Origin of the sequence: Pseudomonas putida NBRC 14164 (assembly GCF_000412675.1) — a bacterium.
In the GTDB taxonomy this organism is placed as follows: domain Bacteria; phylum Pseudomonadota; class Gammaproteobacteria; order Pseudomonadales; family Pseudomonadaceae; genus Aquipseudomonas; species Aquipseudomonas putida.
This window is the reverse complement of record NC_021505.1, coordinates 724,390-782,060: the sequence shown is the minus strand read 5'-3', so window position 1 is coordinate 782,060 and position 57,671 is coordinate 724,390. Positions and strand designations below refer to the sequence as shown.

The window sequence follows — 57,671 nt, the reverse complement described above, 5'->3', positions numbered from 1 at the left end:
AGCCATCACCCCCACATTCCGCCTGCCCGCCGACATCCAGGCCCATTACCAGGCGCTGAACTGCACGGCCAGTGCTTCGGACCGCGAAGGCATGGCGTTTCTCATCCTCACCGGGCGCTACATTGGCTACCTGCCCGACCACTACGCCACGTTGTGGGTGCAGCAAGGCCGCTTGCGCGCCCTCAAGCCCCAACAGCGCTTCTATGACCTGAGCCTGAGCTGGGTAACGCGTAAGGGCAGGCGGCCCAATCTGGTACTGGAAAGCTTCCTCGACAGCCTGGCTGCGACACGTTGATGCCAGTCTGTGCCGCAAACGCTTGTCACTTCGGCGCAGGCAGGTAATCTTGTCCGACAGCCGCAGCCACTGACCCGTACGGAATCGTCCATGACCCTAGAAGTCCCTGCGCACCGCCTCTCCGCCTCGGGCAAGCCCGCGGGCCGCATCCGCCAGAAAAACGAACAGGCCATTATCCAGGCCGCCGAGGACGAGTTCGCTCGCCATGGGTTCAAGGGCACCAGCATGAACACCATCGCCCTGAAGGCGGAATTGCCCAAGGCCAACCTGCACTACTACTTCACCAACAAGCTGGGCCTGTACATTGCCGTGCTCAGCAACATCATCGAGTTGTGGGACAGTACCTTCAACGCCTTGAGCGTCGAGGACGACCCCGGTGAAGCGCTGAGCCAGTACATCCGCACCAAGATGGAGTTCTCGCGCCGCAACCCGCAGGCCTCGCGGATTTTCGCCATGGAAGTAATCAGCGGTGGCACCTGCCTGACCGAATATTTCAGTGCTGACTACCGCGAGTGGTTCCGCGGCCGGGCTGCCGTGTTCCAGGCCTGGATCGAAGCCGGCAAGATGGACCCGGTCGACCCGGTGCACCTGATCTTCCTGCTTTGGGGCAGCACCCAGCACTACGCCGACTTCGCTACCCAGATCTGCCAGGTTACCGGCCGCAGCCGCCTGACCAAGCAGGACATGGAAGACGCAAGCAACAACCTTATCCACATCATTCTGAAAGGCTGCGGCATCAAGCCCGCTGTGTAACCGTCATTTATGCCTTCTACCCTGCTCGACCTCTGCGAATACCGCGAGGACATCCGCAAGAGCCGCTTCATCACCCTCGCCGGGCCGATCAGCAGTGCCGCCGATGCGATGAGCTTTATCGAACGCCACAGCGACCTGGCCGCCACCCACAACTGCTGGGCCTGGAAGCTCGGCGGGCAGTACCGCAGCAACGATGACGGCGAACCCGGCGGCACCGCAGGCCGGCCGATCCTGGCAGCCATCGAAGCGCAGGACTGCGACCAGGTCGTGGTGCTGGTGATCCGCTGGTACGGCGGTATCCAGCTGGGTACCGGCGGCCTGGCGAGGGCCTATGGCGGCGGCGCCAACAAGTGCCTGCAACAGGCACCCAAGCGGCTGCTGGTGCAGCGCAGCGAATTCACCTGCAGCTGCAGTTTCAGCGAACTTGCGTTGGTTAAACTGCGGCTGGCGGAGGTGGACGGCCTGGTACTGGATGAACAGTTCACCGCCAATGGCGTAGACCTGCTGATCGCGCTTGGTGATGCCCACAGGGCGCCACTGCAGCAGCAACTGGCCGACCTGAGCCGCGGGCGCATCCTGCTCGAAGCATGCTGAACATTGCCCACAACAACTGTGGGCCCGCCTGTGGATAAGCTTGGGGCAGTCGCTTGCAAGCTACTGTTTTCATGGCCTCCAGAGCTTTGATCATATTTTGATCACTGTTTGATGACAGCCGCAAACTGCTGAAAGCTCACGAGTTATCCCCAACACGCGGCCAGGCGGGGCGCCTTGCAAGGTCGTAGGCTTGCACACAATAACTGTGGATCAGCCTGTGGATAACCCGTGCGCCAACAGGCGAAGCGCCCGGCCGGGCAAGGCCCCGGCGCAGTTGATCGTTTTTTATACAGCCAACGGCAAGGCAGTGAGTGCCGCTGTGGATTATTCTCAACTACCTTTCTCTTTCACCGACCACGGAGCGCGTTCACATGGCTAATGCAAAAACCGCACTTATCATCGGCGCCTCGCGCGGGCTTGGCCTGGGCCTGGTGCAACGCCTGAACGAAGACGGCTGGAATATCGTTGCCACCGTGCGCAACCCCCAGCAACCCGGTGCCCTGGCGGACGTGCCCGGCGTGCGCATCGAACAGCTGGAAATGAACGACACCGCCCAACTCGATGGGCTGAAACAACGCCTGCAAGGCCAGGTGTTCGACCTGGTATTCGTCAATGCGGGCGTCATGGGCCCCCTGCCGCAAGACCTGGAGACGGTTCAGAACAAGGACATCGGCGACCTGTTCATGACCAATGCCGTGTCGCCCATCCGCGTGGCCCGCCGCCTGGTCGGCCAGGTGCGCGAGGGCAGCGGCGTGCTGGCCTTCATGAGTTCGATCCTGGGCAGCGTAACCATCCCCGACGGGGGCGAAATTTGCCTGTACAAGGCCAGCAAGGCAGCGCTCAACTCGATGATCAACAGCTTCGTGGTTGAACAACAGCGCCCCGACCTGTGCGTGCTGGCCATGCACCCGGGCTGGGTGAAAACCGACATGGGCGGCGAAAACGCCGAAATCGACGTGTTCACCAGCACCCGCGGCATGCTCGACCAGATCAACGCACAAAGCGGCAACGGCGGCCTGCGCTTCATCAACTACAAGGGCGAACCCTTGGTCTGGTGATCCACCGGGTCGCAGCCTGGCCGGGCGCAATGCCCGGCCAGGCCCTGTAGAATGGCGGCAACCGTACCTGATTGAGATGCCCCACTATGTATGACTGGTTGAACGCCCTGCCCAAGGCCGAACTGCACCTGCACCTGGAAGGCTCGCTGGAGCCCGAGCTGCTGTTCGCCCTGGCCGAGCGCAACAAGATCGCCCTGCCCTGGGCCGATGTGGAGACCCTGCGCGGTGCCTATGCCTTCAACAACCTGCAGGAGTTCCTCGACCTGTATTACCAGGGCGCGGATGTGCTGCGTACCGAGCAGGACTTCTACGACCTGACCTGGGCCTACCTGCAACGCTGCAAAGCCCAGAACGTGATCCACACCGAACCGTTCTTTGACCCGCAAACCCACACCGACCGCGGCATCCCTTTCGAAGTGGTGCTCAATGGCATCAACCAGGCGCTGAACGACGGCCGCAAGCAACTGGGCATCAGCAGTGGCCTGATCCTCAGCTTCCTGCGCCACCTCAGTGAAGAGGAAGCGCAAAAAACCCTCGACCAGGCCCTGCCGTTCCGCGACGCGTTCATCGCCGTCGGCCTGGACAGCTCGGAAATGGGTCACCCGCCAAGCAAGTTCAAGCGCGTGTTCGACCGGGCCCGCAGCGAAGGCTTTGTTGCCGTTGCCCATGCCGGCGAAGAAGGCCCGCCCGAGTACATCTGGGAAGCGCTCGACCTGTTGCAGATCAAGCGTATCGACCACGGCGTACGCGCCATCGAGGACGAGCGCCTGATGCAACGCATCATCGATGAGCAGATCCCGCTCACCGTGTGCCCGCTGTCCAACACCAAGCTCTGCGTGTTCGACCACATGAGCCGGCACAACATCCTGGACATGCTCGAACGCGGCGTGAAGGTTACGGTCAACTCGGACGACCCGGCCTACTTCGGCGGCTACGTGACGGAAAACTTCCACGCCCTGCACACCCACCTGGGCATGACCGAAGACCAGGCCCGTCGGCTGGCGCAGAACAGCCTGGATGCCCGGCTGGTCTGATTGACCGACGCCGTTGCGCTCAGCCGACCTGCAACGTCGCCACGCGGGCTATGCGATTGATCTGCTGGATACCCAGCGCCGAGATATGCAATGCCCGCGTGTCCTCGGCCTCGCGCATCCAGCCAGATTGCAGAAACAGCCTGAACAAGGCCTGGCCCAGTACGCCACCCAGGTGCGGGGCCTGATCGTTCCACTCGGTGCAACGGCAGATCACGCAACCACGTTGCTGGTGTGGCGCCAGGGCATCGATGTAGACCCCGAAAAGCGCCAACTGCGCCCGCCCCTCGTCACTTACCATCAACTGTCGGCCGCTGCCTTCCAGCCAGCCGGCCACCACCACGCGATGGTACAGCTCACTGGCCAGCTCCCCACCCAGGTGATCGCCACAACGACGTGCGCGGCGCATCGACATGGGCAACGGTGATACCGGCGCCTTGGCCTGCTCCCCCCTGGCGCCCTCCAGCTGGACGCTGGCCAAGGCCTCCACGGCGGCCCCGACCTGCGGTGTCGCCAGGCGGAAATAGCGCTTGCGGCCACGTGCTTCATGCCTGAGCAACCCGGCCGACGACAGCAACGAAAGGTGCGCGCAGGCCGATGACGAAGTCAGGCCGGTCATTATCGCGAGCTCATTGGCCAGGCGTGGCGTGCCGTCGATCAATGCCCACAACATGGCACTGCGCTTCGGGTCGGCCATCAGGCTGGCAATCTGGCTGATACTGCTGGCTGCGTTCATATCCCTGTAACTCCCTGCAAGTTCACGGTGTGGATGCGATGGGCCAACCCTGGCAGGGAAGCACCTCTCGCTGTCACTGGCCTGGGTCGCCAGTATAGGCCGCAGCAAACGCCGTTCAGACGCTCACCTGCCGACATACCTGCGGCGAAAAAACACTGGGTATGCCTACCCTTCAAACAGTGAAACAGCCTCGGAAAACTGCCCGGAACCCGGTCAACCAAAGGTCCGATATACGCGTACAGCGGCGTAGAAACATCTTGATGAAAAAAGACCGGCTGCAATTTCAGATACGGCCCACAGCCATGTTCCGCAAATAGCGCGCAACGAAGCGAAGGTTCTGCGGGTTTGCGGGCATTACGCCCAAAGCGGGAAACAGGGAGAGGAAATGCGCCTGTCGACCGTCAGTCAGGACACTGATGCAGCCCGTGGCAGCCACGAGGGGCGGCGCTACACTTGAGCGGCTCCCCCTTCTGGAGGTTTGCCGCGATGAAAATTGTCGTCAGTGCATCGAGCCGAAACCCTGCCTGCCCCTGGCAGGTCCAGCTCGATCAACACGTGGTCAGTTTCCGCAGCGAGGCCGAGGCGCGGGCCTTCGTCGCCACGCTCGAAACCCGCCTGCAGGCACCTCACCCGCTTATGCGGGACGCCTGGCCTGCAAGCGTCGGGTCAGCAGCGCGACACTGACCGCCAGTGCACCGCACAAGCTGATCACCGTCGCCATCGGCACCGCACTGCCATCATGCAGCAGGCCGACCAGCGCCGCCGCACCTGCGGCGACGCTGAACTGCAGGCAGCCCATCAGTGCCGAGGCGCTGCCAGCGCGTGCGCCCTGCCCGCTCATGGCGCAGGCAGAGGCGTTGGGGATGATGCAGCCCAGGCTGGCGATGCAGATGAACAGCGGTACCAGCAGCGGCCACAACTGTGTCGGCTGCAAGGCTGCCACGCCCAACAGCGCCAGGCCTGCCGCCAGGTACACCCACACCCCGCGCGCCAGCAGGAACGCCGGGCCACGCTTGGCCAGTAGACGTGCATTCACCTGTGCCACCAGGATGAAGCCGGCGGCGTTGGTACCGAACAGCCACCCGTAGTGCTCGGCCGGCACGTCATAGAGCTTGATGAACACGAAAGGCGAACCGGCGATGTAGGCAAACATGCCGGCAATGGCGATACCACCGGTCAAGGCATGGCCAAGGAACACCCGGTCTGCAAGCAAACGCAGGTATTGGCGCAAAGCGCCAGACAGCGGCTGACGCGGCATGTGCTCAGGCAGGCTTTCCGGCAGGCCAAGGCTGACCGCCAGCAGGCAGCCGGCACTGAACAGGCTCAAGGCCAGGAAGATCGACTGCCAGCCTGCCAGGTTCACCAGCACCCCGCCCAGCATCGGTGCCAGGATCGGCGCCAGGCCCATGACCAGCATCAGTTGCGAAAACACCTTGGCCGAGGCCACCGGGTCGCACTTGTCGCTGACGATGGCCCGCGACAGCACCATGCCGGCACAACCGCCCAGTGCCTGGACGAAGCGCGCCAGTACCAGGGTGTCGAGGTTGGGGGCGTAGGCACAGGCCAGCGACGCCAAGGTGAACAGGGTCACCCCGAACATCAGCGGTATGCGCCGGCCAAAGCGGTCGGCTACCGGGCCATAGGCCAACTGGCCGATGGACAGGCCGAGGAAGTAGGCGGCCAAAGTGGCCTGGATGTGTTTTTCATCGGTGGCGAACGCCTGCGCCATGGCCGGGAAGGCGGGCAGGTAGAAGTCGATCGCCAAGGGCCCGAACGCACTGAGTGCGCCCAGGATGAGCACCATTCGCAGGTTCATCAGGAATCCATAGCAGGCTAAGCAAGTGATTGATTCTACCTGCTGTGGCCACTATCGGTATGAAAACATTTGCAACAAACCTGGGCCTTGCGGGGACAACTGCCTGGCTCGAAACCTGAAAATTGCCGTGGTCCCTCTGGGGGCGGGCGTGCCCGCGAATCAGGCAACGCGGTGGATGGCACCGGCTACGCGTATTCGCGGGCACGCCCGCTCCCACAGGTGAGTCTCCCACTGCCAAGTCTTCAGGCGAGTTCGGCCTGATAACCTTCATCACGAATGGCCGTAAGGATCTGCTCCTGCCCCAGTTCACTCTGCACCCGTACCTGCCTGGCTGCCAGGTCGATCTCGACCTTGGCCGCTGCATCCTGCTCCTGCACCGCGCGGGTCACGGCTTTCACGCAATGGCCGCAGGTCATGCCTTGTACATTGAACACTTGCATGGGGGTTGCCTCCTTCAGGTTTTCAACGAGTCTCAAGCTTGCCATCGGGGCAAGGTCAAGACCTGCCAGCAACACCTGGGGTGGAAATCCGCGCCCGCGTCGGCCAAGCTTCGCGTTTGACGATCAGGCAAGCAGGAGACTTTTCATGTTCAGGGCAGCATTGGGCGTCGTCGGGCTATTGAGCGCGCTGGCTGCGGTGCCACCGGCCAGTGCCGAGGGCAATTCGGACTACAGCGTACTGATCATTTCCCGGGAACGCCTGGAAGTGGCCACCAACTGCGAAATTGGCGTCTACCTCAACGATCAGCTTTCCGGGCGTGTGTTCCAGGAGCAATCCACCTCGTTCAACCTGCCGCCCGGCCCGGTGGATGTGCGCCTGCGCCTTTTGCCAGGGCAGATGCCAGGCTGCGCAGCGGGCGTCGAAGACCAACGCAGCACACGCTTGAACCTGCAGGCGGGCCAGATCAACAAATACCGCATCGCCATGGGGCATTATGGGCTGGAGTTGAAGCGAGCCGGCCTGGGCTATTGACCTTACCTGCATGGCAAGGTTGATGCTGGAGGCCTGTCCAAGGAGGAGAGCCATGCCCGCATCCACCACGTATGACCTGCCGATCTCCGGCATGACCTGCGCCAGCTGTGCCGGCCGGGTCGAACGCGCCTTGCGCAAGGTCACCGGCGCTGAACAGGTCAGCGTCAACCTCGCCACCGAACAGGCCCGGGTCCAGGCCCCGGCCAACAGCCTGCCCGCCCTGGTCGATGCCGTGCGCGAAGCCGGCTACGGCGTGCCCACCCGTACCGTCGAACTGCAGATTGGCGGCATGACCTGCGCCAGCTGCGTCGGCCGCGTAGAGCGCGCCTTGGGGAAGCTGCCGGGTGTTGAGCAGGTCAGCGTCAACCTTGCCAGCGAACGCGCGCACCTTGAAGTGCTGGCAGCCGTTGATGACAACCTGCTGATCGACACCGTGCACAAGGCCGGCTACAGCGCCAGCCTGCCGCAAACGGCAAACGGCGACCAAAGCGCTGCCCAGCGCCGCCTGCGCAACGAGCGCCTGGCGGTCGGCGCAGCCTTGCTGTTGGCCCTGCCACTGGTATTGCCGATGCTGGTGCAGCCATTCGGCCTGCACTGGATGTTGCCTGCATGGGCGCAGTTCCTGCTGGCCACACCGGTGCAGTTCATTCTTGGCGCCCGCTTCTACGTAGCCGCCTGGAAGGCCGTGCGCGCCGGTGCCGGCAACATGGACCTGCTGGTGGCGCTAGGCACCAGCGCTGGCTACGGCTTGAGCCTGTACCAGTGGGCGCAGGCCCCTGCCGGCATGGCCCCACACCTGTACTTTGAAGCCTCGGCCGTGGTGATTGCCCTGGTGTTGCTGGGCAAGTACCTGGAAAGCCGTGCCAAGCGCCAGACCGCCAGCGCCATTCGCGCCCTTGAGGCACTGCGCCCGGAACGCGCCCTGCGTGTAGTCGACGGCCAGGAGCAAGACGTGGCCATCGCGCAGTTGCGCCTGGGCGACCTGGTGCTGGTCAAGCCCGGCGAGCGTTTCCCGGTAGACGGTGTGGTCGAAGACGGCAGCAGCCATGCCGATGAAGCCCTGATCAGCGGCGAGAGCCTGCCGGTGCCCAAGCAACCCGGCGACAGTGTTACCGGTGGTGCCATCAATGGCGAAGGCCGATTGCTGGTGCGCACCCAGGCGCTGGGCACCGAAACCGTGCTGGCCCGTATCATCCGCCTGGTGGAAGACGCCCAGGCCGCCAAGGCGCCGATCCAGAAGCTGGTCGACCGGGTCAGCCAAGTGTTTGTCCCGGCCGTGCTGGTACTGGCCCTGATCACCCTGATCGGCTGGTGGCTGGCCGGCGCACCGTTGGAAACCGCACTGATCAACGCCGTTGCCGTGTTGGTCATCGCCTGCCCCTGTGCCCTCGGCCTGGCCACGCCTGCAGCAATCATGGCCGGCACCGGGGTTGCCGCCCGCCACGGTATCCTGATCAAGGACGCCGAAGCCCTGGAGCGTGCCCATGCGGTCAACCGCGTGGTCTTCGACAAGACCGGCACGCTGACCTCTGGCAGCCCGCGGGTTGTCCACAGCCAGGCGCAATTGGGCAACAGCGCCGACCTGCACCGCCTGGCCGGCGCCCTGCAGCGCGGCAGTGAGCACCCACTGGCCAAGGCGGTGCTGGATGCCTGCGCCGAACAGAAGCTGGACGTGCCAAGCGTTACCGACAGCCAGTCGCTGACCGGGCGCGGCATCGCCGGATGTGTAGAGGGCCGCGAGTTGGCCCTGGGCAACCGCCGCCTGCTCGACGAAAGCGCCCTGCAACCTGGTGACCTGGCCGCCAAGGCCCAGGCCTGGGAAGCCGAGGGGCGCACCCTGTCGTGGCTGATCGAACGCGGCACGCAACCCCGTGTGCTGGGCCTGTTCGCCTTTGGTGACAGCCTCAAGCCCGGCGCCGCGCAAGCCATAAATACCCTGCACGCACAGCACATCAGCAGCCACCTGCTGACCGGCGACAACCGCGGCAGCGCCAAAGTGGTGGCCGACGCCCTGGGCATCGACGATGTGCATGCCGAAGTGCTGCCGGCCGACAAGGCCGCCACCGTGGCCGCGCTCAAGCTGGATGGCGTGGTCGCCATGGTTGGCGATGGCATCAACGACGCCCCGGCCCTGGCGGCAGCCGATATCGGCATTGCCATGGGTGGCGGCACCGACGTGGCCATGCAGGCCGCCGGCATCACCCTGATGCGTGGCGACCCGCGCCTGGTGCCGGCGGCCCTGGAAATCAGCCGCAAGACCTACGCCAAAATCCGCCAGAACCTGTTCTGGGCGTTCATCTATAACCTGATCGGCATCCCGCTGGCCGCGCTGGGTTACCTCAACCCGGTACTGGCCGGCGCCGCCATGGCCCTGTCCAGCGTCAGCGTGGTCAGCAACGCGCTGTGGCTCAAGGCGTGGAAACCCACCAGCACCAACGAGGAAGCGCCATGAACATCGGCCAGGCCGCCCGCCGCAGCGGGCTTAGCACCAAGATGATCCGTTATTACGAATCCATCGGCCTGCTCAAACCTGCCACGCGCAGCGACAGCGGCTACCGCCTGTACCAGGCAGAAGACTTGCACAGCCTGGCCTTCATCAAGCGCTCCCGCGACCTGGGCTTTTCCCTGGAAGAGGTCGGCAAGCTGCTGACCCTGTGGCAAGACCGCCAGCGTGCCAGCGCCGATGTGAAGGCGCTGGCCATGCAGCACATCGATGAACTGAACCGGCGTATCGAGGAACTGGTGAGCCTGCGCGACACCCTTGGCGAGCTGGTTTCGCATTGCCAGGGGGACGACCGCCCGGACTGCCCGATCCTCAAGGACCTGGCCAACGGTGCCGCTGGAAGTTGCTGTCACTGATCGGTCACCCGCGTTTGGTATGCCAAAAGCGTCCAAACGCGACCGAATAGTCACCAACCGCGACTTTATCCAATAAATACGGGCGTTTTCCTACATAAAACCCGGATGCTGCCGATGCACTGGCTACCTGCCTCGTGGGTCGACAATAAAAATTCCGGGAGCGTCGATGAGCATCAAACAGAAACTGACCTGGGCATTCGCGGTCATCGCCGGCTTGCCCATCGTCCTCGTGGCCACCCTGGTGGTCCTCAACCTGCGCGGCGAAGCCCGCGACGGATTCCTCGACGGTAGCAGCCGGGAAATCCGCCAGGTCAGCAACGCGATGAACATCTTCTTCCAGGGCATCAACCAGAACGTCGAGTACATGGCTTCGCAGCCAATGGTCGCCGCCACCGGCAGCGAGCTGAACAAGTACATGAGCGCCGCGCCGTCCTACGAACTGGGCGAGCAGGCCGGCAAGCTCCTCGACTTCATGACCCGCCTGGCCAACGCGCATCCGTCCTATGCCTACCTGTCCTACGGGGTGAACGACGGCGGCTACACCGGCTGGCCGGCCGGGCAGAAGTTCGTCAATTACGACCCACGCACCCGCCCCTGGTACCAACTGGCCATGGCCAACCCGGGCAAGACCGTGCGTACCGGCGCCTACTACTGGGCGGCCGACGACGCGGTACTGGTCAGCACCGTGCGCGCCGTGGCCAACCAGTTGGGCAACCCCGGCGGCGTGGTCAACATCGACGTGTCGCTCAAAGGCCTGACCGAGATCGTCAAACAGATCAAGCTGGGTGAAAGCGGCTACCTGATGCTGGTGGAAAGCAACGGCAACGTCATGGTCGACCCACGCGACGCCGCTCACAATTTCAAGCAGCTGGCCAGCTTTGGCGACGGCTATGCCGCGCTGGCCAAGGCCGGCAAAGGCCTGGTCGAGGTCGAGCTCAATGGCGTGCGCTACATGGCCAACGTCTACCCCGATGAGCAACTGGGCTGGACCTTCATCGGCCTGATCGAACAAAGCGAAGTGATGCAGACCACCACCCGGCTGACCTGGCTGATCGGCGGCATTGCCGTGGTGCTGGCCGCGCTGTTCGCAGTGGTCGGTGCAGGCTTCGCCAAGCTGATCGTGCGCCCGATCAATAGCGTCACCAGCGGCCTGGAGGACATTGCCCAAGGCGAGGGTGACCTGACCCGCAACCTGGAAATCCGTGGCCGCGACGAAACCGCGCAACTGGCCAGCTGGTTCAACCAGTTCCTCGGCGCCATTCGCAGCCTGATCCAGCACATCGGCGCTGCTGCCGGCAAAATCCTCAGCACTTCCAGCAGCTCGACCCGCGTTTCCAGCGACATGGCCGAAGCCGCTGGCCGCCAGCGCGAAGCGGTGGACATGGTGTCCACCGCCTTCCACGAAATGGTCGCCACCGCCAACGAAGTGGCCCGTTCCTGTAGCCAGGCGGCGCAGTCGGCCGACAGCGGTCAGCAGCAAGCACGCGAGGGCCAGCAGCAGATCGACGCCGCCGTACAAAGCGTCGACCGCCTGAGCCACGAGATCGAACAGTCCGCGCAGTCGATCCAGCAGCTGGAGCGTGACAGCAACGCTATCCAGTCGATCCTCGGCACCATCCGCTCAATTGCCGAACAGACCAACCTGCTGGCCCTCAACGCGGCCATCGAAGCAGCCCGTGCCGGTGAGCAGGGCCGTGGTTTTGCCGTGGTGGCCGACGAAGTGCGGGCCCTGGCCAAGCGCACAGCCGACTCCACTGCAGAAATCGACGGCCTGCTGGGCAACCTGGCCAGCCGCACGGCTGAAGTGGCCGATCAGATGCATGCCAGCCTGGAAGTGTCGCAGCAGTCGGTAAGCCGTATCGGCCTGGCCCGCGACAGCTTCGGGCAAATCCGTGAGTCGGTGGATGTGATCCGCGACATGAACACGCAGATCGCCACGGCGGCCGAGGAGCAGCACCAGGTGGCCGAGGACATCAACCGGCATATCAGCCAGATTCACGGGGATGCGCAGCTGGTGGCCGAACTGGCCCAGGCGGCGCGCCAGGACTCCGAGAGCCTGGCTGGGCTGTCCAATGAGCTGGATTCGCTGGTGCGCAGGTTCCGCACCTGATTGATGCACTGCCTGTCCCGACCCTATCGCCGGCAAGCCAGCTCCCACAGGGACTGCAAACCCTGAGGGCAGCGGGGTCCTGTGGGAGCTGGCTTGCCGGCGATAGGGCCGGTACAGGCAGACAATGCCTAGAGTTTCAACTCGCCAGGGGTAGCCCCGAACAGCTGCTTGAATGCGGCAATGTAAGCCGAGGTGGAGTCATACCCACACCCCAACGCCGCCTCGGTCACATTCTCCCCCGCCTCCAGCAACGCCAGTGACGACAACAGCCGCATGCGCTGCCGCCAGTTGCGAAAGCTCAACCCGGTCTCGCGCTGGAACATCCGCATCAGCGTCTTCTCCGAACACCCCAGCTCCCGTGCCCATTGCTGCAAGGTCTGGGACTGGTCCGGTGCGGCGATCAAGCCGTTGCACAGGGCCAGCAACCCAGGGTGACGTGGCAACGGCAGCGAAAACCCGACTTCCGGCAAGGTGCGCAACTGGTCGAGCAGCACCGCCACCAGACGCGCCTCGGCACTGTCATATTCCGGGTAGTCCGCCGGGAACAGGCAGAACTGCTTGATCAGCTCGCGTGCCAGTGGCGTCACCTCCAGCACCCGGCATTGCTCTGGTGCCCATGGGCAGGCATCGCGGCGCACATACAGGCTGCGCATCTCGGCCTGCATCGAGGTCAGCACTTCGTGTTCGGCATCGGCAGGGATCCACACACCCCACTGGGGTGGGGCAAAGTAACTGCCGTCCCGGGTGTACACGGCCAGTACGCCGCTGATGGCGTAGGAAAACTGCACCCAGTCGTGCTGGTGGCGGGTGGTCCAGGAGCCAGCACCGAGGCTTTCGGCACGGGCATAGAGGGGCCTGGGCAAATGGTCCAGCGCAGGAATAGCGCGAGGATGTCCGATGATCGGCATGGCGGCTTCTTGTAGTTCTGAGCAGACAAGCCTAACAGCTGGTGGCCATCACGGGGACATCTGCGCTGTCCTGTGGGAGCGGGTTTACCCGCGAAGCAGGCAACGCGGTATTGCAGAAAATCAACGCTCGACGATAACGGTCACCCCCTGCCCACCCGCCGCACAAATCGAAATCAGCCCACGCCCCTTCCCCGCCGTGGCCAGCAACTTGGCCAGGTTGGCCAATATCCGCCCCCCGGTCGCGGCGAACGGGTGCCCAGCTGCCAGCGAGCTGCCCTTGACGTTGAGCTTGCTGCGGTCAATCGCCCCAAACGGCGCATCCAGCCCCAACCGCTCGCGGCAATAGTCGGCATCTTCCCAGGCCTTGAGGGTGCACAGCACCTGGGCAGCAAAGGCTTCATGGATCTCGTAGTAATCGAAGTCCTGCAGGGTCAGGCCATTGCGCGCCAGCAAGCGTGGCACGGCATACACCGGGGCCATCAACAGCCCTTCGCGGCCGGTGACGAAATCCACCGCAGCGGTTTCGCCATCGACCAGGTAAGCCAGCACCTGAAGCCCCTGCTGCGCAGCCCATTCTTCAGTGCCCAGCAACACCACCGAGGCCCCGTCGGTGAGTGGTGTGGAATTACCCGCCGTCAGCGTGCCCTGGCCACTGCGGTCGAAGGCGGGCTTGAGCCTGGCCAACTGCTCAAGGCTCAGGTCCGGGCGCAGGTTGTTGTCCCGTGTCAGCGACAAAAACGGCGTCAGCAAGTCTTCCTGCCAACCCTCGGCATACGCGGCGACCAGCTTCTGGTGGCTGAGCAACGCCAGCTCGTCCTGCTCTGCACGGCTAATGCGCCAGGTCTGGGCCATGCGCTCGCAATGCTCGCCCATCGACAAGCCCGTGCGCGGTTCGCCGTTGCGTGGTAACTCGGGTTTCAGATGGTGAGGCCGCAGCTTGAGGAAAGGCTTGAGTCGCTCGCCCAGGCTTTTGCCACGGTTGGCCTGCAACAGGATGTGGCGCAGGCCTTCGTTGACGGCAATCGGTGCATCGGAAGTGGTATCCACGCCGCCGGCAACACCGCAGTCGATCTGCCCCAGGGCAATCTTGTTGGCCACCAGCAGCGCAGCTTCCAGCCCAGTACCGCAGGCTTGCTGGATGTCATACGCCGGGGTCTGCGGCGACAGGCGCGAACCCAGCACACATTCGCGGGTAAGGTTCATGTCACGTGAGTGCTTGAGCACCGCGCCAGCCACCACCTCCCCCAGCCGTAACCCATGCAGGCGATAACGTTCGATCAGGCCCTCAAGGGCGACCGTGAGCATCGCCTGGTTGCTGGCCGTGGCGTAGGCGCCATTGGAGCGGGCAAAGGGGATTCGGTTGCCGCCCAAGATCGCGACCCGGCGAGGTGAACGCATGTGCTTGTTCCTCCTGAAACAATTTGATCCGTACAGCCTAGGTGTTTTTACCGCATTCGAACGACCTTGCCACAAAGTTGGTCCACACTTTCAAGCTTGCCTTTTGCGGAGACCCACTCATGAGCGATCGCTACCTCGGTTTTGCCAACTCCAACCTCGGCCGCCGCCTCGTGGATGCCCTCGGCCTGCCACGCCCGGCGCCGCTGGAGCGCTGGCAAGCCGGCCGCCTGCGCCCGGTCGAAGGGGCCCTGGTACTGGGGGGCGGGCCGCTGGCAGGCCAGGTCGAAGCCATCGCCCCGCGCCTGACCGACGCGCTTTACAGCTTCAATGCCAACCACCTGCAGGCCGAAGCCTGGGTGGCCGGCCTGGGGCCGAAAATCAAAGCCGTGGTGTTCGATGCCAGTCATCTGTCCGACAGCGATGCGCTGAAGCAGTTGCGCGAATTTTTCCAGCCACTGCTGCGCAGCCTGGCCCCGAGCGCCCATGTCGTGGTGCTGGGGCGCGCGCCGGAAAGCCTCGAGGCCCCATTGGCCAGCGTTGCCCAACGGGCCCTTGAAGGCTTCAGCCGCTCGCTGGCAAAAGAGCTGCTCAATGGCGCGACTGCCCAGCTGCTGTATGTCGCGCCCGGTGCCGAAGACCAGCTGGAAGGCGCCTTGCGGTTCTTCCTCTCGCCCAAGAGTGCCTTCATTTCTGGCCAGGTACTGCGCCTGGAAGCCTGCACCAGCCAGGTAGGCGACTGGACCCGCCCGCTGGCTGGCCGCCGCGCCCTGGTCACGGGTGCGGCACGCGGCATCGGCGCCGCGATCGCCGAAACCCTGGCGCGGGACGGCGCCGATGTGCTGCTGCTCGATGTGCCACAGGCCAGCCAGGACCTCGACGCCCTCGCCGCACGTTTGGGTGGCAAAGCGCTGCCTCTGGATATCTGCGCCAGCGATGCGGCAACGCAACTGCTCGCCGCCCTGCCCGACGGCATCGACATCGTGGTGCACAACGCCGGCATCACCCGCGACAAGACCTTGGCCAACATGACCCCGGAATACTGGGACGCGGTCATGGCGGTCAACCTCAAGGCACCGCAAGTACTGACCCAGGCGCTGTACGACAACGGCGCACTGGGCGAAAACGCGCGCATTACCCTGCTGGCCTCGGTCAGCGGCATCGCCGGCAACCGCGGGCAGGCCAACTACGCCGCGAGCAAGGCCGGGTTGATCGGCCTGGCCCAAGCATGGGCGCCCCGGCTCGCCGAACACGGCGGCAGCATCAACGCTGTCGCCCCCGGTTTCATCGAAACCCACATGACCGCGGCCATGCCCATGGGCCTGCGCGAGGCCGGGCGGCGCTTGAGCTCGCTGGGCCAGGGCGGCCGCCCGCAGGACGTCGCCGAGGCCATCGCCTGGCTCAGCCAGCCAGGCTCCGGGGCAGTCAACGGCCAGGTGCTGCGTGTGTGCGGCCAGGCCTTGATGGGAGCGTGAACATGAGCAGAAACTGGCACGACCTGCAAAGCCCGGCTGCCCGCGCCAGCCTGTACCTGCGTGCAGCCAGCAAGCGCAGCATCAGCGGTGACCGCTTGCCGGACGATGGCCTGCGCTGTTTCATCCCGGTTAAGCCGGGCAACCTGGCAGCTTATAGACGGCTTTGCCACTTTACCGACGATGGCCGCCTGCCAGGCACTTATCCCCACGTCATGGCATTCACGCTGCAGTTGCAGCTGATGACCGCGCCCAACTTCCCTTTCCCGCTGCTCGGCCTGGTGCACCTGCACAACCGCATCGAGGTGCTGCGGCCGCTTGGCGGGCTCGAAGGGCTGCGCTTTGCGGTGTATGCGCACAACCTTCAGGCACATGCCAAGGGCGGCACCTTCGACCTGGTTACCGAGGCAGACGACGGCATTGGCCTGCTCTGGCGGGAGACCAGCCGCATGCTGGTGCGCGGGCTGAAGCTGGAGGGCCAGGCAGGCGAGCCAGCCGACGATGAACCGGAGCCATTGCCCGAGGCCACCCGCTGGTACGCCGACAGTGATATTGGCCGACGTTATGCCAAGGTGTGCGGGGACTACAACCCTATCCACCTCAGCGCCACCAGCGCGCGGCTGTTCGGCTTCCCCACGGCCATTGCCCATGGCATGTGGAGCAAGGCCATGGCCCTGGCGGCACTGCGTGGGCACCTGCCGCACAGCGGCTACGCCTTTGAAGTGGATTTCCGCAAACCGGTGCGGTTGCCGTCGGAGGTGGTACTCAGTGCCAGTGAGGCGGGGCCTGAGGGTGCGTTGCGGCTGGATGGGCATGGCGGGGTGCTGCATATGGTCGGGCGCTGGGCTCCCCTTTGAATCGTGAGGCTGCTGCGCAGCCTTTTCGCGACACAAGGCCGCTCCCACAGCGACTGCGTCAGCCTTGATGTCAGCGCGGTTGTGGGAGCGGCCTTGCGTCGCGATGGGCCGCAAAGCGGCCCCTTGCTTTGCGTCGGGCCTGGGCCGAAGCTATGCAGCATTAGGAGACCCCCGATGAACCTGCAAGAAATCACCCAACGCCTGCACCAGATTCGCGACAACAATGACTGGCGCGGCTTCCACAGCCCGAAGAACCTGGCCATGGCCGCCAGCGTCGAAATGGCCGAGCTGGTGGAAATCTTCCAGTGGCTGAGCGAAGACCAATCTCGCCAGCTACCTGCCGACAAACTCGCCCACGCCGGCCAGGAAGTCGGTGATGTGGTGCTCTACCTGCTGCTGCTGTGCAGCGAGCTGGGCCTGGACATGGACCAGGTGGTGCGGGCCAAGCTGGCCGACAGCGAGAGGCGCTTCGCCCGATGAACGACCGTCACTTCGATGAGCTGGCCACCCGCTTTGCCGAGAAGATCTACGGCGGCGCCAAGGGCGCGATCCGCCTGGCCGTACTGCAGGCCGACCTGGCCGAGGCGCTGCCCGATCGCCCGCTGCGCATCCTCGACATCGGCGCCGGGCTGGGGCACATGGCCTTGTGGCTGGCCCAGCGTGGCCACCATCTGACCCTGGCCGAGCCTGCCGCCCCCATGCTCGACGGCGCCCGGGCGCGCTTTGCCGAGGCCGGCCAGACCGCCACGTTCATCCAGGCACCCTGGCAAGACCTGCTTGGCCAACTGACCGAGCCCTACGACCTGGTGCTGTGCCATGCCGTGCTCGAATGGCTGTCAGAGCCCGAAAGCATCCTGCCCGTGCTGCACCAGCTCACGGCCCCTTCCGGGTGGCTGTCACTGGCCTTCTACAACCGCGACGCGCTGGTCTATCGCAATCTGCTCAAGGGCCATTTCCGCAAATTGCGCAGCAACCGGCTGGAAGGTGAAAAGCAGAGCCTGACCCCACAGAAACCGCTTGATCCACGCGAGCTCAAGGCGCAACTTGATCCTATGTGGCAGGTTGAAACCGAGAGTGGTGTGCGGGTGTTCCACGATTACATGCCCAAAGAGTTCCAAGCCAAGGCCGAGCTGCTCGACCTGCTGGAAATGGAACTGGCCTACCGCCGCCACCCCGGCTTCGCCGGGCTTGGCCGCTATCTGCACTGGGTCTGCCGCCCCCGTTGACCCGCCCGCCGGGAGGAATACATGCCGTACCGTCTGTTGTGCCTGGCCCTGCTGCCGTTTGCCTTGGCTGCCTGCCAGGGCAGCAACCCGTATGTGGCCAGCAGCCGCCCGCTGCCCCCGGCCCCCGCCCAGGCGGCCACCACCTTCGACGCCAGTGCCTACCCCGCGCCCGCCCGGGATTACGGGCACTACCGCAGCTGGAGCTGGCGCAACGGCCAGTTGCCCAGCGGCTCGGCCAATGCCGACCCGGCGCAACTGGCCGATGCCGTCAGCGGCGCACTCGACCAGCATGGCCTACGCCCTGCCCGGGGGGCTTCCGGCGATTTGCTGGTCAGCGCCGACATGCGCCTGGAAAAACGCTTGCGCCAAGTGCGTGACTACGACACCTACGACCCGTACTACGGCCCCTATCCCTACGGTGGTGTCGGTTATGGCGGCTATCGCCATGGCTACGGGGGCTATGCCAGCGTGCCCATCGTGCGCACCTACGAGGTGGAGGTGATGGTGGTGCGCATCGACCTGTACGACGCCCGCAGCGGCCAGCCGGTGTGGAGCGCCAGCGCCGAAAGCGGCAGCGACAAGGACTCGCCGCGTGAACGCGAAAGCGCCCTGCGCGATTCTGTGCACAAGGCGCTCAGCGGCTATCCTCCCAGTTAACGTTTAACGGAGAACCACCATGTTGCGCCGCCTCGTTCTACTGTCGTTCGCGTTATTGCTCGCCGCCTGCTCCAGCAACAATGTCCAGCAGGACTTCGATGCCAGCCGCGATTTTGCCGCCTACCGGAGCTGGGCGTGGCAGGAGCCGGGCCTGCAATATCGCCCGGACGACCCCCGCATCAAAAGCGACCTCACCGAACAGCGCATCCGCCAAGCGGTCGCCGACCAGCTCGACCAGCGCGGCCTGCGCCCGGTCCAGGCTGGCGCGCGGCCTGACCTGGGCGTGCGCGCGTACCTGATTGTCGAGCAGCGCCAGCAGCAGATCACCACCAACTACGGCGGTGGTTGGGGTGGTTACTGGGGCGGCTACTGGGGCGGCCCGATGTACAACGAAACCCGCAGTGTCGACTACAAGGTCGCCACCATCCAGATCGACATGTTCGACGGGCGTGACGGCAAGCTGGTCTGGCGAGGCAGTGCCGAGCAGATCATGAACAACTACCCGCCAAGCCCGGAAGAACGCAACAGCGCCATCCACAATACCGTGACCAAGGTGCTGGCCAACTATCCCCCGGGTAGCAAGAAGTAACATTCAAACGCGGCTTTTATAGACGCCGCGGACTCTGTGGGAGCGGGTTCATCCGCGAAGCAAGCGACACGGTGCATGGCACCGGCTCCGCCGGTGTTCGCGGGTGAACCCGCTCCCACAGAGATCGCGATTCTGAACACGGCTGCACCACCTGCCAGGTCTGTGACAGCTACGACAAAATCCATTCCAGCCACGCCTTTTTCCCTTTCCTGCCCACTCGTGCGCAGGTTCTTGTCTATCTTCACTTAAGGAAACCTGACTGACCGGGTAGATGTGTTCAACATTTGGGAAAGGCGACCTGCCAATGCAAAGCATTGTTCTCCTGCTGTGGCTTGCCTTGTGCTCCGAACAGGATGTGCGTCAACGCCAGATATCCGATCTGCTGACCCTGGGCGTGGCTGCCGGCGCCCTGTTCTGGCTGTTCGCCACCGGCCACAGCTGGATCGGCGCCGATGCCAGTGATGCCGGCTGGGCACTGGCCATCGTCATGCTGCTTACACTGCCCGGCTACATGCTCGGCCGCTTCGGTGCCGACGACGTCAAGCTGATGGGCGCACTGGCCTTGGCGACCAGCCCGCATTACGTGCTCGGCACCTTTATTGGCGCCGGTGTCAGTGTGCTGGTGTGGCTGCTCACCCGTCGGCGCCTGTGGACACTGCTCAACCCCAAGGTGAAAAAGCGTTTGCAGGCCCTGACCGAAGAAATGGGCGACAAACAGGCATTCGTACCCTACGTGTTAGCAGGTTTTCTTCTAACGGCGGTATGGATCCAATAATCACTCCTGTGGTCCTATGGGTTGTACATAACTTGCAACTTGTACATATCCAAAAAGTGCGACTATTTTTAAGCTGCCAGCGTGTCTGGCACGGGAGCAGGGCGGTATACGAACAGGGAGTTGATCGTGTCCAGACCATTCAGTGAAATGAAGCTATTGGTGGTCGATGACCAACCAGTCATCGTCGAACAGTTGTGTGAGTTTCTCGAAACCCAGGGCTACCACTGCCTGCCAGCCCATTCGACCGACGAAGCCATCCAGCGCTACCTGGCCGACGAGGCCATCGGCTTGATCATCTGCGACCTGCACATGCCTGAGCGTGATGGCATCGAGCTGGTTCGCGCCCTCAAGGAAGTCACCGGGCCACGTATGTTTGAAGCCATCATGCTGACCGGGCGTGCGGACAAACAGGACGTGATCCGCGCCCTGCGCGAAGGGTTTGCCGATTATTACCAGAAGCCCATGAACCTCGACGAACTGCTGGAGGGCGTGCGCCGCCAGGAAGAGGCCCTGCAAGAACGCCAGCGCAACTTCCGCGCCCTTGGCGGGTTGAACCAGCGCTTGCAGGACCTGGCCGACTCGGTGGACGAACTGTACCAGGACCTGGAAAAAGCCCGTGGCCAAGGTACCCACCGCCGTGCCACCGATGTGGAAGAGAGCGAAAGCGAGCTGCCAGCTGCCTTCGAGAAGCTGTCGCCACGCCAACTGGAAGTGGCGCGGCTGGTGAGCAAGGGCAAGACCAATTACCAGATCGCCTGTGAGCTGGGCATTACCGAAAACACCGTCAAGCTGTATGTGTCGCAAGTGTTGCGATTGACCCACATGCACAACCGTACCCAGCTGGCATTGGCGCTGACGCCCAGCTCGTCGCCGGTGCATCTGAGGTTTACTACCCATTGAGGGGTTTGGCTGGAGATTGCCGGGGCTGCTTTGCAGCCCCCTACATTTGAAAACCCAAACTCAGGATTAGCCGGGGGCCACGGTCCAGGCTATCCAACGCCACATCCGCCAAAGGCTTCGCCACCTCCAGCGCAACGTTGAGGTAGCGCCCATCCCCCAACCGTACGCCAAGTGCCGCGGAAGCCAGGTGGGCATCGTCCACAGGCCCCCGGTTATGCCAGGCCTGCGCCACATCCACTGCCGCATAGGGCTGAACCAGCGCCAGCCCGTTACCTCGCAGGCTGTAGTTCAGTTCGTAAGCCACACCCCACCCCTTGTCCCCGTCCGCCTGATCACGCGGGTAGCCACGGCCAAAATGCAGCCCACCAAAGCCCGCCCGTTCGCTGTCGGGCAGCCGGTCATCACTCCAGTACAACGCGCCCGACGCCACCCCCTGCCAGTTGCCAGCCAGCGTGTCACTCTGCAGTCCGGAAAGCCGCAACCGCAGGAAATCCAGATCGTAGTCAGCATCGCTACGCGCGCCCAGGTAATCCAGCCCCTGGTAAACCCCGGCACTGACAATACGCAGGCGGCCACCTTCCACTTTGCGCCAGTCGCCCTCGAAGGACAGCGCGCGCACGGAAGTGTCGTAGTCCCGTAGTGAAGGCTCCCCGTCCAGTTGGTCTTCGACGTGCTCGCTGACCGCATACAGGTGCCCCTGCACCGCCATCCATTCGTTCGGCCTGACAACCACTGGCTGGCGCAGGCCCACTGCATAGCGTTCACTGTCCCGCTCGCGGGTCATGTCACGGCCATCATCCAGGCGTATGCGCGTGCCCGGATCACTGCGGTAGCGCGAAGCCGACAGCAGCAACTGGCTGCCGGCAGCGTCCAGGTACTGGCTGTAGTCCAGCCGCTGGTAATGCACCTGGTCATCCCCCGGAGGCAGCAGCAGGCTCGCCTTGAACTGTTCGGCAAAGCGGGTCTGGGCATTGCTGGTGGCCGTCAGCAGTGCCTGCGCATCGTCGCGACTGGAATCGGCCAGGGTAACAGCGGCACTGAACGGCTTGCGCTGCGCACGCACGGTCAAGCGGGCGGCACCGTCAGCGGTTTGCGCCATCGCCAGCTCAGCCTCAATCGACACACCCGGCAGGCGTTCGGCGAGCCCCAGGTAGCGCTCCAGGGTTTCACGTGTCAGCGGGCGTTCGGCTTCCAGTTGCGTCAGCAGCTGCTGCAAATAGCCACCCGCCGGGCCGATGTCGCCCTCCACGCGGTAATCCCGGATGTAACCTTCGACCAGCACCACATTCACCCGGCCTTCGGCCACATCCTGAGGTGGCAGGTAGGCGTAGGAAAGCAGGTAACCGTCCTGCCGGTAGCGCTCGGTCAGGCGCTCGGTGTACTGCTGCAGCTCGCCTAATGTGATGCTGTGCCCGATCAACGGCTGGTAGTGCTCGCGCAAGTCGCTCAAGGGGAACACCGTACCGCCTTCGAAACGCACCTTGTGCAGCACCATGCGCGTATCCGCAGGTGCCCAGGCCTGGCTTTCGGCGTTTGGCCGGGGCATTCGCAGATTGGGGCTGGCGGGCCGATAGGCGTCTACCGGCAGGTTGGTGTCGGGCAAGCGCCGTTCATACTCATGGCTGTCGAGAAAACCCGGCAACGACTCGGCATGGGCCAAAAACGCCCAAGGCAGCAACAACAGGGGCACGGCCAGAGGACGCATAGGGCGCTCCATGTTCCCTTGGGTTGCGGGGCACCAGCCGGTCACACCCGTCACTTGCAAGCGTAGGTGCTGGCCCGGCTGCCGTCGAACGCCTACTCGCTGACCTGGAACGCCACTCGCGCGGTCTCGCCGCTTTCGTCCAGCGCACTGACCTCGGCCTGCCCGGCCTGCGGTAAGCGCACCAGCAGGCTGTCCTGCCCCAGGGTTTCGCCCAACGGCTGGCCATTGAGGAACCACCAGCGCCGCCCGCCACCGCCCAGGGCCGATACATGCAGCTGCAACGGCTCGCTGCTGGTCGCCGGGCGGCGCAGGTTGTCACCCGGTCGCACGCCCACTATCGACAACGGCGGAGCGCTGGCCGGCACCTGCGGTGGGCAGGCCGGGTCGATGGCCGGCAGCCGCGCCGCGCGCCGCTCCACGCGGGGCAGCCAAGGCTCCAGCGGGGCCGGCCACAAGGCAATGTCGCGGGCCTTGGCGCTTGGGCAACTGCCATCCACTCGCAGCCCCAGGTCGTTGACCCACACGCTTTCGCGCAACCCCAGACCCAGGGGCTGATCGGCGGCTTGCAGCGTCGGCGGCGTGGTGCCGTCCAGGGTCCAGGCAAAACGCTGGCGCCGGCAGTTGGGGTCCTGTTTGCTCATCGGCTGGCCGAGCGGCCAACAGATCGCCGCCACGCCGACATTCGCCGGCACCCGCTCCACCGGCACGCTGATGCCACGCTGGCTGTCGCGGTTGCTCAGCAGGTCGTGCACCTGCAGCATCAACGGCGCCGCCGAAGCCAGGCCGAACTGGCCGGGCACCGGCGTGCCGTCGGGGCGACCGATCCACACGCCGATCAGGTAGCGCGGCCCCACGCCAATCGACCACGCATCGCGAAAGCCATAGCTGGTGCCCGTCTTCCAGGCCAGTTGCGGGCGCTGTACCAGTTCGGCATGCGGGTCGCGGTCGGGGCGCGCCTGGCCACTGAGGATGCGCCGGATGATCCACGCCGCCCCTGGTGACAGCAGCCGGCGCTCCACCAGCGGGTCCTGCGGCTGCAAGCGCACCCGCGCACTGTTGCCACCCCGCGCCAGCGCCGCGTAGCCACCCACCAGGTCTTCCAGCCGGCTGCCGGCACCGCCCAGGATCAGCGACAGGTTGGGTTCGGCCAAGGGCGGCAATGCCAGTGGCATGCCCGCCATGCGCAGTTGCGCGGCAAAGCGTTTCGGGCCGTAGGCCTCCAGCAACTGCACTGCCGGCAGGTTGAGTGACAGGGCCAGCGCCGAGCTGGCCGACACCGGCCCACTGAAGCCCATGGAGAAGTTGCCGGGGCGGTAGTCGCCATAGCGGCGCGGCACATCCTGCAACAACGATTCGGAATGGATCAGGCCATCGTCCAGCGCCATGCCGTAAAGGAACGGTTTGAGGGTGGAGCCGGGCGAGCGCAGCGAGCGCACCATGTCGACATGCCCGAAGCGGCGCGCGTCGGCCAGCTCGATCGAGCCAAGGTAGGCACGCACCGCCATGCTCTGCGCCTCGACCACCAGGATGGCGGCAGAGGTGCGCTCCGGCAGCCGCGCGCGCCAGCCCAGCAGCAAGTCTTCAAGGCGCCGCTGCAACGCTGCATCCAGTGTGGTGCGGATCAGCGGCGGGCTGTCGGCGCTGTTCAGGCGCCGGGCGAGCAAAGGTGCCAAAGCTGGCTCCTGCCGTGGCGCCAGCACCAGCGGCTCTTCGGCTGCCTCGCGGATTTGTTGCGCAGGCCACACCTGGTATTCAGCCAGGCGCTGCAACACCTTGTCGCGGGCACGCTGGGCACGCTCGGGGTGGCGATCCGGGCGCAGCCGGCTGGGTGCCTGGGGCAGCACGGCCAGCAGCGCTGCTTCGGCCGGGCTCAGGTGCATCGGCGACTTGCCCAGGTACGCCCAGCTGGCGGCGGCCACGCCCTGCAAGGTGCCGCCAAAGGGCGCGCGGTCCAGGTAGATCTGCAGGATCTCGCGCTTGGACAGGTGCCACTCCAACTGCGCCGTACGCCACAGTTGGCGCAGCTTGCCGGCCAGGGTGCGGTCATGCGGGTCCAGCAACCGTGCCACCTGCATCGACAGCGTGCTGCCGCCCGACACCACGCGCCCACCCCGCAGGTTCAGCCAGGCCGCACGTGCCAAGGCCAACGGGTTGACCCCGGGGTGGCGGTAGAACCAGCGGTCCTCGTACGTCAGCAAGGCCTGCAGGTACAACGGCGAAACCTGGTCCGGGCTGACCGGGTAGCGCCATACCCCCTCGGCATCGGCAAAGCGCCACAAGGGTGTACCGTCTTCGGCCAGCACTACCCGCGCCAAGTCGTCGCCCGGCAGCGGCAGCGGCCACAGGCGGTCGGCCAGCCACAGCAGGCCACACAGCACCAGCAGGCCAATCAGCGTGGCGCGCAACAGCCTGGCCACACGCGCTAAGCTTGGCATCGGGAACCGACCTGGCCAGGTAATGGCCAAAGGCTTGGGAACGGCAACCTCGCCAATTCGTTCATCAGGAAGCAACTATGCATGTAGAAGGTTTTTTCGAGTGGCTGGGCCAGGCACTGGGGTCTGTGATCCGCTTCATCGTCGACGCTTTGAGCGGGCTGTTCAACCTGCTGGCCAATGCCGGTGGCAATTTTATCGACGGCCTGGCGCGCACCCTGGGCACGGACACCTCGCTGATCAGCATCCTGGCCGTGATCATCGGCCTGATGCTGCTTTACTCGGCAATCCGCGCGTTCATGCGCGCCTCGATCATCCTCGGGATCATCTGGCTGGTGCTGGGGTTGTGGGTGATGAGCTGGGTGATTCACTGAAGACCAAGCTGATCTGCGCGGTTTTTGTGGGAGCGGCCTTGCGTCGCGAAAGGGCTGCACAGCAGCCCCAGGATTTCAGCTTCGCCGCTTGAATTGCCGGGGCCGCTTTGCGGCCCTTTCGCGACGCAAGGCCGCTCGCACATGGTCGTGTAGATCAGGTCTCTAGCGGGCTTTTACGGTCATTTCACCTTGCCCATCCCCCACAGCCTGCAGGTTCGGCCGGTACATCGACTCGACCTGCGGCGGCGGTACGCGGTAGGTGCCCGGGGTTACTGCCCGCGCCAGGTACAGCAGGTGGGTGGTGCCATAGCTGTCGAGCTTGAGCGCGGCAACATAACGGTCATCACGGTACTCCTGGTGCACCACGCTGGCGTTCTGCATCGACTCGCGCCATTCCTTCACGGCGCTGCTGGCGTTGTCCAGGCTGGCGGCACTTTGCGCCAGGTTCTGGTTTTCCAGCTCCAGGCCTGCCGGTAGCAGGTCTACCACCAGCGCATCCGGCACACGGTCTTCGGCCTTGAGCGCCAGGTGCACCAACACCAGGTCGCCACTGCGCAGGTTGTGCAGGTCCAGCGGCTGGCCGTTCATGCCCAGGTACTCACGACGAATCTGCATACCGTTGCCGCCGGCCGCAGGTGCCTGGCGTGGGTAACCGGACAAGGTCAGTTGCTGGTACAGCGTCTCGCTGCCTTCGTTCTGTACGCTCAGTGGCGAGGCCAGCAGCGGGCCTTCCAGCTTCATGCCGGCCTCTGCATTGTTGAACTCGCGGACCTCGCCCGCACTGTCCAGACGTGCCTGCCACTTGCCTTCCGGCTTGCCCAGCAGGCCACGGCCGGCCAGGAACAGGGCATTGCGCTCCTGGGTCGACAGCCAGCGGTTGGCCGCCAATTCATCCGACAAGGCGAACAGGCGCTGGTCGACCTGGCTGCTGGCCAGGTTGCTCTCCTGCAGCAATGCCAATATCAGCGCCTGGTCACGCAGGGCGCTGCCGTAATCGGCCATCCAGCCTTTGCCACGGCTGATGCCCAGGCCCGCCTGCAAGGCTTGCTCGGCACGCGGTTTGTCGCCCATCTTGTCCAGCGCCACCGCCAGTTGTACCAACGGCAGGCCGGAACGGGCATCGGCGCGGCGCTCGAACAGGCCACGCAGCGCGCCCAACGGCGCCTGCTGGCTGCGCGACAACACCAGCGCCGCGTAGGCCTGCACGGCAAAACGGGTGTGGTCAGCGTTTTCGCTGTAGTCGACTTCGATCAGGTTGCGCTCCTGCAGGTAGCGCAACAGGCGCTCGCTGGCCTTCTTCAGCGCTTCGGCCGGCACGCCATAACCCTGGTCACGGGCACGCAAGAGGAAGTCGGTAACGTAGGCGGTCAGCCAGTACTCCTCTTCGCTGTCCGAACTCCACAGGCCAAAGCTGCCGTTGTAGCGCTGCATGCCCAGCAGGTGCTCGATACCCATTTCAATCTTGCGCTTGCGCACATCCGCCGGCTCGCCCTTGATGCCCAGGCGCTTGAGGCTGTCGGCATCGGCGTACAGCGACGGATACAAGCCGCTGGTGGTTTGCTCCAGGCAACCGTAAGGGTAAGCCTCCAGCGCACGGATCTGCTCGGCCAGGTTCAACGGCGGCCGGCTCGACAAGGCCAGGCTGGCCTCCAGGCCTGCGGGTTCGAACGCGGCCAGGTCTGCTTCGGGCAGGGTCCATGGCTGGTCCTTCAAGGCCACACGGTAGTGCTTGAGCATTGCCGGGTAGGCCGGGCGCACGCCCAACGTCCACTCACGTTCGAACGCGGTGGTCGGCTCGTTCGGCAGTTGCAGGCCTGTGACACGCACATGCACCTTGCCCTGCCCCAGACCACCCTGGGCCTGCACAGGAATCATCAGGGTCGAACGCTGCCCCTCGGCCAGGGCGACGGTCTGCACGGCATTGGTGGCAAGGCTCAGTTGCCCTTCGGTGGTGATTTCAACGTTTAGTTGCTGGGCGCGGCCCGACAGGTTGGCCAGGTCCAATGCCAGGCTGGTGCGGTCGCCGCCGGCCAGGAAGCGCGGGGCCGAAAGCTCGGCAATCAGCGGTGCGGCGACCACCGTCTTGCCTTCGGCCATGCCGAAGTGCTCTTCGGTCCATGCCTGGGCCATCAAGCGCAGCTCGCCGTTGAAGTCGGGGATATCTACCGTGGCCTGGCCCTCACCCTTGTCGTCCAGCGTCACCGGCAGGCTCTGCTGGGCAACGATGGTGACCGTGGTGTTAGGGCGCTTGCCGCCTTTGGCCATCGCCGCATCGCCACCAAACGCCAGGCTGGCAAGGCGGCCCTGCCCGGCTTCGATCAGCTGGCCGTAGATGTCCAGTTGGTCGGCGCCATAGGCCTTGCGCCCGAACAGGCTGGCAAACGGGTCGGGGGTTTTGAAATCGGTAATGTTGAGGATGCCCACATCCACCGCCGACAACAGCACATGCACCTGCTTGGGCACGCTGCCATCAGCATTGGCGGCCTTCACCTTCACGGTCAGCGGCTGTTTCGGGCGCATTTTTTCCGGCGCCTGCAGGCTCACCGCCAACTTGCGCTCGGCGCGGTCCAGCGGCAGGTGCAGCACGCCTACCGAACGCTTGGGCGTGGCGTTGGCCTTGCGCTCACCCGGGCGGATTACCAGCGCGCTAATGTACAGGTCGTGGCGTGCCCAGGCTTTGTCCAGTTGCACATCGAAGGTCTTGCCCTCGGCGGGCACTTCGATTTCCTGCCACCACAGCGGGCCATCGCTGGACTCGATCATCAGGTAGCCGCTGCCGGCGGCAGGCGGGGTGACGGTAACCTTGGCCGTGGCGCCGTCGGCGTAGGACGGTTTGTCCAGCGCCAGCTTGACCTGGTCGGGGCGCACGGCACCGCCTTCGGCGTTGTCCTGGGCGCGGTAACCGGCCCAGAAGCGCTCGCTGGACACCAGGCCGGTCTGCGGGTCTTCCACCTCGACGCGGTACGGGCCCCATTCAACCTGGAAGCTCAGCTTGGCAGTGGAGCCCGCCTTGACGCTGACTGTCTCTTCGTTCTGGGTCAGGAATTTCTCGTTGTAGGCGTAGCTCCAGCCGTCGCTCTGCGAGTAGTTCCAATAGTAGTCACGGCGCTCGCGGATCAACCGCACCTTGAGGTCGTTGGCCGCCAGTTTGTTACCATCGCGGTCGGCTACCAAGAACTCGAATTCCACCGGCCCGTCGCTATCGGTTTCCTCGCCATCGAACAGGCCACGCAGGCCCGGCAGGCGCTCGGCTGGCCAGATCGGTTGCTCCAGGCGCCGGGTAATCGGCCGGCCACCGGACTCCTGCAGGCTGGCCTGCACGGTCAGTTGCAGCGGCGAGCGCGCTTCGGCCCAGCGGCTTTCGATATCGACCACCGCCTTGCCAGCCTGGTCGAGGGTAACTTCGTCCAGCTCCAGGTCCTGGTTCAGCTCGGTTTCGGTGACCGAGCCAAACTGGTAGCCCGGCAGCGCAGGCACCGCCTCGCGAAGGGGACGTACATAGGCTTGGCCACTCAGGCGATTACCGGCAGCCGGGGCGCCATAGAGATAACGGCCATTGACCTGGATGCGCGCATCCTCCTCAGGCGACAGCGGCGTGCTGCTGCCCTTCAGCTCCAGCGCCAAGCGCTCGGGCAGGAAGTCTTCGACCAAGAATTCATACACCTGCTTGCGCCCGCCGCCCAGGTCGAGCAGCAGTTGCCAGCGGCCAGTCGGGGCCTCGTTAGCCAGTTGCAACTGGTATTGGTACAAGCCATTGCTGTCGGCTTCCCAGACGAACTTGCGGCTCACCTGTTCATCCGGGCGACGCACTTCCACGCTCACCGGCTGGGCTTTGACGGGCTTGCCGTCCTGGTCGCGCAGCAGGCCGTTGAGCAGCACGGTTTCACCTGGGCGATACAAGTCACGCGGGCCGAAGATGAAAAACTGCAACGGGTTGGACTGGGGCCCGGTGATGTCGAATTCGGCCAGGTCCAGGGCGGCGGTGTTCAGGCGCAGCAAGGTGGTGTGCACACCTTGGGTAGCGATCAGGGTATCGGCTTTGGGCGTGATCGGCAGCTGGGCGTGGCCCTTGCCATCGGTGCTGGCCTGGGCGAGCAGCTTGCCCTTCTCGTCATGGATTTCGAGGTTGACGCCGTTCAGCGCCTTGCCGCCTTCCAGCGCCTGGGCGAACACGTCAATGCGGTCGCGGTACCGGTGCGCCGATACGCCGATGTCGCTGAGGGTAAACAGGGTCGCTGGCTGCGAGTAGTCATAGGTGCCCGAGGCACGCATCACCGCCAGGTACACGCCCGGGTCCTGCAGCGGCTTGATGCCGGCGATGGGCAGCAGCACGGTTTCGCGGGTGTTGCGGGCGGGGTTGAGGTCGAAGCGGCCGCTGTAGACCAGCTCGGCCATGTCCAGGGTTTCCTTGGACTGGTAGTAGTACAGGCTGCTGTTGCGCCCCCAGCTGGCCAGGAAGGTCGAGAGCATTTCCGGCTTCACCCGGAAGAACTCGACATCGACCTTGTCGACGTTCAGGGCAATCACCGGCAGGCCTTCGGCCAGGCGCGTGGGCAAAAGCGAACCGCGGCTGGCAAAGCCGATGGTCGGTTGCATGTCGCGCGTTTCCAGCTGGGTGACCGACTCACTGTCCAGTTGATTGCCGTTGACCGCGAGCACGCCCTTGTCGACGGTCAGCACCAGCTTGCGCTGCGGCTCCAGATGGCGCAGGCGCAGCTCCATCTGGTTGTCGGAGAGTTCCCAGGCGCCATCGAGCTTACCCTTGACGGTGTCTACCAGGTGCACCTTGGTGGCGAAGTCCTGCTTGGCATCCAGCGGTGCTGAGAAGCTGATCGACAGCGTTGCTGCGCCATCGAGCTGCACTTCCGAAACATCCAGCACCGAAAGCTCGCGGCCTTCGTAGCGCTTGGCGAGCACAGCCGGGTCTTCGCGCTTGGGCGCCTGGGTTTCGACGGGTGCTGTAGCTACGGGTTTCTCGACCGGCGCCGGTTTGTCCGGCGTCGAAGAGTCACAGGCACTGAGCAAAGCCAGCGCGCAGGCCAGCAACAATCCTTTGTTGAACATGGAGTAGGAACTCTTAGGCAGCGTGTACGTGAGGGCAGCAACTATAGCTCAACGTCAGGTGCAGCACCCGGGCGTTGCGCGGCAAGTGAGACCATGGTCGCGCTAAATGGTTGCCTGGCCGTTACACTGTGGCATTTGTCAAAGGGGGCCGCTGTGCGCCCCTTCGCGGGCTTGCCCGCTCCCACAGGTTTGGCGCCGTCCGCAAGAGCAACACTTTCCTGTGGGAGCGGGCAAGCCCGCGAGGGGGCGCATAGCGGCCCCAAGTCTCATGGAATGCAAATGTCCCAACTCTCTGCCGATTGGCGCCACCGCCCTACCCACCACAAGGTCTGGGCGCTGGCCGCGCCGATGATCCTGTCCAACATCTCCGTGCCGCTGGTGGCGCTGGTCGACAGCACGGTCATCGGCCACCTCCCCCACGCCCATCAATTGGGTGCCGTGGCCGTGGGCGCCACGTTGTTCACCTTCATGGTCGGCCTGATGGGCTTCCTGCGCATGGGCTCCACCGGTTTCGCCGCCCAGGCCGCCGGCCGTGGCGATGGCGCGGCGTTGCGCCAGGTGCTGGTGCAAGGGCTGCTGCTGGCGGTTGGTTTCGCGGTGTTGATCGGCCTGCTGGCCATACCGTTCAGCCAGCTTGCACTTCATGCGATGCAACCCAGCGCAGCCTTGCAGCAATCCACCGAAGACTTCTTCCACACCCGCCTGCTGGGCCTGCCTGCAGCGCTGGCCAGTTACGCGCTGGTGGGCTGGTTTCTGGGCACCCAGAACGCGCGGGCCCCGTTGGCCATCCTGCTGACGACCAACCTGCTGAACATTGTCTTGAACCTGTGGTTCGTTCTGGGGCTGGATTGGGGTGTACTGGGTTCGGCGCGGGCATCGGTGATCGCCGAGTGGAGTGCAGCCCTGCTGGGCCTGGCCCTGACCCGCCCGGCCCTGCGGGCCTACCCGGGGCAAGTGGCGTGGGCGGCGCTCAAACGCTGGCAGGCCTGGCGCCCGCTGCTGGCGGTGAACCGCGATATTTTCCTGCGTAGCCTGGCGCTACAACTGGTGTTTCTGCTGATTACCGTACAAGGCGCACGCCTGGGCGAGTCCACGGTAGCGGCCAACGCCCTGCTGCTCAACGGCCTGCTGTTGACCGCCTATGCCCTCGACGGGCTGGCGCACGCGGTGGAAGCACTGTGCGGCCATGCCATTGGCGCCCGTGATCGCGACACCCTGCGCCGCTCGCTGGTGGTGGCCTGTGGCTGGTCGCTGATCACCAGCCTGGGGTTTGCCGGGTTGTTCCTGCTGGGTGGGCACTTGTTCATCGACTTGCAGACCGACATCGACAGTGTGCGGACGGCGGCCTACCCATATTTGCCCTACCTGGCGCTGCTGCCGTTGATTGCAGTGTGGAGTTATCTGCTGGACGGCCTGTTCATTGGCGCGACCCGGGCGCGGGAGATGCGCAATGCGATGTTGGTGTCGGTGCTGATTGCACTGCCGGTGGCGGTGGGCATGAGCGGGTTCGGCAACCATGGGTTGTGGTTGGCGTTTCTCGGGTTCATGGGGTTGCGGGCGGTGACGCTGGGGTGGGTGGGGTGGCGGTTGCAGCAGAAGGGTGAGTGGATCGCGTAACGGCTTGGTATCGGGGTCCCCTGTAGGAGCGGCCTTGTGTCGCGAAATGAGGGCAAAGCCCTCACCTGCTGACTCATAGCCACACACAATCCCAATGCGGATACTCGCCCGCTCGCCGGACCAGGCCAGCCCGAATCGGGTTGGCGATGATGTAGCGGGCAGCGGCCTTTACATCTTCTTCCTTGCGCAATGCCCGATCATAAAAGCCAGGTTGCCAGATGTGCCGGCGATCCAAGCCTTTACGGTAAAGCGCGCAGCTGCTTCGCGACTTGAAGGCACACATGAGATTGCCCAAGCTGGTTGGCCCCAGTTCGATCAGCCAATGCAGATGATCCGGCATCAAGACCCAAGCCAGAGAGCGGCAGCCCCCTTCATGATCACTAAGGCGCAACTGCTGGATTACCGTCCGCGCAAACAAGAGGTTCCTGAACAACGGAAGGCGATCGCGCGTGATGGTGGTTAGCAGGTAGAGCCTGCCTGGCTCCGAGAAGCGCCCTTGGCGCAAGCGGTGATTGCCGTGAAGATCCATGTCTACTTCCTTTGAACACTACGTTCAAGGGTAGGTGTCGCGATGAAGGGCACCGCAGGCGGATCATTACCGCGTATGACGCGGTGAGGGCTGCGCCCTCAGATCGCGACACAAGGCCGCTCCTACAAGAGGTCGCGACCCAATGTGATATCGCGGTCTCTGTAAGAGCGGCCCCGGCAATTACGACGACAGGTACGAAGACCGGGTCAGCCCAAGGCGCAAGGCATCCAGGTACTGCGTGCGCTCGCGCGCAGTGATCTTGGCGCTGGCGACCTTGTCGCGGTAGTGGGTCATCAACTCCTCCGGCGACAGGTGCACGTAGCGCAGCATGTCTTCGATGGTGTCGTGGGTCTCGATGCCGGCGTGGTACACGCTGCCGTCGGCGTTCTGGTAGATGTTCACCGAGTCGGTGTCACCGAACAGGTTGTGCATGTCACCCAGGATTTCCTGGTAGGCACCGACCAGGAACACGCCCAGCAGATAGTCCTCGCCGTCCTTCAGCGCATGCACCGGCATGCTGGTTTCGATGCTCTGCTCGTCGACGTACTGGTTGATCTTGCCGTCCGAGTCGCAGGTCAGGTCCTGCAGTACGGCGCGGCGCAGCGGCTCTTCGTCCAGGCGGTGCAACGGGATGATCGGCAGCACCTGGCCAATGGCCCAGGTGTCCGGAAGGCTCTGGAACACCGAGAAGTTGCAGATGTACTTGTCGGCCAGCTTGTCGTTCAGCTCGTCCAGCACCTGGCGGTGCGAGCGCTGGCGGGCTTTCAGCGAGTTATGCAGGCGGCGGCACACGGCAAAGTAGCACTGCTCGGCCAAGGCCTTCTCGCTCAGGCTGATCTTGCCATCGGCGTACTGCGCGGCCACGTCACCCATGTAGTGGGTGGCGCGCCAGTAAGTCTCGGTCACCATCTCGATGTCGGTCGGGCCAAGCAGGTCGGCCAGCCACTGCACGGTCTCGGGCAGGGCTTCCTTGTTCTCGATGGTCGGCACGTCGTCGTTGTGCTTCTCGACGTCGGTGACCTGGATCACCAGCATGGCGTGGTGCGCGGTCAGCGAGCGGCCACTCTCGGAGAAGATGTGCGGGTGCGGCAGGCCCTGCGCGTCGCAGAACTCCTTGAGCATGCCCACCACCACGCCGGCGTAGTCATCCATGTCGTAGTTGATCGAGCTGGCATTGCGCGAGTGGGTGCCGTCGTAGTCCACGCCCAGGCCACCGCCAACGTCGATGTGGTCGACCGGCAGGCCCAGCGCACGCAGTTCGCCGTAGTAACGGATGGCTTCCTTGAAACCGTGCTGGTAGTCGGCCAGGTTGGCGATCTGCGAGCCCATGTGGAAGTGCAGCAGGCGGATGCCCTGGTCCAGGCCGGCATCGCGGAAGCGCTGCACCACCGAGATCAGCTGGGCAGCAGACAACCCGAACTTGGACTTCTCACCACCGGTGTCGGCCCATTTGCTGGAGGCCAGCGACGACAGGCGCACGCGCAGGCCGACCTGCGGTTTTACCTTGAGCTCGGCGGCCTCGTCGATCACCAGAGCCACTTCCGACTCTTTCTCGATGACGATGAACACGTTGTGGCCAAGCTTCTGGCCCATCAGCGCCAGGCGAATGAACTCACGGTCCTTGTAGCCGTTGCAGACGATGGTACCGCCCTTCGGCGCCAGCGCCAGCACAGCCAGCAGCTCGGGCTTGGAGCCGGCTTCAAGGCCGATGGAAACGTTTTGCGTGGCGATGATGTTTTCCACCACCGCTTCTTGCTGGTTGACCTTGATCGGGTACAGCGCGGTGTACTGGCTCTGGTACTCCAGGCGCGCGATATTGGCATCGAACGCACCGGTCAGCTGGCGTACGCGGTCCTGCAGAATGTCGGGGAAGCGCACCAGCAAGGGCAGCGACAGGCCGCTCTGGCGCAATTCGTCAACCTGCTCGTACAGGTCGATCGGCGCGCTGTCGGGCCCGTTGGGGCGCACTTCGACGCGCCCGGCTTCATTGATGGCGAAATAACCAGCGCCCCAATGGCGGATGCCATAAACACTGCGGCTGTCGGCCACGGTCCACTGGCTACCATCGTCTTTGCGTGTGCGTCGTACGGACATTCAAGTCCCCTATAGATAAGTCGAAGACACTGCCCCGCAGGCAGCGGAGCGAGTGTAAAAGCTGTAAATGACGATTCATCCGTGCTCAGGCATAGACCCTGACCACAGGAACGAGTTTAGAAAGCGCTGGGCAAAAAATTGTGCGATGGCCTCAGCCGCCGGACTTTTTCGCCTTGAAACCCTGTTTGGTCAGCTCGCCGATCAACAGCTCGACATGGTCGCCCTGGATCTCGATAACCCCGTCCTTCAGGGCGCCGCCAGTACCACAGCGGCGCTTGAGCGTGGTCGCCAGGTCTTTGAGCTGGTCGGGCGGCAGGGGCACCCCGGTGACGGTAGTCACGGTCTTGCCACCACGGCCTTTGCTCTCACGGCGCACACGGGCAATGCCGTCGCCCTCGGGGATGATTTGCTGCTTGCAGCTGCAGGCATCCACCGGCTGGCCACAGTCGGGGCAGTGCCGACCAGCGTCGGTGGAGTAAACGAGACCGCCAAGGGCGGAAAAGGAAGAAGCTTTCTTGGCCACTTTTGTTCCTCTGTGCTGAGGACAAAAACTGGTCGTGCCTTGGGGTTGAGGCCGACCGCGAAGCCCCACTCTGGCAGGGGCGGCGCTACTGCCGCAAGATCCTGCGACAGCCCGAAAAGGGCGCGCAGTGTAACGATAAATCCGGCTGTTGCTAAGTACAGGATTGCGGCATTTTACGAATGTTTTGCGACTATTCGCGGGCACGCCCGCTCCCACAGGTACAGCGCAGCTCTCGAACACTTCACAATCCATGTGGGAGCGGGCGTGCCCGCGAAAGGGCCAGCATTGAAAACAACTATCCCTGGCTGACTTTATAGCGCTGCAATGCCGCCAATGAGTCCGGGCAATACGGTTTGCTCAGGCTCTCTTGCTCAGCCTGCTCCAAGCCAATGAACCGCGCCTCGATCACCTCTTCCGGCTGCAAGCGCAACGGCGCATCGGACACCGCTGAATACACCGCACACCACAACCGGTTGTCGGGCTGGTCGAAATAGAACCGTTCGTGAAAGCGTAACTCAACCCCTTCAATTCCCAGTTCCTCGGCCAGCTCACGCGCCGCCGAGTCAGCGTAACCCTCCCCGGCCGTCACCATGCCACCCGCTGCCACATCCCAGTACCCCGGGTACAGCGCCTTGCTCAGGGTTCGCCGGTGCACACACAACTCACCGGCGCTGTTGAACAGCAGGATGAAGGTGCAACGGCCGATCAGGCCACGCTCGCGCAACTCTGCGCGGGGCAATGCCCCCAGTACCTGATCGGCCTCGTCCACCCAGCTGACCAGTTCGCGGTCGGAGGCCGCCCGGTGGGCGGCCTCGTTCGGGCTGATGGCCATTCTCAACCCTGCGACAGCAACTGACGCAGGTCGATCACGGCAGCGTTGGCCCGCGAAATGTAGTTGGCCATGACCAGCGAATGGTTGGCCCACATGCCGAAGCCACTGCCGTTGAGCACCATCGGGCTCCACAGCGGCTCTTGCGAGGCCTCCAGTTCACGGATGATCTGGCGCACGCTGACCGTGGCATTCTTCTTCGCCAGCACGTCGGCGAAATCCACCTCGATGGCGCGCAGCAGGTGCGACAACGCCCAGGCCTGGCCGCGGGCTTCGTAGAACACGTTGTCGATCTGCAGCCATGGGGTTTCCACCAGCTCCTCGTCCACCTGCGGCGCCTGCCCGGCAACGACCGACTCGGTTTTCAGGGTAGTGTTGAGCTTGACCCGGCCAACGCTGGCCGACAGGCGCTGCGACAGCGAGCCCAGGCGAGTGGCCACGTCACCCAGCCAGTTGTTCAGGTTGTCGGCACGGGTGTAGAAAATCGCGCCCTTGTCACCGGCAGCCAGACGGGTCTGGTAACGGCTCAGCGACTTGATGCCCTCTTCGAACTCCGACTCGCTCGATGGCAGGATCCAGCTCTTGTTGTCGAAGTTGAAGCGCGGCTCGGCCTTGGCCAGGTCGGCGTCTTCGGTGGACTGCGACTGCGAGCGGGCGAAATCCTTGCGCAAGGCGCGGGACAGGTCGCGTACCTGGACCAGCACGCCGTATTCCCAGCTCGGCATGTTGTCCATCCACAGCCCTGGCGGGAAGCGGTCGTTGGAAATGTAGCCACCCGGCTTGTTCAGCAAGGTGCCGGCCACAGTCTTGAGGGTCTCGATGGTGGTGTAGCCCACCACCATCTGCTGGCCGCCGCGCTCAGCGGCAGACTGGGCATTCTGCTGTACCGGGAACAGCTCCGGCTCCTGGCTCCAGTACCAGCCCAGGCCGATGCACACCAGCAGGTATAACCCGATCAGGGTCCCCAGGGCACGGCTCCACAGGCCGCCAAGGTAGCTACGGGCGGCAGCGCCGCGGCCGTCGACACGCTCACGGGGCTCGGCTTTGGCCTCGCGGTTTTTCCAGTCCAGCATGGCTTTGTCCTTAATCAGTCACGACGGTTCTAGGGCTTTGACCACAGGCCTGCGCCAGGGTGCCACGGCAAGCCCGCATGGCAGCACTATAAAGCAGACACCACCGTACGCATAAGCGACCAATCAGTCAGCAACTGAATATTCGTTCTGGCCGCTTTGTTGATACAGGGCAGTCACGTATTTGCAAAGAGCTGCTAGCATAGAGCCATCATTGCCCCTGCACATCCCAACCTATAAGTAGCCAGGACATGAGCCAAGCAGTTGAGCCGAGCCCGCAGTGCCCCACCCAACAGGTGACGCGTAGCGGCCTGCGCAAGGACGACCCGCTCGACCCGCTGCTGCTGCCCCTGCGCAAGCCGGTGTACATCCTGCTGCAGGACCATGAGCGTGCCCAGCGCCTGGCCCAGCAACTGGAGTTCTTTGGCCTGGTGGTGCAAGCGCTGCCCAGCGCTGCGGCGTTTCTCGCCTCGATCAACGAATACCCGCCTTCGGCCATCATCATGGATGTCGACTTCACCGGTGCCGGCCAAGGCTTGCTGCTGGCCGCCCAGGTGCAGCAGGGGTTGGTGCTACCTGTTCCGCTGCTGTTCTTCAGCCACCACGAAGCCGACACCCCGACCCGCCTTGCCGCCGTACGCGCGGGTGGCCAGGACTTTCTCACCGGCAGCCTTGAAGCTTCCAGCCTGCTGGAAAAGGTCGAACTGCTGACCAACGCCACCCCGCACGACCCGCTGCGCGTGCTGATCATCGATGACTCGCGCACCCAGGCGCTGCACACCGAGCGCGTGCTGGCCAGCGCCGGCATGGTCACCCGCAGCCTGACCGACCCCATCCGCACCATGGCCGAGCTTGCCGACTTCCAGCCCGACCTGATCATCCTCGACCTGTACATGCCTGCCTGCACCGGCCCGGAACTGGCCAAGGTGATCCGCCACAGCGACCGCTATGTGAGCGTGCCGATCATCTACCTGTCTGCCGAAGACGACCTGGACAAGCAGCTGGATGCGATGAGCGAAGGCGGTGATGATTTTTTGACCAAGCCGTTTCGCTCACGCCACCTGATCACCACCGTGCGCAACCGCGCCGCCCGCGCCCGGCACCTGAAGGCGCGCATGGTGCGCGACAGCCTGACCGGGCTGTACAACCACACCCACATCCTGCAACTGCTGGAAGACTGCAGCTTCCGCGCCCGCCGCGAACAGCAGCCGTTGAGCTTTGCCATGCTCGACATCGACCATTTCAAGAAGATCAACGACCGCCACGGCCACCCCATGGGCGACCGGGTGATCAAGAGCCTTGCGCTGTTCCTCAAGCAACGCTTGCGCAAGACTGATTTCATTGGCCGTTATGGGGGTGAAGAGTTCGCCATCGTCATGCCCAATACTGCGCTGGACGCAGCGCACAAGGTGCTGGACGAAATTCGCCGGCGCTTTGCAGAAATTCTCTACCCGGCGCAACCGCGGGATTTGCAGTGCACTTTCAGTGCCGGGGTGGTGCAGCTGGATGAGGTGCTGGATGCATTGACTATGGCCAGTGCGGCGGACGAGGCGCTGTACCGTGCCAAGCATGCCGGGCGTAATTGCGTAGTGCGTGTAGAGCCCTGAGATTCGCACTCACCGTGCCGGCCTCTTCGCGGGCTTGCCCGCTCCCACCGGAATTTCATTCTTCTCAAGTCTGGAGGTAAACCCGTGGGAGCGGGCGAGCCCGCGAAGAGGCCAGTGCAGATCAAACCGATAGAGGCACTGTGCCACTTTTTTCTGGCACCAAGCCCCTGTCGTCATCACCCGGTCACAAAATCGCAATAACTTCAGGCGCCTACCTCTCCCCTGCGCAGGAAGTTCGCGGCTATGCGCCTGAAGTGGCTGACCAATTTCAACACCCTGTTGCTGGTAACGGTGTGTCTCGCCCTGGGCGTCACCCTGTGGTGGTCGCAGCGTGCCCTGGAGCGCCCCTACCAGATGATGGAGCGCTACCTGGGCCTGTCCCAGCAGTTCCAGAACCAGGCAGCACGCAACATCCAGGCTTACCTGGGCAGCGGCGATGCCCTGCGCCATGCCGCCGCCATGGAGGCCAACCAGCAATTGCAGGCCAGCCTGAGCGAGTGGCCCGCAGAACTGGCCGGCAAGCTGCGCCCCAGCCTCGACAACCTGCAGGCCTTCACTGCCAACGAACTGCTGGCCGCCGGTAAACTGGCCGGCGATCCGCAGGCCCTGCTGCTGCAGGCCGAGCGGGAAATGGGGGCCAACTTCGAACAACTGGCCGGCTACGCCCGCGACAGCGGCAGCGCCGATGCCAACCGCTACCTGTTGCCGTTGCTCGATGCCAGCGTGCACCTCGGTCGCCTGTCGCTGGCAAGGGACAAACTGATCAGCAGCGGCCGCCCGGAGCTGGCCGACGAAGTGGAGCGTGAACTGCAACTGATCCGCACCCAGGCGCAGGCCATCGACAGTTTGCCGTTGCTGGGCGTGACCCGCGCAGCCGAATCCGGTGCCGACGACTTCGCCGCCATGATGGGCCTGGAAACCCAGGCCAGCGCCCAGCAGGAAGACATTGCGGTGGGCCTGAAGCGTGAACTGCAAAGCCTGCTGAGCCGCTACCCGGCCGAACTGCAACGCACCCGCGAACAGATCGAACGCCGCGTCGCCCTTGCCGCCAGCACCCATCAGCGCCTGGAGGCGGTGCAGCAGGCCATCGCCGCGCTGGAACCCGAAGTACGCGGCGAGCATGCCAGGATCGCCGCCGAGGTGCGCCTCATCCAGGGCCTGATGATCGGCCTGATACTGCTCATCGCCCTGCTGATCGACACCTTGCAGCGGCGCCTGACCCGCACCCTCACCAGCCTTGCCCCAGCCTTGTCACGTTGGGCCGAGGGCGACTTTGCCCAGGCCATCTCCCTGGGCAAGACCAACCGCGAACTGCACGACATCCAGGAGTCGCTCAACCGCCTGCGTCAGTACCTGGTGGAGCTGGTAGGCACCATCCGCCACAACGCCGAGCAGGTGGCTGGCAGCAGCCACGCCCTGGCAGGCATGAGCGCCGCCCTGCACGACGGCGCCGAGCGCCAGGCCGGCGATACTGGCCAGATCCGCGATGCCTTGGGCGAGCTGGAAGCGACCATTCAGCAAGTGGCGGGCGATGCCAGCGCCGCTGCCGATGCCAGCCGCGATGCCGGGCGCGCAGTGGAACAGGGCCAGGCGGTCATTGGCCAGAGCTTGTCGGGCTTGCGCGAGCTGGTCGATGAAGTGCAAGGCAACGCCCGTATGATCGAGCAACTGGCCGACGAGTCGGCGACCATCGGCGGGGTGTTGACGGTGATCCGCTCGATTGCCGAGCAGACCAACCTGCTGGCGTTGAACGCCGCGATCGAAGCAGCCCGTGCGGGAGAAATGGGCCGCGGCTTTGCCGTGGTGGCCGATGAAGTGCGCTCGTTGGCGCAACGCACCACGGGGGCTACCGGCGAAATTCAGGCACTGATCGACCGCTTGCAGCAAGCCGCGAAAAGTTCGGTGGCGGGAATGCGTGCGCAGCTTGAGCATGCCGAGGCCACGGCCAACCAGGCCCAGGCGGCGGATGGCGCGCTGGACGAGATTGTCTGTGCCATCCGCACCATTTCCGACACAGCGGTGCGCATTGCCGATGTCACGGCCCAGCAGAGTGGCGCGGTGAGTGAAATCCGTGACCACAGCGAGCGGATTCACGCGCTGGGCGAAGATAACCTGCAGCGCATAGGTGAAGGGCGCGAGCAAGGCGAGCAGTTGCTGAGCCTGGGCGGTGAGCTGAACCGGGCGGTGCGAGCATTCAGGGTTTAACGAAGCATGCGTGATAACAGTGGGAGCGGGCATGCCCGCGAACACCGGCGCAGCCGGTGCCATCCATCTCGCCGCCTGCTTCGCGGGCTTGCCCGCTCCCACAGTGATCGCTAAAGGCCGGCACAGGCGACACATGATCCAGCGGCCATGTGTCGCCCCCACCGCCTGCATGGCCCCAACCTGCACCAACTCCGCTATCATGCCCGGCACGTTCCACCTCGCGAGTCCGCCATGCGCCGCCTGTTTTTCCTGCTGTTCCTGCTGCTGGCCAGCCCTGCGTTCGCCACGGGCCTGCTCGACAACCGCCCCAGCGCCACCCTCGGCGCCGCTTCGCTGGCCAACAACGCCGACTTCCTGCCGGTACACGAAGCCTTCAAGCTCAGCCTGGTCCAGGCCGATGCGCAAACCGTCAAGCTGCGCTTCGTCGCCACCGAGGGCTACTACCTCTACCGCCACCGCTTCCAGTTCCGCACCGAGCCCGCCGACATCGCCCTGGGCACGCCAAACATCCCCAAGGGCGAGGCCAAGCATGATGAATTCTTCGGCGATGTCGAGGTGTACCACGGCGTGCTCGACATCGAGCTGCCGCGCACCGACCCGCGAGCCTTCACCCTGCTGGTGGGCTACCAGGGCTGTGCCGACAAAGGCCTGTGCTACCCACCGGAAACCGCACGCCTGAGCATCGATGGCGAAGGCGGCGCCAACGCCCCCGCAACCGCCGAACACGGCTGGAACTGGAAATCGCTGCTGTTGTTCTTCCTCGCCGGGGTCGGCCTGACCTTTACCCCGTGCGTACTGCCGATGCTGCCGATCCTGTCTGGCGTGGTGCTGCGCGGCCAGGTCGGCGGCCTGCGCGGGCTGTCGCTGTCGCTGGCCTACGTGCTGCCGATGGCGGCCAGTTTCGCGGCGCTCGGCGCGCTGATGGGCCTGTTCGGCGCCGGCCTGAACCTGCAGGCGCGCCTGCAGTCGGCCTGGGTGCTGGTGCCCTTCGCGCTGTTTTTCGTGCTGTTCGCCCTGGCCATGTTCGGCCTGTTCGAGCTGAAGCTGCCCCAGGCACTGAGCAACCGCCTGAACAACGTCGCCAACCATACCCGGGGTGGCTCGCTGCTGGGCGCGGCAGTGCTGGGCGTGCTCTCCAGCCTGCTGGTTTCGCCTTGTGTGTCAGCCCCCCTGGCTGGCGCCTTGCTGTATATCAGTGCCAGTGGCGATGCCCTGGGCGGCGCACTCAAGCTGTTCGCCCTGGGCCTGGGCATGGGTGCACCCTTGTTGCTGGTGGCCACCGGTGGCGCAGCATGGCTGCCGAAAAGCGGCCCGTGGATGAACACGGTGAAAAACGCCATCGGCGTACTGCTGCTGGGCCTGGCCATCGGCTTGCTCAGCCGCGTGCTGCCGGGGCCGGTGACATTGCTGCTGGTCGGTTTCCTCGCCGCTGGCGTGGCCCTGTTCCTCGGCGCCTTGGAGTTCGTGGTCAAGACCGCTCGCCAACGCCTGGCCCAACTGCTTGGCCTGGCCTTGCTGGTATACGCTCTGGCCTGCTGGTACGGCGCCCTCAGCGGCCAGGGCGACCCGCTTCGCCCGCTGCCCGTTGCAACACTGGCGGCCACCGGCAGCAGCCAGGCGGCACAGGCAGATGCCTGGCAGACCATCACCACCCCCAGCGCACTGGACGCCGCACTGGCCCAGGCCAAAGCGGCCGGCCAGCCAGTGCTGCTGGACTGGTACGCCGACTGGTGCATCAGTTGCAAAGTGATCGAGCATGAAGTGCTCAATGCGTCGCAGGTGCAAACGCAGCTGACCGGCTTCAAGCTGCTGCGTTTCGACATCACCGAGAGCAGTGCCGAACAACGCAAGCTGCTCGACCGCTACCAGCTGTTCGGCCCACCCGCCCTGCTGTTCTTTGCCGCGAACGGCAGCGAAATTACCGCTGATCGGGTGATTGGCGAGATAAACGCCGGTGATTTTGCGCAAATTCTGACACGCGTGCGCGGCAAAGTCGGTCTATAACTTCCCGCGTGCCGGGAAAAATCCTGTAATAGATGACCAGATTTAATTATTTGGTCACATACTTCGCGCGAATCTCGGACATCGTGCTGGCTATTGCCGGGAACTGGACACTTGCCGTCGCTTTACGGCACACTCGCCGCGCTGTGTCGAATTGCCCTACAAATCCAAGGAATCCGCAGATGGCAACGCTACTGGTGCTCCACGGCCCAAACCTCAACCTGCTCGGTACTCGCGAGCCTGGCCATTACGGCGCCGTGACCCTGGCCCAGATCAACCAGGACCTGGAGCAACGTGCCCGCGCCGCGGGCCACCATCTGCAGTACCTGCAGAGCAATGCCGAATACGAACTGATCGACCGCATTCACGCCGCACGCAACGAGGGTGTGGACTTCATCCTGATCAATCCGGCTGCTTTCACCCACACAAGCGTCGCATTACGTGACGCATTGCTTGCGGTGAGCATCCCATTCATCGAAGTGCACCTGTCCAACGTGCACAAACGCGAACCGTTCCGTCACCACTCCTACTTTTCCGATGTTGCCGTAGGGGTGATCTGCGGCCTGGGCGCCAGCGGTTATCGCCTGGCCCTGGAGTCCGCGCTGGAACAACTGGCTGCCAACGCACAGCCCAAATGATGAAAACCCTGGCCTAAGTGGGCCGGGGTTCGAGAGAAACGTTTCCGATACGTTTTTTTGTATTTCGCCCCCTGACCGAACCTTTGGGAGTTGATGATTAATGGATATCCGTAAAGTCAAGAAACTGATCGAGCTGCTGGAAGAGTCTGGCATCGACGAACTGGAGATCAAGGAAGGCGAAGAGTCGGTCCGTATCAGCCGTCACAGCAAGACTCCAGCTGCCCAGCAGTTCTACGCACCAGCACCGATGGCCGCTGCCCCTGCTGCTGCCCCGGTTGCCGCTGCTGCTCCAGTCGCCGAAGCCGCTGCCGCTGCCCCGGCCCTGAAAGGCACCGTGATCCGCTCGCCAATGGTAGGTACCTTCTACCGCAAGCCTTCGCCGACCTCGCCGAACTTCGCTGAAGTGGGCCAGTCCGTGAAGAAAGGCGACACCCTGTGCATCGTTGAAGCCATGAAGATGATGAACCACATCGAAGCCGATGTTGGCGGTGTCATCGACGCCATTCTGGTAGAAGACGGCCAGCCGGTTGAGTTCGACCAGCCGCTGTTCACCGTCGTTTGATTCGCGGAGAGCCAACGATGTCTGGGAAGCTGGAAAAAGTCCTGATCGCCAACCGCGGGGAAATTGCCCTGCGGATCCTGCGTGCCTGCAAAGAGCTGGGCATCAAGACCGTCGCCGTGCACTCCACGGCCGACCGCGAACTGATGCACCTGGGCCTGGCAGACGAGTCGGTCTGCATTGGTCCTGCTTCGTCCAAAGATTCCTACCTGCACATCCCGGCGATCATCGCTGCGGCCGAAGTGACAGGCGCTACCGCCATTCACCCGGGTTACGGGTTCCTGGCGGAAAACGCTGACTTCGCCGAGCAGGTGGAAAAGTCCGGCTTTGCCTTCATCGGCCCGAAAGCCGACACCATCCGCCTGATGGGCGACAAGGTTTCGGCCAAGGACGCGATGATCAAGTCGGGCGTACCGACCGTACCGGGCTCCGATGGCCCGCTGCCGGAAGACGAAGAAGTCGCCCTGGCGATTGCCCGTGACGTCGGCTACCCGGTGATCATCAAGGCCGCCGGTGGCGGTGGTGGTCGCGGCATGCGCGTGGTGCACAAGGAAGAGGACCTGATTTCCTCGGCCAAACTCACCCGTACCGAAGCCGGTGCTGCCTTCGGCAACCCGATGGTCTACCTGGAGAAGTTCCTGACCAACCCACGCCACGTGGAAGTGCAGGTACTGTCCGACGGCCAGGGCAACGCCATCCACCTGGGCGACCGCGACTGCTCGCTGCAGCGCCGTCACCAGAAGGTCCTGGAAGAAGCACCAGCCCCGGGTATCGATGAGAAAGCCCGTCAGGAAGTGTTCAAGCGTTGCGTCGATGCGTGCATCGAGATCGGCTACCGTGGTGCCGGTACTTTCGAGTTCCTGTACGAGAACGGCCGCTTCTACTTCATCGAGATGAACACCCGCGTGCAGGTTGAACACCCGGTGTCGGAGATGGTTACCGGTATCGACATCGTCAAGGAGATGCTGAGCATCGCCGCTGGCAACAAGCTGTCGTTCCGCCAGGAAGACGTGGTTATCCGTGGCCACTCGCTGGAGTGCCGGATCAACGCCGAAGACCCGAAGAAATTCATCCCGAGCCCAGGCAAGGTCAAGCACTTCCACGCCCCAGGCGGCAACGGCGTTCGCGTCGATTCGCACCTGTACAGCGGTTATTCGGTTCCGCCGAACTACGACTCGCTGATCGGCAAGCTGATCACCTACGGCAAGGACCGCGACGAAGCCATGGCACGCATGCGCAATGCCCTGGACGAGATCGTCGTCGACGGCATCAAGACCAACATCCCGCTGCACCGCGACCTGGTGCGTGATGAAGGCTTCTGCAAAGGCGGCGTCAACATTCACTACCTCGAACACAAGCTGGCAAACGAGCATTGATCGAATAGTGTGATGTACCAGAACCCCGGACTTGTTCCGGGGTTTTTTATTGCCTGTCGGGGCCTCATCGCCGGCAAGCCAGCTCCCACAGGTACTGCGCATGGCTTGAGGCCGATGCGGTCGGGGTGGGAGCTGGCTTGCCGGCGATTGGGCTGCAGCGCAGCCCCAGGGCCCTACCCCTTCATCCGCGGCATCTCGATGCAGTGCTCATGCACACGCCGATACAAGGTAGCCCGCGAAATACCCAACGCCCGTGCTGCATCGGCCGGTTTCCAGCGATGGCGGATCAGTGCATCCAGCAACAACTGCCGGGCCGGGCAGGACACGCCGCTTTCAACCGAAACAACCGCATCACCGCGCACCTCTTGCGGCAAATCCTGCAACTGCACCTGCCCGCCTTCACTCACCGCACAGGCATAACGCAACACCTGCCGCAGTTGGCGCAGGTTCCCCGGCCAGCGGTAAAGCAGCAGCGACTGCAACGCAGCATCCGCCAACACCACCTCCACCGAACACGCTTGCGCCTCCTCGGCCAGCAGTTGGTGAATCAGCCCCAAACGATCCTCGCGCTCACGCAGCGGCGGCAACTCGAACCGGGCATTGGCCAGACGGAAGTACAGGTCCTCGCGAAAACGGCCCTCCGCCACCATCTTCGCCAAGTCGCGGTGGGTGGCGCAGATCACCTGGATATCCACCCGCTCGCGCCGTGCTGCACCCAGCGGCGCCACTTCGCCTTCGGCCAGCACACGCAGCAGGCGGGTTTGCAGGTTCAGCGGCATGTCGCCGATTTCGTCAAGGAACAGGGTGCCGCCATCGGCCTGCTGCAACAGCCCCTGCATACCTTTGCTGGAAGCCCCGGTAAAGGCCCCGGCTACATAGCCAAACAGTTCGCTCTCGATCAGGTTTTCCGGGATGGCGGCGCAGTTCAGGGTGACGAATGGCCCGTCGCGGCGCTGGCTTTGCTGGTGCAGCTGGCGGGCAAACACTTCTTTGCCGGCCCCGGTTTCGCCTTGGACCAGCACCGCGAGGTTGCAGTCCTTGACCCGCGTGGCCAGCCGCAGATGATGCTCGATGCGGGCGTCCTGCGCCTGCTGCAAGGGCTGCGCGCGCTGGCGTTGCTGCGGGGCGCTGACCCGGCCATACAGCCCACCCAGGCCCGGCAGGCGCTGGGCGGACGACGTGTTGACGCGCCGTAGCTGGCCCATGTCGAACAGTTCGCCAATGTGCTCGGGCAAGCGCCCCAGGTGCTGCACCAGCCGTTGCCGCGCCAGGCTGTTGATGGCCTGCAAGCGGCCATCGGCATCCCAGGCCAGCAGGTAATCGGGCTGGCTCTCCACATAACCCGGGGTGCCGTGGGCGCGCATGACCCAGTGGCCTTGGGCACTGTGCATGAAGAAGGCATTTTCGATTTCACGGGCAGTCTGCTCGACCAACTGGCGGATCAGGTGCTGGCTGCGGCGGTCGTCGGGTGACTGCAAGGCCGAGACATCCACCACCCCCAGCAACTCGCCCAGCGGGTCGAACACCGGCGCCGCGGTGCAGGTCAGGCCGATGAAGGCTGCGCGGAAGTGATCGCGCTTGTGCACCGTGACCGGGGCCTTGCTGGTCAGCACCGCCGCTACACCGCAGGTGCCCTCCTCGCCCTCCGACCAGCAGGTGCCCAGGTACAGCCCGGCCTTGCGGCAGTCATTGCGGATGGCCGATTCGACCCGGTAATCGATGGTGCGCCCCTGGGCATCGGTCAGCAGCACGCAGTAGTCGGCGCCGCGCACCCGCTCGTGCAGGCGTGCCACGGCATCGCTGGCGATGCGCAGAAACAGCTCGGCGCGTTCGCGGCATTCGTTGAGCAGGCTTTGGGACAGGATGCGCGGCCCCTGCTGGGACCCGGGGTCGAGGCGGTACAGCTCCATGGAACGGCGCCATGAATCGAGGATCAGCGCTGGCACCGGCGCCTGTGGCAGGCGGTCGGCGTTCTTCAGCACCCGGCTGACGCAGTCGACATGGGCTCGGGAGTTCGCGGCAAGCATTCAGGCCCTCCGGTTCTCGTTGCTGTTTTTATCGTTGTCCGGCCATTAAGCGCTTCCACGCATGCCCCGACAAGCACTGTGTGATTACCGGCCGGCTTGAGACGCTGCGTCTCAGCGTCTCGCCAACCCAGGCCCCGCGCTGGCACCCGGCGTCTCGCCAGCAGCGCAATCAGCACCTGCCTGAGTGCTACAAAACCGCTCTGGCACGGCCGTTTCAGCCGATCCACGAAAAGCTGGCACCGCGCTTGCTCCTGCCCTTGCAAACAAAAATACGAGGTGCGCCATGCCGCTACCCGCCCCGACCGTCGGGATCATTGCCAACCCTGCTTCTGGCCGCGACCTGCGCCGCCTGACCGCCAATGCCGGGCTCTATTCGAGCACCGACAAGGCCTCGGCGATCCAGCGCCTGCTGGCGGCCTTCGGAGCCACTGGCATCGGCCAGGTGCTGCTGCCCAGCGACATGACCGGCATAGCCGCCGCCGTGCTCAAGGCCAGCCAGGGCCCCGGCGCCCGTGAGCAGCACTGGCCGGCCATCGAAATACTCGACCTGCCGCTGACCCAGACCGTTGCCGATACCCGCCTGGCCACCCGCCGCATGGTCGAGCGTGGCGTGGCGATGATCGCCGTGCTCGGTGGCGACGGCACCCACAAGGCAGTCGCTGCCGAGGCCGGTGACATACCGCTGCTGACGCTGTCCACCGGCACCAACAATGCCTTCCCCGAACTGCGTGAAGCTACCAGTGCGGGCCTGGCCGGCGGCCTGCTCGCCAGCGGCCAGGTACCGGCCAGCATCGGCCTGCGCCGCAACAAGCGCCTGCTGGTGAAAGTGCCCGAGCAACAGCTTGCCGAATGGGCCCTGGTGGAAGTGGCGGTATCACCCCAGCGCTTCATCGGTGCCCGTGCACTCAGCCGCAGCGAAGACTTGAGCGAAGTCTTTGCCTGCTTCGCCGAGCCCCATGCCATTGGCCTGTCAGCCTTGTGCGGGCTGTGGTGCCCGGTGTCGCGCCAGGACCCGCACGGCGCCTGGGTACGCCTGAACCCCGCTGCCGAACAGGCGCTGCTCGCCCCCTTGGCGCCCGGCCTGCTGCAAGGCTGCGGCATCACCGCCAGCGGCCCGCTGACGCCCGGCGTCGCCCATCGCCTGAGCCTGGCCAGCGGCACCCTGGCCCTGGACGGCGAGCGCGAAATCGAATTCGCCGAGCACGACACACCCACCATCACCCTCGACCACCAAGGCCCGCTGAGCGTGGATGTCGAGGCCGTCCTGGCGCATGCCGCCCGCCATCACCTGCTGGCCGTCCCGCGCGGCCACCGGTTGCACCCTGCAAACCCGCGTTGAGACAACCCTGGAGAACAACAAGATGTCCAATCAACTCAGTACCGAACAACTGCTGCATGCCTATGAAGTGATGCGCACCATCCGCGCCTTCGAAGAACGCCTGCACGTGGAATTCGCCACTGGCGAGATCCCCGGCTTCGTCCACCTGTACGCCGGCGAAGAAGCCTCCGCCGCCGGGGTCATGGCCCACCTGCGCGACAGCGACTGCATCGCCTCGACCCACCGCGGCCATGGCCACTGCATCGCCAAGGGGGTGGATGTGTACGGCATGATGGCCGAGATCTATGGCAAGAAAACCGGCGTGTGCGGCGGCAAAGGCGGCTCGATGCACATTGCCGACCTGGAAAAAGGCATGCTCGGTGCCAACGGCATCGTCGGCGCCGGTGCACCGCTGGTGGCCGGGGCGGCATTGGCAGCCAAACTCAAGGGCCGTGATGACGTGTCGGTGGCCTTCTTCGGCGATGGCGCTTCCAACGAAGGCGCCGTGTTCGAGGCCATGAACATGGCGTCGATCATGAACCTGCCGTGCATCTTCGTGGCCGAGAACAACGGCTACGCCGAGGCCACAGCCTCCAACTGGTCCGTCGCCTGCGACCACATTGCCGACCGCGCAGCCGGCTTCGGCATGCCGGGCGTCACCATCGACGGCTTCGACTTCTTTGCCGTGTACGAGGCCGCGGGCGCCGCCATCGAGCGCGCCCGTGCCGGGCAAGGGCCGTCACTGATCGAGGTCAAGCTCAGCCGCTACTACGGGCACTTCGAAGGCGATGCGCAAACCTACCGCGCGCCGGATGAAGTGAAGAACCTGCGCGAATCCCGCGACTGCCTGATGCAGTTCCGCAACAAGACCACCCGCGCCGGCCTGCTCACTGCCGAGCAACTGGACGCCATAGACGCGCGCATCGAGGACCTGATCGAAGACGCCGTGCGCCGCGCCAAGTCCGATCCCAAGCCACAGCCCGCCGACCTGCTCACCGACGTCTACGTCAGCTACCCCTGAGCCGCGGATTACAAGAACAACAGGAGAACCACCATGGCAAGAAAGATCAGCTACCAGCAGGCCATCAACGAAGCCCTGGCCCAGGAAATGCGCCGCGACAGCACGGTGTTCATCATTGGTGAAGACGTCGCCGGCGGTGCCGGTGCACCCGGCGAGGAGGACGCCTGGGGTGGCGTGCTGGGCGTGACCAAGGGCCTGTATCACCAGTTCCCCGGCCGCGTGCTGGACGCTCCATTGTCGGAAATCGGCTACGTCGGCGCTGCCGTCGGTGCCGCCACCCAAGGCCTGCGCCCGGTGTGCGAACTGATGTTCGTGGACTTCGCCGGCTGCTGCCTGGACCAGATCCTCAACCAGGCCGCCAAATTCCGCTACATGTTCGGCGGCAAGGCGGTCACCCCGCTGGTGATGCGCACCATGTACGGCGCCGGCCTGCGTGCGGCCGCCCAGCACTCGCAGATGCTCACCTCGCTGTGGACGCACATCCCCGGCCTGAAGGTGGTGTGCCCTTCTTCCCCTTACGATGCCAAGGGCTTGCTGATACAGGCGATCCGCGACAACGACCCGGTGATCTTCTGTGAGCACAAGCTGCTGTACAGCATGCAGGGCGAGGTGCCGGAAGAGGTGTACACCGTGCCGTTCGGTGAGGCCAACTTCCTGCGTGATGGCGACGATGTGACCCTGGTCACCTATGGCCGCATGGTCCATGTAGCACTTGAAGCCGCCAACAACCTGGCCCGCCAGGGCATCGACTGCGAAGTGCTGGACCTGCGCACCACCAGCCCGCTGGACGAAGACAGCATTCTTGAAAGTGTGGAAAAAACCGGTCGCCTGGTGGTGATCGACGAAGCCAACCCGCGCTGCTCGATGGCCACCGACATCAGCGCGCTGGTGGCGCAGAAGGCCTTCGGCGCACTCAAGGGCCCGATCGAGATGGTCACTGCACCGCACACCCCGGTGCCGTTCTCCGATGCCCTGGAAGACCTGTACATCCCTGACGCGGCGAAGATCGAAGCAGCCGTGCGCAAGGTGATCGAAGCCGCAAGGAGTGCCGCATGAGCCAGATCCATACCCTGACCATGCCCAAGTGGGGCCTGTCGATGACCGAAGGCCGGGTGGATACCTGGCTCAAGCAGGAAGGTGACGAAATCAACAAGGGTGACGAGGTGCTGGACGTCGAGACCGACAAGATCAGCAGCAGCGTCGAAGCCCCGTTCAGTGGCGTGTTGCGCCGCCAGGTGGCCAAGCCGGATGAAACCCTGCCAGTGGGCGCGTTGCTGGCCGTGGTGGTGGAAGGCGAAGCCGAAGAAGCCGAAATCGATGCGCTGGTGCAGCGCTTCCAGGCCGAGTTCGTCGCCGAGGGGGGCGCCGATCAGGCCCAGGGGCCGGCCCCACAGAAGGCAGAGGTTGGCGGCCGCCTGCTGCGCTGGTTCGAGCTGGGGGAAGGCGGCACGCCGCTGGTGCTGGTGCACGGTTTTGGCGGCGACCTCAACAACTGGCTGTTCAACCACCCGGCATTGGCCGCTGAACGCCGGGTGATCGCCCTCGACCTGCCGGGGCACGGCGAGTCGGCCAAGGCCCTGCAGCGGGGCGACCTGGATGAACTGAGCGAAACCGTGCTGGCCCTGCTCGACCACCTGGACATCGCCAAGGCCCACCTGGCGGGCCATTCCATGGGCGGCGCGGTAAGCCTCAACGTGGCACGCCTGGCGCCGCAGCGGGTGGCCAGCCTCAGCCTGGTCGCCAGTGCCGGCCTGGGCGAAGCGATCAACGGGCAGTACTTGCAAGGCTTCGTCGCCGCCGCCAACCGCAACGCCCTCAAACCGCAGATGGTGCAACTGTTTGCCGACCCGGCGCTGGTCACCCGGCAAATGCTGGAGGACATGCTCAAGTTCAAGCGCCTGGAAGGTGTTGATGACGCCTTGCGCCAGCTGGCCTCAGCCATTGCCGACGGCGACCGCCAGCGCCACGACCTGCGCGGGGTGCTGGGGCAGCATCCGGCACTGGTGGTGTGGGGCGGCAAGGACGCGATCATCCCGGCCAGCCATGCCGAAGGCCTGGAGGCAGAAGTACTGGTGCTGCCCGAGGCTGGGCATATGGTGCAGATGGAGGCGGCCGAACAGGTCAACCAGCAACTGCTTGCATTCCTGCGCAAGCACTAAGCCCTATCCGTGAGCCTGGAGAACAACAATGAATGACCTGAGCCACAACCATATGCGCGCCGCCGTCTGGCATGGCCGCAACGACATTCGCGTCGAACAGGTGCCTTTGCCAGCCGACCCTGCGCCCGGCTGGGTACAGATCAAGGTGGACTGGTGCGGCATCTGCGGCTCCGACCTGCACGAATACGTCGCCGGCCCGGTATTCATCCCGGTGGAGGCGCCTCACCCGCTGACCGGCATCCAGGGCCAGTGCATCCTCGGCCACGAATTCTGCGGGCAGATCGCCAAGCTCGGTGAAGGTGTGGAAGGGTTCGCGGTGGGCGACCCCGTGGCGGCTGACGCCTGCCAGCATTGCGGCACTTGCTATTACTGCACCCACGGCCTGTACAACATCTGCGAACGCCTGGCCTTCACCGGCCTGATGAACAACGGCGCCTTCGCCGAACTGGTCAACGTGCCTGCCAATCTGTTGTACCGGCTGCCGCAAGGCTTCCCTGCAGAAGCAGGGGCACTGATCGAACCGCTGGCGGTGGGCATGCACGCGGTGAAAAAGGCCGGCAGCCTGCTCGGGCAAACTGTTGTGGTGGTTGGCGCCGGCACCATCGGCCTGTGCACCATCATGTGCGCCAAAGCCGCAGGGGCGGCGAAGGTAATCGCCCTGGAGATGTCTTCGGCGCGTAAAGCCAAGGCGAAGGAAGTGGGTGCAAGCGTGGTGCTGGACCCCAGCCAGTGCGACGCCCTGGAGGAAATCCGCGCGCTGACCGCCGGGCTGGGGGCGGATGTGAGCTTTGAGTGCATCGGCAACAAGCACACGGCCAAGCTGGCCATCGACACCATCCGCAAGGCAGGTAAATGTGTGCTGGTGGGCATTTTCGAAGAAGCCAGCGAGTTCAACTTCTTCGAGCTGGTGTCCACCGAGAAGCAGGTGCTGGGAGCGTTGGCGTACAACGGCGAGTTTGCCGATGTGATTGCCTTCATCGCAGATGGCAGGCTGGACATCCGCCCGCTGGTGACCGGGCGGATCGGGCTGGAGCAGATTGTCGAGCTGGGCTTCGAGGAACTGGTGAACAACAAAGAGGAGAACGTGAAGATCATCGTTTCACCGGGCGTGCGCTGACTGCAGCAACATCCTGCTCCCACAGGTACTGCACAAGACCCCGGGGCAGTGCAGAATCCTGTGGGAGCGGGCTTGCCCGCGAAAAATGCGCCGCGGTGGATGGCACCGGCTTCGCCGGTGTTCGCGGGCACGCCCGCTCCCACAGGGGCCGCGTGAGCTTCAGGCGCCGTACAAGCCTTGCCCTAGCTGTCTCAGGATCCCATTCTGCGTCATACTCGGCAGACCTATTGCCCGGTCCTCGCCATGCGTCCACTGCTCCCCATTACCCTGGTCCTGCTGCTCGCCGCCTGTGGCGATGGCGAATCGCTGCTTGCGCCGGACGCACGCCTGCCCGACGGGGGGCGTTACCGGGGGCAGGTGGTTGATGGCCTGCTGCAGGGCGAGGGCCGTATCGATTACCCCAACGGCAGCTGGTACGCCGGCGGCTTCAAGGACGGCCAGTGGCATGGCCAGGGCGAATGGCATGGCCAGAACGGCGAGGTGTACCGTGGCCAGTTCGCCGAGGGACTGTTCCAGGGGCTGGGCGACCTGACCACGCCGGGCAGCCACTATGGCGGCACCTTCAAGCACGGCCGCCGCGACGGCGAAGGCACGCTCAAGCAAGCCGACCAGACCTACCGCGGCCAGTTCAAGGACGACCTGTACGATGGCGCAGGCGAGCTGGAACTGGCCGACGGCAGCCGCTACCAGGGCCTGTTCGCCAAGGGCAAGCCCAACGGCGCCGGGGTGCGCAGCGATGCCAGCGGCAACCAGTTCAGTGGGCGCTTCGTCAACGGCCAGCTGCAAGGCAGCGGCACGTACGACAGCGTCGACGGCGAGCAGTACATCGGTGAGTTCAAGGACAATCGCCTGGAAGGCCGAGGCCGCTACGAAAACGCCGATGGCGATGTATGGATCGGCGAATTCAAGGACGGCGCGCTGATGGGTGAAGGCGAACTGCTGGGCAGTGACGGCAGCCACTACAAGGGCGAATTCGTCGACTGGCGCCTGTCGGGCCGGGGCAGCCTGCAACTGGCCGACGGCAGCATCTACGTCGGCGGTTTCCTGAACGATGCCTACCATGGCCATGGCCAGCTGACCTTGCCAAGCGGCCAGGTCGAAGGTGGCACCTGGGCCAACGGTGTGCGCGTACGCGACCAGAAAGGCAAGCTGCTGCCCGACCCACTGGACCTGGCCCTGCTCAACCAGGGCCGGCTGCTTGAAGAGTCGCTGGCCCGGGTACCGCGCTCAACGCCGCCCATCCAGCTGTACAGCCTGGTGGTGGCCGGCGATGGCCAGCAAAGCGTTTTCCTGCGCGAAGCCGACTACGTCAGCAACATGCTCAAGGTGCGCTTTGGCGCCCGCGGCCAGGTGACCCTGGTCAACCATCGTGACCACATGGCCACCCGCCCCATGGCCACCCGCGAGAACCTCACCCGCGCCGCCAGTACCCTGGCCGAACGCAGCGGCCCCGAAGACCTGGTGTTCATCTACCTCACCAGCCATGGCAGCCAGGACCATCAGTTGGTGCTCGACCAGCCGCGCCTGCAACTGGCCGACCTTTCTGCCGACGAACTGGCCACTGCCCTGGCGCCATTGAAGGACCGCGACAAGGTAATCGTCATCTCGGCTTGCTATTCAGGGGGCTACATCGCCCCGCTCAAGGACGATCGCACGGTGATCATGACCGCCGCCCGGGCCGACCGCGTATCCTTCGGGTGCTCGGAAGAAGCCGACTTCACCTACTTTGGCGATGCGTTGTTCGCAGAAGCACTGAACCAGACCGACGACCTGAAACAGGCGTTTGAACTGGCACGCTCCAGCGTTGCCGAAAGAGAACAAAGGGAAGGCTTCGAGGCCTCGGAGCCGCAGCTGTGGGCACCGCCAGCAGTACTGGAACACTGGCAGCACCTGCGCCGGCAACAGGCCGAAGAAGCATTGCGTAACGCCGCACAGGCCAACGTGGGGGCACAGGCAAAAACACCTGGCAGCCACTAGACTTGTGTGTAACAAGGGAGAGACATCATGTATTTGACGCCTCAGCATGTCCTGCTTGCCGGTGCTACCGGCCTGACCGGTGAACACCTGCTGGACCGCCTGCTCAACGAACCCACCATCACCCGCGTACTGGCGCCTACCCGCCGGCCGCTGGCCGAGCATCCGCACTTGGAAAACCCGGTGGGCGACCCGGCGGTATTCCTTCCACAGCTGGCCGGGCGGGTCGATATCGCTTACTGCTGCCTGGGCACCACACTGAAGCAGGCCGGCTCCGAATCGGCCTTCCGCGCAGTGGACCTGGACATGGTAGTGGCGTTCAGCAAGCGTGCCCGGGAGATGGGCGCGCGGCATCTGCTGGTAGTCAGTGCGCTGGGCGCCGACCCGAAATCGTCGATTTTCTACAACCGGGTCAAAGGCGAGATGGAAGAGGCGCTCAAGGCCCAGGACTGGCCGCAACTGACCATCGTGCGGCCGTCGTTGCTGCTGGGCGAGCGGATCGAGCCACGGCTGGCAGAACAACTGGTTTCGCCGTTTTCCAGGTTGATACCTGGCAAGTACCGGGGGATTGAGGCGTGTACCTTGGCCCGGGCCTTGTGGCGGTTGGCGCTGGAGGAAGAAGACGGGGTGCGGATTGTGGAGTCGGACGAGCTTCGCAAGTTGGGCAAGATATAAGCTTTTCCTGAAAGGGCCTCTTCGCGGGCACGCCCGCTCCCACAGGTACTGTGATCAACTGAGGACCACACAATCCTGTGGGAGCGGGCTAGCCCGCGAAATGGCCATCACAGGCCGCCGGTGGCCTGGAAGCCGACACCGGCCGCAGTCAGCAATGACAACGGCAACAACAGCGTATCGAGCACCATGCTGCCGGGCAGGTCCAGGCGTGGATACGCCGGTGCATCAGCCCCGTAATGATCGCGCGGGCAGCACCCGCCATTGATCACGTACAAATCCAGCCGGGTACCGGCATACACCACCGGCGCCCCAGGTTTTGCAGCATCCAGCGTGCGCACCGTGGCGCAGCCACCCAGCATCACCAGCGCCGCCACACCCAACAGCGCTCGCTTCAATCATCCACCCCGAAGTGGTGCTCGCCCCAGCGCGGCAACATGTCCTGGGGAATGGCCAGCAGGTTGAGAATGCGCGCCACGACAAAGTCGACCAGGTCGTCGATGGTCTGCGGCTGGTGATAGAAGCCGGGCGCCGCCGGCAGGATCACCGCACCCATTTGCGACAGCTTGAGCATGTTCTCCAGGTGGATGGTGGAAAACGGCGCTTCGCGCGGCACCAGGATCAGTTGGCGCCGCTCCTTGAGGGTAACGTCGGCAGCGCGTTCGATCAGGTTGTTGCAGGCCCCCGTGGCAATCGCCGACAGGGTGCCGGTGGAACAGGGCACCACAACCATCGCCGCCGGGGCGCCGGAGCCGGAGGCTACCGGCGACATCCAGTCTTCCTTGCCGTACACCCGGATCTGCCTATCGGCGGCGCCGGTGTATTCGGTAAGGAATGCCTGCATCGCCTGGGGCTTGGCCGGCAGCACCACGTCGGTCTCGGTGGCCATCACCAGTTGCGCGGCCTTGGAGATCAGGAAATGCACCTCACGGTCCTCGCGCACCAGGCAATCGAGCAGGCGCAGGCCATACTGGGCGCCCGAGGCGCCCGTCATGGCCAGGGTGATGCGTTCCGGCCCGCTCACTTCAGGGCCTCGGCCAGCTTGCCGTGCAGGCCACCGAAGCCGCCGTTGCTCATGATCACCACGTGGGTGCCCGGGCGTGCCTGACCTTTGACCCGCTCGATGATCGCGTCGAGGCTGTCGGCCACCACGCTCGATACCTTGCACTTCGCCGCAGTGGCGGCCAGGTCCCAGCCGAGGTTGGCCGGGGCGTACCAGATCACCTGATCGGCGTCGTTGACGCTTTCCGGCAAACCGTCACGGTGGGCGCCGAGCTTCATCGAGTTGGAGCGTGGTTCGATCACGGCAATCACCGGCGCCTCGCCAACGCGCTTGCGCAGGCCGTCGAGGGTGGTGGCGATGGCGGTCGGGTGGTGAGCGAAGTCATCGTAGATGGTCACGCCCTGTACTTCGGCAACCTTTTCCATGCGCCGCTTGACGCTCTTGAAGGCGCTCAGGCCTTCGATACCCATGGCCGGCACCACGCCAACATGGCGGGCCGCTGCCAAGGTAGCCAAGGCGTTGGCGACGTTGTGCTGGCCAGTCATTGCCCAGTCCACAACGCCCTGCGCCTCGCCCTCGAACAGCACTTCGAAACGCGAGCCGTCGGGGCTGAGCAGGCGCGCCTGCCACTGGCCACCTTCGCCGGTCGTCTGCACCGGGGTCCAGCAGCCCATGCCGATGACCCGCTCCAGCGCGTGCTCGGTGGTGGGGTGAATGACCAGGCCTTCGCCCGGGATGGTGCGCACCAGGTGGT

General features: G+C 64.5%; 49 protein-coding genes and 2 pseudogenes (2 of these 51 only partly in view). 34 read left to right on the top strand and 17 right to left on the bottom strand.

Annotated features, from left to right (window positions below):
* The 5 genes from PP4_RS03410 to PP4_RS03390 form a co-directional block, all read left to right on the top strand.
* Positions 1–295: the end of a LysR family transcriptional regulator gene (locus PP4_RS03410; RefSeq protein ID WP_172488781.1), read on the top strand. 626 nt of this gene lie to the left of the window's left edge; only the last 295 of its 921 coding nucleotides appear in the window; its start codon lies off the left edge, out of view; the stop codon is at positions 293–295.
* Between the two features lie 90 nt (positions 296–385).
* On the top strand, positions 386–1,048 hold the full coding sequence (locus PP4_RS03405; protein WP_016497890.1) for a TetR/AcrR family transcriptional regulator: 663 nt from the start codon (positions 386–388) through the stop codon (positions 1,046–1,048).
* A 9-nt stretch (positions 1,049–1,057) separates the two neighbouring features.
* Entirely contained in the window at positions 1,058–1,642 is a 585-nt protein-coding gene (locus PP4_RS03400; protein WP_016497889.1) for an IMPACT family protein, read from the top strand.
* Between the two features lie 371 nt (positions 1,643–2,013).
* Positions 2,014–2,700 carry an SDR family oxidoreductase gene (locus PP4_RS03395; protein WP_016497888.1) on the top strand — a complete coding sequence of 229 codons (687 nt, stop codon included), beginning with the start codon at positions 2,014–2,016 and terminating at the stop codon, positions 2,698–2,700.
* 86 nt (positions 2,701–2,786) lie between these two features.
* Complete coding sequence (locus tag PP4_RS03390) at positions 2,787–3,734, top strand: adenosine deaminase (protein ID WP_016497887.1); 948 nt, start codon at positions 2,787–2,789, stop codon at positions 3,732–3,734.
* Positions 3,735–3,753: 19 nt separating this feature from the next.
* Here the strand turns inward: PP4_RS03390 and PP4_RS03385 are convergent, their stop codons facing one another.
* A complete protein-coding gene (locus PP4_RS03385; RefSeq protein ID WP_016497886.1) occupies positions 3,754–4,467 on the bottom strand; it encodes an ArsR/SmtB family transcription factor in 714 nt (237 codons plus the stop codon).
* 486 nt (positions 4,468–4,953) lie between these two features.
* Between PP4_RS03385 and PP4_RS29470 the strand changes: the two genes are divergently transcribed.
* Complete coding sequence (locus PP4_RS29470; RefSeq protein ID WP_080642756.1) at positions 4,954–5,151, top strand: hypothetical protein; 198 nt, start codon at positions 4,954–4,956, stop codon at positions 5,149–5,151.
* Here PP4_RS29470 and PP4_RS03380 read toward each other — a convergent pair.
* Together PP4_RS03380 and PP4_RS03375 are read right to left on the bottom strand one after the other, a co-directional pair.
* Entirely contained in the window at positions 5,102–6,283 is a 1,182-nt protein-coding gene (locus tag PP4_RS03380; RefSeq protein ID WP_016497885.1) for a multidrug effflux MFS transporter, read from the bottom strand. The two genes, PP4_RS29470 and PP4_RS03380, sit on opposite strands and share 50 nt — an antisense overlap.
* A 242-nt stretch (positions 6,284–6,525) precedes the next feature.
* The gene (locus PP4_RS03375; RefSeq protein WP_016497884.1) at positions 6,526–6,723 is read right to left on the bottom strand and encodes a heavy-metal-associated domain-containing protein; all 198 of its coding nucleotides are present in this window, start codon (positions 6,721–6,723) and stop codon (positions 6,526–6,528) included.
* Positions 6,724–6,868: 145 nt separating this feature from the next.
* Here PP4_RS03375 and PP4_RS03370 point away from each other — a divergent pair, with 145 nt between their 5' ends.
* From PP4_RS03370 to PP4_RS29775, 5 genes and pseudogenes are all read left to right on the top strand, one after another.
* Entirely contained in the window at positions 6,869–7,255 is a 387-nt protein-coding gene (locus tag PP4_RS03370) for a hypothetical protein (RefSeq protein ID WP_016497883.1), read from the top strand.
* Positions 7,256–7,307: 52 nt separating this feature from the next.
* Positions 7,308–9,707, top strand: coding sequence for a heavy metal translocating P-type ATPase (locus PP4_RS03365; protein ID WP_016497882.1), 2,400 nt, complete (start codon positions 7,308–7,310; stop codon positions 9,705–9,707).
* Positions 9,704–10,114, top strand: a complete 411-nt coding sequence (gene cueR / locus PP4_RS03360) for a Cu(I)-responsive transcriptional regulator (RefSeq protein WP_016497881.1) — start codon at positions 9,704–9,706, stop codon at positions 10,112–10,114. Before PP4_RS03365 ends, cueR begins: the two co-directional genes overlap by 4 nt.
* A 166-nt stretch (positions 10,115–10,280) precedes the next feature.
* Positions 10,281–11,366 (top strand): annotated as a pseudogene (locus tag PP4_RS29780) (HAMP domain-containing protein); the annotation flags it as partial.
* Between the two features lie 90 nt (positions 11,367–11,456).
* Positions 11,457–12,224, top strand: a complete 768-nt coding sequence (locus PP4_RS29775) for a methyl-accepting chemotaxis protein (RefSeq protein WP_370529840.1) — start codon at positions 11,457–11,459, stop codon at positions 12,222–12,224.
* Between the two features lie 128 nt (positions 12,225–12,352).
* Here the strand turns inward: PP4_RS29775 and PP4_RS03350 are convergent, their stop codons facing one another.
* Together PP4_RS03350 and PP4_RS03345 are read right to left on the bottom strand one after the other, a co-directional pair.
* Positions 12,353–13,132 carry an AraC family transcriptional regulator gene (locus tag PP4_RS03350; RefSeq protein ID WP_016497879.1) on the bottom strand — a complete coding sequence of 260 codons (780 nt, stop codon included), beginning with the start codon at positions 13,130–13,132 and terminating at the stop codon, positions 12,353–12,355.
* 120 nt (positions 13,133–13,252) lie between these two features.
* The gene (locus tag PP4_RS03345; RefSeq protein ID WP_016497878.1) at positions 13,253–14,530 is read right to left on the bottom strand and encodes an acetyl-CoA C-acetyltransferase; all 1,278 of its coding nucleotides are present in this window, start codon (positions 14,528–14,530) and stop codon (positions 13,253–13,255) included.
* Positions 14,531–14,649: 119 nt separating this feature from the next.
* Here PP4_RS03345 and PP4_RS03340 point away from each other — a divergent pair, with 119 nt between their 5' ends.
* From PP4_RS03340 to PP4_RS03305, 8 genes are all read left to right on the top strand, one after another.
* Positions 14,650–16,002, top strand: coding sequence for a 3-oxoacyl-ACP reductase (locus PP4_RS03340; protein ID WP_016497877.1), 1,353 nt, complete (start codon positions 14,650–14,652; stop codon positions 16,000–16,002).
* Between the two features lie 2 nt (positions 16,003–16,004).
* Positions 16,005–16,856 (top strand): MaoC family dehydratase, encoded by an 852-nt coding sequence (locus PP4_RS03335; RefSeq protein WP_016497876.1) that lies wholly within the window; start codon positions 16,005–16,007, stop codon positions 16,854–16,856.
* A gap of 174 nt (positions 16,857–17,030) precedes the next feature.
* A complete protein-coding gene (locus PP4_RS03330) occupies positions 17,031–17,336 on the top strand; it encodes a MazG-like family protein (protein WP_016497875.1) in 306 nt (101 codons plus the stop codon).
* Complete coding sequence (locus PP4_RS03325) at positions 17,333–18,082, top strand: methyltransferase domain-containing protein (RefSeq protein ID WP_016497874.1); 750 nt, start codon at positions 17,333–17,335, stop codon at positions 18,080–18,082. The genes PP4_RS03330 and PP4_RS03325 overlap by 4 nt, the downstream gene beginning before the upstream one ends.
* A gap of 21 nt (positions 18,083–18,103) precedes the next feature.
* A complete protein-coding gene (locus tag PP4_RS03320; RefSeq protein WP_016497873.1) occupies positions 18,104–18,739 on the top strand; it encodes a DUF4136 domain-containing protein in 636 nt (211 codons plus the stop codon).
* Positions 18,740–18,758: 19 nt separating this feature from the next.
* Positions 18,759–19,328 carry a DUF4136 domain-containing protein gene (locus PP4_RS03315; RefSeq protein ID WP_016497872.1) on the top strand — a complete coding sequence of 190 codons (570 nt, stop codon included), beginning with the start codon at positions 18,759–18,761 and terminating at the stop codon, positions 19,326–19,328.
* Between the two features lie 304 nt (positions 19,329–19,632).
* The gene (locus tag PP4_RS03310) at positions 19,633–20,103 is read left to right on the top strand and encodes an A24 family peptidase (RefSeq protein WP_016497870.1); all 471 of its coding nucleotides are present in this window, start codon (positions 19,633–19,635) and stop codon (positions 20,101–20,103) included.
* Positions 20,104–20,229: 126 nt separating this feature from the next.
* Complete coding sequence (locus PP4_RS03305) at positions 20,230–21,003, top strand: response regulator transcription factor (RefSeq protein ID WP_016497869.1); 774 nt, start codon at positions 20,230–20,232, stop codon at positions 21,001–21,003.
* Positions 21,004–21,043: 40 nt separating this feature from the next.
* Here PP4_RS03305 and PP4_RS03300 read toward each other — a convergent pair whose 3' ends face one another.
* Positions 21,044–22,708, bottom strand: a complete 1,665-nt coding sequence (locus PP4_RS03300; protein ID WP_016497868.1) for a ShlB/FhaC/HecB family hemolysin secretion/activation protein — start codon at positions 22,706–22,708, stop codon at positions 21,044–21,046.
* Between the two features lie 92 nt (positions 22,709–22,800).
* The gene (pbpC, locus tag PP4_RS03295; protein ID WP_016497867.1) at positions 22,801–25,143 is read right to left on the bottom strand and encodes a peptidoglycan glycosyltransferase PbpC; all 2,343 of its coding nucleotides are present in this window, start codon (positions 25,141–25,143) and stop codon (positions 22,801–22,803) included.
* Positions 25,144–25,220: 77 nt separating this feature from the next.
* Between pbpC and PP4_RS03290 the strand changes: the two genes are divergently transcribed.
* Positions 25,221–25,514 carry a hypothetical protein gene (locus PP4_RS03290; protein WP_016497866.1) on the top strand — a complete coding sequence of 98 codons (294 nt, stop codon included), beginning with the start codon at positions 25,221–25,223 and terminating at the stop codon, positions 25,512–25,514.
* A gap of 162 nt (positions 25,515–25,676) precedes the next feature.
* Here PP4_RS03290 and PP4_RS03285 read toward each other — a convergent pair whose 3' ends face one another.
* The gene (locus PP4_RS03285) at positions 25,677–30,578 is read right to left on the bottom strand and encodes an alpha-2-macroglobulin family protein (RefSeq protein ID WP_016497865.1); all 4,902 of its coding nucleotides are present in this window, start codon (positions 30,576–30,578) and stop codon (positions 25,677–25,679) included.
* 279 nt (positions 30,579–30,857) lie between these two features.
* Here PP4_RS03285 and PP4_RS03280 point away from each other — a divergent pair, with 279 nt between their 5' ends.
* Positions 30,858–32,195 (top strand): MATE family efflux transporter, encoded by a 1,338-nt coding sequence (locus PP4_RS03280; protein WP_016497864.1) that lies wholly within the window; start codon positions 30,858–30,860, stop codon positions 32,193–32,195.
* A gap of 73 nt (positions 32,196–32,268) precedes the next feature.
* Here the strand turns inward: PP4_RS03280 and PP4_RS03275 are convergent, their stop codons facing one another.
* From PP4_RS03275 to PP4_RS03255, 5 genes are all read right to left on the bottom strand, one after another.
* The gene (locus PP4_RS03275) at positions 32,269–32,724 is read right to left on the bottom strand and encodes an REP-associated tyrosine transposase (RefSeq protein ID WP_016497863.1); all 456 of its coding nucleotides are present in this window, start codon (positions 32,722–32,724) and stop codon (positions 32,269–32,271) included.
* A gap of 180 nt (positions 32,725–32,904) precedes the next feature.
* Positions 32,905–34,818 carry an arginine decarboxylase gene (speA, locus tag PP4_RS03270; RefSeq protein ID WP_016497862.1) on the bottom strand — a complete coding sequence of 638 codons (1,914 nt, stop codon included), beginning with the start codon at positions 34,816–34,818 and terminating at the stop codon, positions 32,905–32,907.
* Positions 34,819–34,969: 151 nt separating this feature from the next.
* Entirely contained in the window at positions 34,970–35,341 is a 372-nt protein-coding gene (locus tag PP4_RS03265) for a translation initiation factor Sui1 (RefSeq protein WP_016497861.1), read from the bottom strand.
* A gap of 295 nt (positions 35,342–35,636) precedes the next feature.
* Positions 35,637–36,173: an NUDIX hydrolase gene (locus PP4_RS03260; RefSeq protein ID WP_016497860.1), complete on the bottom strand. Its 537-nt coding sequence runs from the start codon at positions 36,171–36,173 to the stop codon at positions 35,637–35,639.
* A gap of 2 nt (positions 36,174–36,175) precedes the next feature.
* Positions 36,176–37,243, bottom strand: coding sequence for a DUF2333 family protein (locus PP4_RS03255; RefSeq protein ID WP_016497859.1), 1,068 nt, complete (start codon positions 37,241–37,243; stop codon positions 36,176–36,178).
* Positions 37,244–37,491: 248 nt separating this feature from the next.
* On the opposite strand from PP4_RS03255, the gene PP4_RS03250 reads away from it, so the two are divergent.
* From PP4_RS03250 to accC, 6 genes and pseudogenes are all read left to right on the top strand, one after another.
* Positions 37,492–38,847: a diguanylate cyclase gene (locus tag PP4_RS03250; RefSeq protein ID WP_016497858.1), complete on the top strand. Its 1,356-nt coding sequence runs from the start codon at positions 37,492–37,494 to the stop codon at positions 38,845–38,847.
* A 1,689-nt stretch (positions 38,848–40,536) separates the two neighbouring features.
* Positions 40,537–41,052 (top strand): annotated as a pseudogene (locus PP4_RS29765) (methyl-accepting chemotaxis protein); the annotation flags it as partial.
* 231 nt (positions 41,053–41,283) lie between these two features.
* Positions 41,284–43,056, top strand: coding sequence for a protein-disulfide reductase DsbD (locus PP4_RS03240; RefSeq protein ID WP_016497856.1), 1,773 nt, complete (start codon positions 41,284–41,286; stop codon positions 43,054–43,056).
* Between the two features lie 179 nt (positions 43,057–43,235).
* Positions 43,236–43,691, top strand: coding sequence for a type II 3-dehydroquinate dehydratase (aroQ, locus tag PP4_RS03235; RefSeq protein ID WP_003255330.1), 456 nt, complete (start codon positions 43,236–43,238; stop codon positions 43,689–43,691).
* 100 nt (positions 43,692–43,791) lie between these two features.
* Entirely contained in the window at positions 43,792–44,253 is a 462-nt protein-coding gene (accB, locus tag PP4_RS03230; protein ID WP_016497855.1) for an acetyl-CoA carboxylase biotin carboxyl carrier protein, read from the top strand.
* 17 nt (positions 44,254–44,270) lie between these two features.
* Positions 44,271–45,626 carry an acetyl-CoA carboxylase biotin carboxylase subunit gene (gene accC / locus PP4_RS03225; RefSeq protein ID WP_012270325.1) on the top strand — a complete coding sequence of 452 codons (1,356 nt, stop codon included), beginning with the start codon at positions 44,271–44,273 and terminating at the stop codon, positions 45,624–45,626.
* A 173-nt stretch (positions 45,627–45,799) separates the two neighbouring features.
* Here the strand turns inward: accC and PP4_RS03220 are convergent, their stop codons facing one another.
* On the bottom strand, positions 45,800–47,653 hold the full coding sequence (locus PP4_RS03220; protein ID WP_016497854.1) for a sigma-54-dependent Fis family transcriptional regulator: 1,854 nt from the start codon (positions 47,651–47,653) through the stop codon (positions 45,800–45,802).
* Positions 47,654–47,936: 283 nt separating this feature from the next.
* On the opposite strand from PP4_RS03220, the gene PP4_RS03215 reads away from it, so the two are divergent.
* From PP4_RS03215 to PP4_RS03185, 7 genes are all read left to right on the top strand, one after another.
* Positions 47,937–48,992, top strand: coding sequence for an ATP-NAD kinase family protein (locus PP4_RS03215; protein WP_016497853.1), 1,056 nt, complete (start codon positions 47,937–47,939; stop codon positions 48,990–48,992).
* A 22-nt stretch (positions 48,993–49,014) separates the two neighbouring features.
* Positions 49,015–49,992: a thiamine pyrophosphate-dependent dehydrogenase E1 component subunit alpha gene (locus tag PP4_RS03210; protein WP_016497852.1), complete on the top strand. Its 978-nt coding sequence runs from the start codon at positions 49,015–49,017 to the stop codon at positions 49,990–49,992.
* A gap of 33 nt (positions 49,993–50,025) precedes the next feature.
* On the top strand, positions 50,026–51,048 hold the full coding sequence (locus PP4_RS03205) for an alpha-ketoacid dehydrogenase subunit beta (RefSeq protein WP_016497851.1): 1,023 nt from the start codon (positions 50,026–50,028) through the stop codon (positions 51,046–51,048).
* The gene (locus PP4_RS03200) at positions 51,045–52,151 is read left to right on the top strand and encodes an acetoin dehydrogenase dihydrolipoyllysine-residue acetyltransferase subunit (protein WP_016497850.1); all 1,107 of its coding nucleotides are present in this window, start codon (positions 51,045–51,047) and stop codon (positions 52,149–52,151) included. The genes PP4_RS03205 and PP4_RS03200 overlap by 4 nt, the downstream gene beginning before the upstream one ends.
* Before the next feature lie 52 nt (positions 52,152–52,203).
* A complete protein-coding gene (locus PP4_RS03195) occupies positions 52,204–53,268 on the top strand; it encodes a 2,3-butanediol dehydrogenase (RefSeq protein WP_229609785.1) in 1,065 nt (354 codons plus the stop codon).
* Positions 53,269–53,511: 243 nt separating this feature from the next.
* A complete protein-coding gene (locus PP4_RS03190; RefSeq protein ID WP_016497848.1) occupies positions 53,512–55,245 on the top strand; it encodes a C13 family peptidase in 1,734 nt (577 codons plus the stop codon).
* A gap of 27 nt (positions 55,246–55,272) precedes the next feature.
* A complete protein-coding gene (locus tag PP4_RS03185) occupies positions 55,273–55,917 on the top strand; it encodes an oxidoreductase (protein ID WP_016497847.1) in 645 nt (214 codons plus the stop codon).
* Positions 55,918–56,024: 107 nt separating this feature from the next.
* Here the strand turns inward: PP4_RS03185 and PP4_RS03180 are convergent, their stop codons facing one another.
* The 3 genes in view from PP4_RS03180 to mpl are tightly spaced (each overlapping or abutting the next) and all read right to left on the bottom strand, a layout consistent with a single transcriptional unit that may run on beyond the window.
* Entirely contained in the window at positions 56,025–56,312 is a 288-nt protein-coding gene (locus tag PP4_RS03180) for a YceK/YidQ family lipoprotein (protein WP_041167543.1), read from the bottom strand.
* Positions 56,309–56,938: a flavin prenyltransferase UbiX gene (gene ubiX / locus PP4_RS03175; RefSeq protein ID WP_016497845.1), complete on the bottom strand. Its 630-nt coding sequence runs from the start codon at positions 56,936–56,938 to the stop codon at positions 56,309–56,311. The genes PP4_RS03180 and ubiX overlap by 4 nt, the downstream gene beginning before the upstream one ends.
* Positions 56,935–57,671 carry the 3' portion of a UDP-N-acetylmuramate:L-alanyl-gamma-D-glutamyl-meso-diaminopimelate ligase gene (gene mpl / locus PP4_RS03170; RefSeq protein WP_016497844.1) on the bottom strand. The gene runs 613 nt beyond the window's last position, so 737 of the gene's 1,350 nt are visible here — the last part of the coding sequence; its start codon lies beyond the right edge, outside the window — the gene reads right to left on this strand; the stop codon is at positions 56,935–56,937. The genes ubiX and mpl overlap by 4 nt, the downstream gene beginning before the upstream one ends.

Coding starts and splice junctions, on each gene's coding strand:
- PP4_RS03405 (WP_016497890.1), top strand. CDS start 386: ATGACCCTAGAAGTCCCTGCGCACCGCCTCTCCGCCTCGGGCAAGCCC.
- PP4_RS03400 (WP_016497889.1), top strand. CDS start 1,058: ATGCCTTCTACCCTGCTCGACCTCTGCGAATACCGCGAGGACATCCGC.
- PP4_RS03395 (WP_016497888.1), top strand. CDS start 2,014: ATGGCTAATGCAAAAACCGCACTTATCATCGGCGCCTCGCGCGGGCTT.
- PP4_RS03390 (WP_016497887.1), top strand. CDS start 2,787: ATGTATGACTGGTTGAACGCCCTGCCCAAGGCCGAACTGCACCTGCAC.
- PP4_RS03385 (WP_016497886.1), bottom strand. CDS start 4,467: ATGAACGCAGCCAGCAGTATCAGCCAGATTGCCAGCCTGATGGCCGAC.
- PP4_RS29470 (WP_080642756.1), top strand. CDS start 4,954: ATGAAAATTGTCGTCAGTGCATCGAGCCGAAACCCTGCCTGCCCCTGG.
- PP4_RS03380 (WP_016497885.1), bottom strand. CDS start 6,283: ATGAACCTGCGAATGGTGCTCATCCTGGGCGCACTCAGTGCGTTCGGG.
- PP4_RS03375 (WP_016497884.1), bottom strand. CDS start 6,723: ATGCAAGTGTTCAATGTACAAGGCATGACCTGCGGCCATTGCGTGAAA.
- PP4_RS03370 (WP_016497883.1), top strand. CDS start 6,869: ATGTTCAGGGCAGCATTGGGCGTCGTCGGGCTATTGAGCGCGCTGGCT.
- PP4_RS03365 (WP_016497882.1), top strand. CDS start 7,308: ATGCCCGCATCCACCACGTATGACCTGCCGATCTCCGGCATGACCTGC.
- cueR (WP_016497881.1), top strand. CDS start 9,704: ATGAACATCGGCCAGGCCGCCCGCCGCAGCGGGCTTAGCACCAAGATG.
- PP4_RS29775 (WP_370529840.1), top strand. CDS start 11,457: ATGGCCGAAGCCGCTGGCCGCCAGCGCGAAGCGGTGGACATGGTGTCC.
- PP4_RS03350 (WP_016497879.1), bottom strand. CDS start 13,132: ATGCCGATCATCGGACATCCTCGCGCTATTCCTGCGCTGGACCATTTG.
- PP4_RS03345 (WP_016497878.1), bottom strand. CDS start 14,530: ATGCGTTCACCTCGCCGGGTCGCGATCTTGGGCGGCAACCGAATCCCC.
- PP4_RS03340 (WP_016497877.1), top strand. CDS start 14,650: ATGAGCGATCGCTACCTCGGTTTTGCCAACTCCAACCTCGGCCGCCGC.
- PP4_RS03335 (WP_016497876.1), top strand. CDS start 16,005: ATGAGCAGAAACTGGCACGACCTGCAAAGCCCGGCTGCCCGCGCCAGC.
- PP4_RS03330 (WP_016497875.1), top strand. CDS start 17,031: ATGAACCTGCAAGAAATCACCCAACGCCTGCACCAGATTCGCGACAAC.
- PP4_RS03325 (WP_016497874.1), top strand. CDS start 17,333: ATGAACGACCGTCACTTCGATGAGCTGGCCACCCGCTTTGCCGAGAAG.
- PP4_RS03320 (WP_016497873.1), top strand. CDS start 18,104: ATGCCGTACCGTCTGTTGTGCCTGGCCCTGCTGCCGTTTGCCTTGGCT.
- PP4_RS03315 (WP_016497872.1), top strand. CDS start 18,759: ATGTTGCGCCGCCTCGTTCTACTGTCGTTCGCGTTATTGCTCGCCGCC.
- PP4_RS03310 (WP_016497870.1), top strand. CDS start 19,633: ATGCAAAGCATTGTTCTCCTGCTGTGGCTTGCCTTGTGCTCCGAACAG.
- PP4_RS03300 (WP_016497868.1), bottom strand. CDS start 22,708: ATGCGTCCTCTGGCCGTGCCCCTGTTGTTGCTGCCTTGGGCGTTTTTG.
- pbpC (WP_016497867.1), bottom strand. CDS start 25,143: ATGCCAAGCTTAGCGCGTGTGGCCAGGCTGTTGCGCGCCACGCTGATT.
- PP4_RS03290 (WP_016497866.1), top strand. CDS start 25,221: ATGCATGTAGAAGGTTTTTTCGAGTGGCTGGGCCAGGCACTGGGGTCT.
- PP4_RS03285 (WP_016497865.1), bottom strand. CDS start 30,578: ATGTTCAACAAAGGATTGTTGCTGGCCTGCGCGCTGGCTTTGCTCAGT.
- PP4_RS03280 (WP_016497864.1), top strand. CDS start 30,858: ATGTCCCAACTCTCTGCCGATTGGCGCCACCGCCCTACCCACCACAAG.
- PP4_RS03275 (WP_016497863.1), bottom strand. CDS start 32,724: ATGGATCTTCACGGCAATCACCGCTTGCGCCAAGGGCGCTTCTCGGAG.
- speA (WP_016497862.1), bottom strand. CDS start 34,818: ATGTCCGTACGACGCACACGCAAAGACGATGGTAGCCAGTGGACCGTG.
- PP4_RS03260 (WP_016497860.1), bottom strand. CDS start 36,173: ATGGCCATCAGCCCGAACGAGGCCGCCCACCGGGCGGCCTCCGACCGC.
- PP4_RS03255 (WP_016497859.1), bottom strand. CDS start 37,243: ATGCTGGACTGGAAAAACCGCGAGGCCAAAGCCGAGCCCCGTGAGCGT.
- PP4_RS03250 (WP_016497858.1), top strand. CDS start 37,492: ATGAGCCAAGCAGTTGAGCCGAGCCCGCAGTGCCCCACCCAACAGGTG.
- PP4_RS03240 (WP_016497856.1), top strand. CDS start 41,284: ATGCGCCGCCTGTTTTTCCTGCTGTTCCTGCTGCTGGCCAGCCCTGCG.
- aroQ (WP_003255330.1), top strand. CDS start 43,236: ATGGCAACGCTACTGGTGCTCCACGGCCCAAACCTCAACCTGCTCGGT.
- accB (WP_016497855.1), top strand. CDS start 43,792: ATGGATATCCGTAAAGTCAAGAAACTGATCGAGCTGCTGGAAGAGTCT.
- accC (WP_012270325.1), top strand. CDS start 44,271: ATGTCTGGGAAGCTGGAAAAAGTCCTGATCGCCAACCGCGGGGAAATT.
- PP4_RS03220 (WP_016497854.1), bottom strand. CDS start 47,653: ATGCTTGCCGCGAACTCCCGAGCCCATGTCGACTGCGTCAGCCGGGTG.
- PP4_RS03215 (WP_016497853.1), top strand. CDS start 47,937: ATGCCGCTACCCGCCCCGACCGTCGGGATCATTGCCAACCCTGCTTCT.
- PP4_RS03210 (WP_016497852.1), top strand. CDS start 49,015: ATGTCCAATCAACTCAGTACCGAACAACTGCTGCATGCCTATGAAGTG.
- PP4_RS03205 (WP_016497851.1), top strand. CDS start 50,026: ATGGCAAGAAAGATCAGCTACCAGCAGGCCATCAACGAAGCCCTGGCC.
- PP4_RS03200 (WP_016497850.1), top strand. CDS start 51,045: ATGAGCCAGATCCATACCCTGACCATGCCCAAGTGGGGCCTGTCGATG.
- PP4_RS03195 (WP_229609785.1), top strand. CDS start 52,204: ATGCGCGCCGCCGTCTGGCATGGCCGCAACGACATTCGCGTCGAACAG.
- PP4_RS03190 (WP_016497848.1), top strand. CDS start 53,512: ATGCGTCCACTGCTCCCCATTACCCTGGTCCTGCTGCTCGCCGCCTGT.
- PP4_RS03185 (WP_016497847.1), top strand. CDS start 55,273: ATGTATTTGACGCCTCAGCATGTCCTGCTTGCCGGTGCTACCGGCCTG.